This window comes from Kribbella sp. NPDC055071 (assembly GCF_053608045.1).
Genome location: NZ_JBSGUS010000027.1, coordinates 1 through 56145, shown reverse-complemented (window position 1 = coordinate 56145; position 56145 = coordinate 1). Strand labels below are relative to the sequence as shown.

Below are 56145 nucleotides of genomic sequence, written 5' to 3'. Positions count from 1 at the left end.
ATGGAGCTCGGCGCGCCGGACGGCATTCCGCACCTCGTAGAAACGCTCGAACTCGGCCGCGTCCTGCCCGTCCACCGCAACGATTCGCATGACCCCGACCCTACGACAGGCCGGGCGAATCCCTTGTGTATCAGTGATGTGGGCGCAGCGCCCGGTTGGCCGCGGGCTCGGCGATCTGCGCGCGGAACTCGTTGGCCGGGTAGACGCCGAGGATGCGCACCTCGACCGAGAAGAACGCGAGTTCCTCCAGCGCGAGGGCCACGTTCGGGTCCTCGGGGTGCCCTTCGACGTCGGCGTAGAACTGGGTGGCGAAGAACATGCCGCCGAGCTGGTACGACTCCAGCTTGGTCATGTTCACGTTGTTCGTGGCGAATCCGCCGAGCGCCTTGTACAGCGCGGCCGAGACGTTCCGCACGCGGTAGACGAAGCTGGTGATGGTCGGACCCGAGCCGACCGGCGGTACGTCGGGCTCCCGCGACAGCACCAGGAACCGAGTCGTGTTGTGGTGCTCGTCCTCGACATCGGAGGCCAGGGTCTCGAGCCCGTACAGGTTCGCGGCCGCCCGGGGCGAGAGCGACGCGACGGTCGGGTCGGCCAGCTCGGAGACCTCGCGGGCCGCGCCCGCGGTGTCGTCGGCGACCACCGTGGACCAGCCGTGTTCGCGGATGATCTTCCGGCACTGCCCGAGCGCGTGCACGTGACTGCGGACGGTCCGGATGCGGTCGATCGACGTACCCGGGGTGCCGAGCAGCTGGAAGTGGATCGGAAGGAAGTGCTCACCGACGATGTGCAGCCCGGACTCGGGCAGCAGGTGGTGGATGTCGGCCACCCGGCCCGCGATCGAGTTGTCGACCGGGATCATCGCCAGCCCGGCGCGCCCGCTGCTGACCGCCTCGAGCGCGTCCTCGAACGTCGTACACGGCAACTGCTTGCGGTCCGGAAACATCTCGGTGCACGCCATCGCCGAATTCGCGCCTGGCTCACCCTGATAAGCGATAGGTCCGTCCACGGTCTAAAAGACTAGACCTATGCCATCTCAACAGCCGGATCAGGTGTCCGACTTGCGGACCTTCTTCGGGGCGCCGGTGGTCGCCCGGCCCTCCAGCTGCTTGGCCTTGGTGGCGTACATGTCGATGTACTCCTGGCCGGACAGCTCCATGATCTTGTACATGATCTCGTCGGTGACCGCGCGCAGGATCAGCCGGTCGCTCTCCATCCCCTCGTACCGGGAGAAGTCCAGCGGCTCGCCGAACTTGATCGTGGGGGAGGCGAACGACGCGACCACCTTGCCGGGCGGGGCGACCACATCGGTGCCGATCACGCCGCACGGGATGACCGGGACCTTGGCCTCCAGCGCCAGCCGGGCGACGCCGGTCCGGCCCTTGTAGAGGCGGCCGTCGTGCGAGCGGGTGCCCTCGGGGTAGATCCCGAACAGCTCGCCGCGCTCCAGCACCTTCATCCCGGCGCGCATCGCGCCCTCGGACGCCGATCCGCCGGACCGGTCGATCGGGACCTGCCCGGTGCCCTTGAAGAACCCGCGCTGGAACCTGCCCTTGATGCCGGCGCCGGTGAAGTAGTCGGATTTCGCCACGAACGTGACCCGGCGCCGCAGCACCACCGGCATGAAGACCCAGTCGGAGTACGAGAGGTGGTTGCTGGCGATGATCGCCGGCCCGGTCTCCGGCACGTTCTCGGCACCGATCACGATCGGCCGGAAGATGCGCTTGACCGGCGGGCCGACCAGCACGTTCTTCAGCATCCAGTAGATGCCCTTGCCGTCGCCCTCGCCCGCGTCCACGAGCGCAGGGTCCGGCTCAGGTCGCCGCGACTGCGCCGGTTCCGTCATCGATGTCCTCTCCTCACAGTTCCCCGACCCCTCATGATGCCGCACGAATGCCCGCTTGGCCCGCAAGTCGCCACGCGGGAACTCCTGACACCGAACGGCGCGGCTTCGTAAGCTGCTCACGGCAGTGTCGCCCACGCTGGGGAGGGATCATGCGCGCCAGAGGCCTGACCGCCGTACTGGGGGTGCTGGCAGCGGTCTTCGCGAGCGGCGCGGGCATCGGTACGACGCAAGCCGCTGGACCCGCCGCGAAGGTGGTGCCGATCCAGGTCACCGGCCCGGCGTCGTCCAGGTTCAACCTCGTGGTGATGGGCGACGGCTACACCGCGGCCGAGCTGCCGAAGTTCCGCGAGCAGGTCGACAAGCACCTGAACATCCTGTGGAGCATCGAGCCGTTCAAGTCGTACCGCAACTACGTCAACGTGTACGCGGTCGAGATCGCCTCGCCGGAGAGCGGCGTCGATTGCGATCCCGACCTCACCTCGCCCAAGGTCGACACCCCGCTGCAGATGGGGTTCTGGGGCGGTTGCAACCCGGGCAGCGTCCAGCGGTTGCTCACGGTCAGCTCGTCGGCCGCGGCCCAGTACGCCGACCTGGTCCCCGGCACGACCGCCGCCAACCGGCAGATCCTTGCCATCGGCAACAGCGACACGTACGGCGGAGCCGGCGGCACCTACGCCACGGCCTCCGGCGGCAACGCGCTGTCCGCGTTGATCACACCGCACGAGCTGGGTCACTCGCTCGGCGGCCTGCAGGACGAGTACGACTACTACGCCCGCGGTGAGCGTGGAGCGCCGTACGAGGGTGGCGAACCGGCGTCGATCCACCACACGTTGCTGACCGAGCAGCAGATGCGCGACCAGCAACAGAAGTGGTTCCGGTGGCTGGGGGAGCCATCCGAGTCCGGCGGGGTGATCGGCCGCTACGAAGGCGGCATGTACGCCGGATCCGGGGTGTGGCGGCCGAGTGCGCACTCGATGATGAAGGCGCTGGGGTACTACTTCGACCAGGTCGCGCGGGAGCGGATGACGCAGCGGATCTCGGCCCGCGCGGCGCTCTTCCAGGGCAGTACGCCGGTCGGGCAAGTGGCTGCGGACCAGGTGGTCTGGTTGCAGACGCTGCATCCGGTCGACCACGAGCTCGACGTGAACTGGACATTGGACGGTACGGCGATCCCGGTCGGGAACAGTCGTGCGATCGACCTGTCCACACTGGAGATCTCGGCCGGCCAGCACACGCTCACGGCGACGATTGTGGACAACACGACGTTCATCCGGGATCCCGCCGTACGGCCGACTGCTTCCCGCTCGTGGACGGTCAACACTGCGCTGGCCGCCAAGCCGTCCGGGGATCCGGTGCGGTTCACCGGGTCGACGTCGACCGAGCATCCGGTCAGCGCCGACGAGGTCGTGTACGCCGAGACGACGCAATCGGACTCCGAACAGCCCGCGGTGACGTGGCTCGTGGACGGCAAGCCGGTGGCCAACCCCGGGAACGATCGCGACTTCGATCTCGAGCCGTTGAAGCTGGTCGGCCGGCACACGCTGACCGCCCGGACCGGTGCCGAGACGCTGACCTGGGCGGTGGACGGGACCGAGCCGGTCGTCCAGTCGACCATGTCCAAGCCGTTGCTCACTGTGCAGAAGGCGACTGGTCCGGAGTACATCTACAACGACGCGTTCACGATGGGTCTGGCCGCGACGGACGACAGCGCGGGGTACGTCGTACCGGAGTTCCGGGTGGACGGCGACGGTTGGTACAACTACTACGGTTGGCCGACCGACGCGTCGGCGCCGTTCCGGTTCACCGCTGAGGGGACCGAGATCGACCACCTCGTCTACGGCAAGCTCGGTGTGCCGCGGGTGGTGCCGTGGGACGACGTACCGCCCGGATACGGACGGCACCAGGTCGAGTACCGCGCGATCGATGCCTCCGGCAACATCGGTACGCCGAAACGCTTCGCCGTCACGTTGTTGCGTCCGGCCCCTGCCTGCACCACAACCATCACAGATGTCCGAAAAGGCCCGCTGTACTTGCGTTCTGGAGTTACCTGCCTGGTCGGTGCCACGATCAACGGTCCCGTCCTGATAGGCGCCGGAGCTTCGCTGATCGCCACCGACAGCCGCATCGCCGGCCCGGTCCGAGCCGATCAAGCCGCCGATCTCCAGCTGATCAGAAGCACTGTCGGCGGTCCGGTCAGCACCGACCGTCTCACCCGCAGCCTGGTGCTGATCGGAGCCACGATCCAAGGCCCGGTGGCTATCGCCGGCACCCGCGGCGCGGACCCCGCCGCGCTGGCCGGCAACACGATCCAAGGACCGCTCAGCTGCACCGCCAACACCCCGTCCCCGACGAACCTCCAAGCCCCCAACCGAGTTGCGGGCCCCCGCTCCGGCCAGTGCGCCACCCTGTGAGTTTCGGAGACATGGATGTGAGTTCTGGTGACATGTTTTTGAAAGGTGAGCGGCTCTAACTTTTCCAGTGCGGGGCGACAACGTCCCGCCGTACTGGAGGAGTGAAATGAACGGACTGCGAGTGGCGTCGTTGCTGGCGGCCACCATGACGACCGGGCTGGTGGCCGGCGTGTACGGGATCTACGCGAACGCGTTCATGCCCGGTCTCGCGAAGACCGACGACAAGACGTTCGTCGCCGCGTTCACGGCGGTCGACCGGGCCATCGTCAACCCGCTGTTCCTCGGGCTCGGGTTCATCGGGGCGCTGCTGCTCACTGCGCTGGCCGGCCTGCTCAGCCTGAAGGAGAAGGCACTGCCGTGGATCGCGGTCGCCTTCGTCCTCTACCTGGTCACGATCATCCTGACGATCGCCGTGAACGTCCCGCTGAACGACGCGCTCAAGGCGGCCGGCGACCCGAACACGATCGACGTCGCCGCCGCGCGGGCCGCGTTCGACGAGTCCAAGTGGGTCGCCTTCAACCTGGTCCGCACTTTCCTGGCGCTGATCTCGTTCGGATTCCTCGGCTGGGCGCTCTACCTGACCGGCAGATCCGCGGCCCAGCCGTGAGCTGATCATGACCGCACAGGACGCGAGCGGGGCCGAGGATTACCGGATGCTGCTGACAGTCATCGCCGGTATCTCCCTCGGCGTCGCCGCGACCGCTCTCCCTGCTCTGATCGAGGGCCCGTTCCTCGAGTGGACGTACGCCGCGAAGGTCGTGATGTGGTTCACCGGCGTAGCGGCCGGCGTGCTCGAGTATCTGGCGGTCTCGTTCGGCGCCAGGCTCTACCTGACCCGGGTCGAGGTCTTCGCGACCACGAGCCTGGCCCTGGTCTTCCTCGCCCAGGCCGGCCTGTTCATCGTGTTGTCCCTCGACCGCGACGACCTCCTGGCCACCCGCTGGTTCGTTCTCTTCGCCTGTTTCAGCCTGATCGCCGCGCTGGAGGCGAATCACGGTCGCCGAACCATCCTCCGGTACGCCGGCAACCGCTTCCCGTCGGCCGTGGTTGCGCTGTACGTCCGCTCCCTGCGACAGATCGTGATCCTGCTCCTGGCATCGACGGCCGGCGCGCTCGGGTTCGCCGTACTCGGTCACTGGACGCCTGACGTGCTGACCTTCGGGTACGCGCTCGCGGCCCTCGCCGTTGTGCTCTACGCCAACCTCCAGCAGGAACGCACCCGGAATGCCCTCGCTGCGCACGGAGTCATCCCCGGGCGCGTCTCCTGACACAATGCAGGCGTGCCACCAGTTCAAGCCCCGCCGTCGCAGCAGCTCCCCGCGGTCCAGAAACTGCGGATCCGGTTCGCCAAGCGCGGGCGGCTGCGATTCACCTCACACCGCGACTTCCAGCGGGCGTTCGAGCGCGCCGTCCGCCGCGCCGAGCTGCCGGTGGCGTTCTCGCACGGTTTCAGCCCGCACCCCAAGATCTCGTACGCCGGTGCCGCGCCGACCGGAGCCGCGTCCGAGGCGGAGTATCTGGAGATCTCGCTCACACACGAGCGGGACCCTGAGCAGGTCCGGGCCGCCCTGGACGAGGCGCTCCCGCCCGGTCTCGACGTACTCGAAGTGGTGGTGGCAGGTCCCGGGGCGCTGGCCGACCGGCTGGAGGCCAGCGAGTGGCTGATCGCGTTACCCGGCGTGGATGAGGCCACGGCCGCGGCTGCGGTGGAGGGGTTCCTGGGCCGGGAGGAAATTCTGGTCGAGCGCATGACCAAACGGGGACTTCGCTCGTTCGACTGTCGGGACGCCGTTCTGCGACTCACCGTCGCGTCCGAACCGGCGTCGGTTGCGGTGTGTGCGATACTGCAAGTGGTGTTACGGCACGGAACCCCGGCCGTGAGACCCGACGACGTTCTCGCCGGCTTGCTGGCGGTTGCGGCGCTCCCGGTGACGGGCCCGGCTCTTTTGACCAGGCTCGCCCAGGGCCCGCTCACCGCGGCGACCGGCACGGTGGACGACCCGCTCGCTCGTGACCGCGACGCCACCCAGGCGACCGCGACCGGCCAGGTAGGTCCCCACCAGACGCATTCAGCGGAGGGCGACGCCGCCGCTCCCTCTGTGCCCTGAGCGCGGGCGGAGCGGATCCAGCAGGCTTCCGCCGCGACGGCTCTGAGTCGGAGTGGCGAACCGTGACCGCCTTCGCAGTGGCTGCGCCGGACCCGTGACAGGGGTCGCAGGATGCGCCGGAAGGCTTGAGGAGACCCGCACCACATGCTCGACAACGAGCCGAACAACGAGCCGAACGGCGGCCCGGCAGACGCCGGGACCAGCCGGTCGGCCACTCGCAGGACCGCCAAGAAGGCGCCTGCCGCGAAGAAGACCACCACGACGCGCAAGCGCACGGTGAAGAAGACCGCCGAGGCGGTCCCGACCCAGGACGACGGCCAGTCGGCCGATCCGCTCCCGGCGCAGGCCAAGAAGGCCGCCGTGAAGAAGGCGGCCGCCAAGAAGACCACGGTCAAGAAGGCGGCTGCGGCCCCGACCGCCCAGACGGCCCAGACAGGTGCTCAGACCGCGAAGAAGACCGCGAAGCGCACGGCGAAGAAGGCAGCTGGTCAGGACACGTTCCCGGAGCTGACCGAGGCCACGACCCCGGCCGATGGCGGCCCGGTCGTCGAGAGCGCGCCGGTCGCGAAGAAGACCACCCGCAAGCGCGCCGCGAAGAAGTCGACCACCGGCCTCGTCGCCACCGATTCCCCAGTCACCGACGGTCCCGTAGCCGAAGCCGAAGTCGCCTCCGGCTCGAACGCGACCGGCCCCGCCACGGAGTCCGGCGCGCCGGCGTCCAAGCGCTCGTCGCGGCGACGTGGCACCAAGACCGCTGCCCCCGTCCCGGACGAGGCGCCCAGCGCGATCTTCCCGACCGCCGGCGTGCCGACCGATGCAGCGCCGGCCGAAGAGGGCCTCGCGGAGACCCCGGCCGAGGAGTCGGGCACCCGTCGTACCCGTCGCCGCGCCCCGGCCGCTGCCGCGGTGCTGTTCCAGGCGCCCACCGACGTACCGGCTCAGGCTCCCGCGCAGGCCGCGGCGACCAGCCCGGTCGAAGCCACCGCACCGACCCAGCCGAGCGCGGAGCCGGCTGCCGACGAGCAGCCGTCGACGACCCGCCGTCGCCGGAGCCGTCGTGGTCGCGACGCCGAGGCCCGCGAGGTCGAGACCCGCGACACCGACGCCCCCGAGGTTGAGGACGAGTCGCAGTCCGCTCCGGAGACCAGTTCGCGCTCCCGTGGCCGGTCCGGTCCGAAGACCGTCCAGCCGGTCGAGGTCGCGGACGAGGACGACACCGACGAGCACGACGACGAGCAGGACGAGCAGTCGGGGGCCCACTCCGACGACGGCGAGGAAGGTGGCGAGGGGACTCGCCGTCGCCGTCGCCGCCGCGGTGGCCGTCGCCGTCGTAAGGCGGGCGACACCGACGCCGACGACAGCTCCGACGAGCAGTCCGAGGACGACGAGCAGGACGACGCGGACAACGGTTCCGAGAGCGACTCCGCGGGCGACGCCGACGCGGACGCGAGCTCGGCCGACGACTCCGAGGACGACGGCGAGGGCGGCAGTTCGTCCCGGCGTCGCCGGCGTCGCCGCCGCCGCAAGGGCGAGGACAGCGCCAGCTCACCCGACGACCCGGACGAGACCGTCGTACGGGTGCGTGAGCCGCGCAGCAAGACCGTCAACAACGAGATCACCGCGGTCGAGGGCTCGACCCGCCTCGAGGCGAAGAAGCAGCGCCGCCGCGAGGGTCGCGCCGCCGGTCGCCGCCGCGCGCCGATCGTCACCGAGGCCGAGTTCCTGGCCCGGCGCGAGTCGGTCGAGCGGACGATGGTGATCCGGTCCCGCGAGGACGTCACCCAGATCGCGGTCTCCGAGGACAACGTTCTGGTCGAGCACTACGTGACGACCGCGGAGCAGAGCTCGCTGATCGGCAACGTGTACCTCGGTCGCGTGCAGAACGTGCTGCCCAGCATGGAGGCCGCGTTCATCGATATCGGCAAGGGCCGCAACGCGGTTCTGTACGCCGGTGAGGTCGACTGGGGCACCCTGGGTGGTTCCAACGGCCCGCGCAAGATCGAGCAGGTGCTGAAGTCCGGTCAGGCCGTCCTGGTCCAGGTGACCAAGGACCCGATCGGTCACAAGGGCGCGCGTCTCACCAACCAGATCAGCCTGCCCGGCCGGTACGTCGTGTACGTCCCGCGCGGAGGCAACGGCGGTATCAGCCGCAAGCTCCCCGACACCGAGCGGAACCGGCTGAAGGGCATCCTCAAGGACATCGTCCCGGACGAGGCGGGCGTGATCGTCCGGACCGCGGCCGAGGGCGCGACCGAGGACGAGCTGACCGCGGACGTCAGCCGCCTGCAGGGGTACTGGGAAGAGATCGACAAGCTGTCGAAGTCGGGCCAGGCGCCGCAGCTCCTGCACGGCGAGCCGGATCTGCTGATCCGCGTGGTCCGCGACCTGTTCACCGAGGACTTCACCAAGCTGGTCATCTCCGGCAGCGCCGCGTACGACCAGGTCAAGGAGTACGTCTCCTCGGTCGCACCGCACCTGGCCGACCGGGTCGAGAAGTGGACGAGTGATGGTGACGTCTTCTCGAGCTACCGGATCGACGAGCAGATCAAGAAGGCGCTGGACCGCAAGGTCTGGCTGCCGTCGGGTGGTTCGCTGATCATCGACCGGACCGAGGCGATGACCGTCGTCGACGTCAACACCGGCAAGTTCACCGGCTCCGGGGGCAACCTCGAGGAGACGGTCACCAAGAACAACCTGGAAGCGGCCGAGGAGATCGTCCGGCAGCTCCGGCTCCGCGACATCGGCGGCATCATCGTGATCGACTTCATCGACATGGTCCTGGAGTCGAACCGCGACCTGGTGCTGCGCCGGCTGGTGGAGTGCCTGGGCCGCGACCGGACCAAGCACCAGGTGGCCGAGGTCACCTCGCTCGGCCTGGTCCAGATGACCCGCAAGCGGATCGGCACCGGGCTGCTCGAGGCGTTCAGCGAGAACTGCGACCACTGCGGTGGCCGCGGCCTGATCCTGCACGACGAGCCGAAGGAGTCGCGTCGCCGCGACAGCCGCAACGGCCAGGAGCAGAACGCCTCCAAGCCCGCCGCGCAGGCTGCCCAGTCCGACGAGCCGCGCAAGTCGTCTCGCCGGCGCGGCCGCGGCAAGGGCCGCGCCGACGACGAGCAGACCGAGACCGAAGCGGCCCAGAGCAACGGCCACAACGGCGACGCGGCGCAGCATCTCGCCCAGATCGCCGCCGCGACCGCCAAGAAGGAAGGCTCCGGACCGGCAGAGTCCGGTACGGCGGAGCCGACCGGCTACCCGGTGTCAGCGGAGGCCGAGGCTCAGGTCAGCCCGGAGGCGACGGGTTTCCCGGCGCCGGTCGAGTCGGCCGAGGCGACCACGACGGTCGGAGCTGAGGCTGAGCAGGCTCAGAACGGGTCTACCCGGTCCACGAGCACCAGGCGGCGGCGCAGCAGCCGTGGCCGGGGCAAGTCGGCCGACTCCGAGAGCGCTGGAGACAATGCCGGCGAAGGCTCGGCAGATGGCTCTGGTGGTAGCTCAGATGGCGGGCCTGGAACGGGCGCCGAGCTCGTCTCGAGCAGCCATTGAACCGATTTTAAGTTTGCAGCGCCCCCGTTGTAGACTGAGTGTTCGGCGCGCTTGGTGCGTGCCGCCTGTATGTGTGGGCAGCGTGACAGTGTGAGGATTCCTCCCGGTCCCGCAGCTCGGTAAGTTTTCCGAACCAGCAGAGAGTGAGATCCACGGTGTACGCGATCGTGCGCAGTGGCGGCACCCAGCAGAAGGTCGCCGTCGGCGATGTCATCGAGATCGACAGCCTGACAGACGCGGTGGGCGACACCGTGTCCCTGCCGGCAGTCCTGGTCGTCGATGGCGACACCGTGACGACCGATGCCGCGGCGCTGGCCAAGGTAGCCGTGTCGGCCGAGGTCCTGGGCCGCACCAAGGGCCCGAAGATCACCATCCTCAAGTACAAGAACAAGACCGGTTACCGCAAGCGCCAGGGGCACCGTCAGCACTACACCCAGGTCAAGGTCACCGCGATCGACGCCAAGAAGAAGTGAGCTGATTCAGTCATGGCACACAAAAAGGGAGCAGCGTCGACCCGTAACGGTCGCGACTCCAACGCGCAGCGGCTCGGCGTGAAGCGGTTCGGCGGTCAGCTGGTCAACGCCGGCGAGATCATCGTCCGTCAGCGTGGCACGCACTTCCACCCGGGCGACCTGGTCGGCCGTGGCGGCGACGACACGCTGTTCGCGCTGGCCGAGGGCCGCGTCGAGTTCGGTACCCGGCGCGGACGCCGCGTCGTCAACATCGTCCCGGCCCCGGCGGAGTAACACCGCCACCCGGTACAGAAGCTCTGCAGAAGGGCGGGTCGCGGAATACCGCGCACCCGCCCTTCTGCTGTGTAAGAACAGCTGCTGTTCCACCCCACCCGCAGCCCACATCCGCAGCCCACATCTGCAGTCCACATCCGCAGCACCCTCCCGGCAGCACTCACCCCAAGCAGCACCCTCCCGGCAGCACCCACCCCAAGCACCACCGCTCCACCTCCCGATCCGCCTGCCATTTCATGGGATATCCCACGAGGTTGTCCGTTCTCCCGTCGTATAACGGTAGGAGAAGGGGCCATCTCATGGGATATCCCATGAGATGGCCGGGCGGCGGGTCCACCAGCGAGCAGCGAGTCCGATAGGAAGTAGAGAAGACCGATGGCGATCCCCAGCTTTGTCGACCGGGTCACGGTGCATGTCGCCGCGGGCAGCGGCGGAAACGGCTGCGCCTCGGTGCACCGGGAGAAGTTCAAGCCCCTCGGCGGTCCGGACGGTGGGAACGGCGGCGACGGCGGCAGCGTGATCCTGCGCGTCGACCCCGACGTCACCACACTCGTCGACTACCACCGCTCCAGCCACCGTACGGCGACGAATGGTGCCCAGGGCAAGGGTGATCACCAGGCCGGCAGCAACGGCGGCGACGTCGTACTCGGCGTGCCCGACGGCACGTTGATCAGCACCGAGGACGGCGTCGTACTCGCGGACCTCGTCGGCCCGGGCGCGGAATTCGTTGCTGCCCAAGGCGGCAAGGGTGGTCTCGGCAACGCGGCCCTGGCCAGCAGCGCCCGCAAGGCGCCCGGATTCGCCCTGCTCGGTGAGGACGGCGACGAGCGCACGCTCGTCCTCGAGCTCAAGGTGGTCGCGGACATCGGCCTGGTCGGATTCCCGAGCGCCGGCAAGTCGTCGCTGGTCGCGTCGATCAGCCGGGCTCGCCCGAAGATCGCCGACTACCCGTTCACGACATTGATCCCGAACCTCGGTGTCGTCGTCGCGGGTGAGACCACGTTCACGGTGGCCGACGTACCGGGCCTGATCGAAGGCGCCAGCGAGGGTCGCGGGCTCGGGCACGACTTCCTGCGACACGTGGAGCGCTGCGCCGCGTTGGTGCACGTCATCGACTGTGCGACGTACGAGCCCGGTCGCGACCCGCTCAGCGACCTCGACACGATCGAGGCCGAGCTGGCTGCGCACGGCGGGCTCGAGGACCGGCCGCGACTCGTTGCGCTGAACAAGATCGACGTACCCGATGCCCGTGAGATTGCCGAGATGGTGCAGGCCGAGCTGGAGCAGCGCGGGTTGCGGGTGTTCCCGATCTCGACCGCGTCGCACGAGGGTCTGGAAGCGCTGAAGTTCGCGATGGCGGAGATCGTCGTACGGCGTCGTGCCGACGAGGAGAAGCCTGACACCACGCGGATCGTGATCCGGCCGCAGGTGCACGGCGGACCCGAGTTCAAGGTGAAGAAGCTGCCGGAGAACGGCGGCTGGCTGGTGCAGGGTGACAAGCCCGAGCGCTGGGTCCGGCAGACCGACTTCGCGAACGCCGAAGCCACCGGCTATCTCGCCGACCGGCTGAACCGGCTGGGCGTCGAGAAGGAACTGCTCGAGCTCGGCGCGATGGAGGGCGACGCGGTCGTCATCGGCGACGGGCCGAACGCGATCGTGTTCGACTTCGCGCCCGAGGTCCAGGCCGGCGCGGAGATCCTGGCCCGGCGTGGCGAGGACCACCGGCTGGAGGAAGATCGGCCGGCGGCTCAGCGGCGTAAGCAGAAGGACTTCGAGTACCACGAGCGCCGAGAGGGCGGGCTGGGCACGGACCGGTCCGAGTACAAGCAGGGTTGGGTCGAGGACGAGGTGGACCTGTCCCCGGCCGAGGCGAAACGAGCGGCGGAGAAGGCCGAAAAGCTGGCGCGCAAGGAGGCGCGTGAGCTCGAGGCTCGGCAGGAACTCGACCAGAACGGTTGACCCTCATGACTGTGTTGCCCGAAGCAGGGCGCGCGGAGGTCGTTGAGGCCACGCGAATCGTCGTCAAGGTCGGCTCGTCGTCGCTGACCCAACGCGGCAAGATCGATCTCGAACGGCTCCGGCTGCTCGTCGACGCCATCGCGGCGCGGCGGGTGGAGGGGACCGAGGTCGTGCTCGTCTCCTCCGGCGCGATCGCGGCCGGCCTGGCCCCGATGGGTCTGCGGACGCGACCGCGTGATCTGGCCACCCAGCAAGCCGCCGCGTCGGTTGGTCAGGGTCTGCTGATGGCCCGCTACAGCGACGCGTTCGCGGCCCACGGGCTGCGAGTCGGGCAAGTTTTGTTGACTGTCGACGATGTGACTCGGCGGAGCCACTACCGCAACGCCTTCCGGACGTTCGCACGGTTGCTCGAGCTCGGCGTCGTACCGATCGTCAACGAGAACGACACGGTCGCCACCACCGAGATCCGCTTCGGCGACAACGACCGTCTGGCCGCGCTGACGAGTCACCTCGTCCACGCCGACTTGTTGTTGCTGCTGTCGGACGTCGACGGCCTGTACGACGGGGACCCGCGCAAACCCGGTACGACGATGGTCGCCGAGGTCCGTGGTCCGGCAGACCTCGAGCCCTTGCGGATCGGCCGGACAGGCTCTTCGACTGTGGGTACTGGCGGGATGCAGACGAAGGTCGAAGCAGCCGCAATCGCCACCGAGGCAGGGATTCCGGTCGTTCTCACCTCGGCCGCTCGGGTCGGGGATGCGTTGAAGGGTCTGCCGGTCGGCACGCTCTTCCATCCGACCGGGCGTCGCCAGAAGACCCGCCTGCTCTGGCTGGCCCACGCCACCAACGGGCAAGGCCGGCTGCACCTGGACGAAGGTGCGGTCCGGGCCGTGACAGAACGCCGTACGTCGCTCCTCCCGGCCGGGATCTCGTCCGTCGAGGGGACGTTCTCCGCTGGCGACCCGGTCGACCTGGTCTCACCAGCGGGTGTCGTGATCGCCCGCGGGCTGGTCAACTACGACGCCACCGAACTCCCGGAGCTCCTCGGACGCTCGACCCGAGACCTCGCCCGCGAACTCGGCGCCGCCTACGAACGCGAAGTAGTCCACCGCGACGACCTCGTCCTCCTGTAGGAACCCGCAGGAACTCGCAGCGCTTCAGGACCTCGCCGGCCCGGTGCTGGAGCGGATGACGAGTTGGCCGGGTGAGGTGACGACGGTCCGGGGTTCGTGGCCGTCGAGGAGGTCGAGGAGGGCCTTTGCGCCGGCCGCACCGAACTCGACCACGTCGCGCTCGGTGGCGGTGATCGGTGGGTCGATCAGGTCGTAGTAGATCGAGTTGCCCATAGCAACGATCGAGACGTCGTCGGGGACCCGGAGGCCGGCTTCGCGCAGGGTCCGGACGCCGGCCATCGCCATCACGTCGTTGTCGTACAGGATCGCGGTCGGTCCGGCCCCGGGTCCGCTGATCAGGGACTTGGTCGCGGCCGAGGCCTCGGCGGCGGTGTAATCGGCGTACCGAATGCCGACGTCGACGAGACCGCGGCGCTCGATCTCCGAGTGAAGTGCGCGGGTCCGGACCGAGGTATGCCGGAACTCGCGCCGCCCCGCGACCCGCGCCAGCCGGACGTGCCCGAGACCGGCGAGATGGTCGACGATCTCGATCATCACGATCGCCTCGTCGAACCGGGCGGCCGCGAGCCCTGGCAGCGCCTTGGACAGACCGAACGCCGCCGCCGGCAGGCCGATCTCCTGCAGGCGAGTCGGCCGGGGATCCTTGAGCCGCAGGTCGCTCAGCAGCACGCCGTCGACGCGCCGCTCGCCCCACCACCGGTCGTAGACCTCCAACTCGGTGTCGATGTCGTTGACCATCTGCAGGACCAAGGCGACACCACGCGCGGCCATCACCTCCTCGACGCCGACGATGATCTCGCGGAAGTACGGCTCGAAGCTGAGCAGTTGTGGCGGCCTGGCCAGGACGAAGCCGACCGCATTGGCCCGGGCGTTCGACAAGGCGCGGGCGGCGCTGCTCGGGCGCCAGCCCATCGACTGGGCGATCGCCAGAATGCGCTCGCGGTTCTGCTCCGAGACACCGGGGCGGCCGTTCAGAGCGAACGACACGACGCCCTTGGACACCCCGGCGGCGCGCGCCACATCGCTGATCGTCACCCGGCCCACGTCACCCACCCCCTCGTCTCCGTCTGGCTCACTTTAACAGCTAAACCGGTATTGTCAGCTGCAGCAAAACCGGTATAGCTTGTGATTTCGACACCGGTGCCGCTGGGGCGCCGTACCGGATGCGAGGCCGATATCCGCCATGGCGATCACGGGAACCCGCACGACCCACCAGGGCACGTCAGCTGTCGCGCCCGCAGGCAGCCGCCCCGGTGGGCCCGACTCCGGCCGCGGTGCAGCTCGCCCCGCCCGTGGCCGGGGTCGGCGCCGCATCGGCCGGGACAGGTGGTTGCTCGCACTCGGATTCCCGGGGGCGCTGGCGCTCGTGCTCTTCCAGTACCTGCCGATCCTGGGCAACGTGATCGCGTTCCAGGACTACCAGCCCTACCTGGGGATCGTGGAGTCGCCGTGGGTCGGGCTCACGAACTTCTCGTTCCTCTGGGACGGCAACGCGCAGTTCCTGAATGCGCTCGCGAACACGCTGATCCTGACCGTGATCCAGACGGTCTTCGTGTTCCCGATCCCGCTCGTGCTGGCCCTGCTGCTGAACAGTCTGGCGGGGGAGCGACTGAAGCGGCTGATGCAGTCGGTGCTGTACCTGCCGCACTTCTTCTCGTGGGTGATCGTGGTCGCGCTGTTCCAGCAGATGCTGGGGAACGCGGGCATGCTGAACACGTTCCTGATCCAGCACGACCTGCCACAGTTCCACATCATCGGTGTGCCCGAGCTGTTCAAGCTTCTCCTGACCACGCAGGCGATCTGGAAGGACACCGGCTGGGGGACGATCATCTTCCTGGCCGCGATCTCGCAGGTCGACCAGGAGCAGTACGAGGCGGCCGCGGTCGACGGCGCCGGAGCATGGAAGCGGATGCTGCACATCACGTTGCCGTCATTGAAGGGCTTGTTCATCCTGCTGCTGATCCTGCGGCTGGGGAACAGCCTGTCGGTCGGGTTCGAGCAGATCATCCTGCAGCAGGGCCCGGTCGGGCTGCCGGCCAGTGAGGTCCTCGACACCTGGGTCTACAACAACGGCGTGGTCGCAGGGAACTGGGGTATGTCCGCCGCCGCCGGGCTGGTGAAAAGCGTCGTCGGGGTCGGGCTGGTGATCGGTGCGAACAAGCTGGCCCATGTGTTCGGCGAGCGAGGGGTGTACGAGAAATGACCACCCTCGAACAGCAGACGACCGGTCCGGGCAGCCACGACGCCGGCGGCTCGGCCGGCCGTCGTACCGGCAAGCGTCCGGTCTGGATGGAGACGCCAGGTCCACTCGTGCAGGCCGGCAAGTTCGTCGCGCTCGCGGTCTCCGTCGTCCTGGTCATCCTGCCGTTCTGGACCGTACTGGCCACGTCGTTGGCCGATCAGCGAACGATCGACGGATCCGGTGGCGGCATGGTGTTATGGCCGACCGGATTCTCGGTCAGGGCCTACATTTCGGTCTTGTCCGGTGGGGTGGTCACGCGGGCCATGATCATCTCGATCCTGATCACCGTGGTCGGCACATTGTTGTCGTTGGCAACCACTGCCGGGTTGGCGTACTGGCTGTCGCGGCCGGGTGCCGCCGGGGCGAAGCCGATGTTGTTGCTCGTACTCGGCGCGGTCCTGTTCACGCCGGGCCTGATCCCGTCGTACCTGGTGGTCAAGGAGTTCCAGCTGCTCGACTCGTACGGGTCGCTGATCCTGCCGGTGATGGTGAACGCGTTCAACGTGATCGTGATGCGTGCGTTCTTCCAGGACCTGCCATCGGAGTTGTTCGAGTCCGCGGCCATCGACGGCGCGTCGTCGGCGACCGTCCTGTTCCGCATCGTCCTGCCGCTGTCCAAGGCGGTGCTCGCCGTCATCGGGTTGTTCTACGCGGTCGCGTACTGGAACGCGTTCTTCAACGCGCTGCTCTACATCCAGACCACGGACAAGTGGCCGATGGCGCTCGTCCTGCGCACGTTCGTCGTCAACCAAACCGCGATCGGCGCCGACCAGGCCGGGTCGCAGGCTCCGCTGCCGCAACTACCGATGCAGATGGCGATCCTCGTGATCGCGATCCTGCCCATCCTGCTCGTCTATCCCTTCCTCCAACGGCACTTCGCCAAGGGCGTCATGATCGGCGCGGTCAAGGGCTGATCCGATCACCCACTGCTATCCAAAGGAGAGCATCAATGACAGGTGTCCCTGTCAGCCGTCGTACCCTCTTGGCCGGCGCAGCCGGCACGGCCGCACTGATCGGCACCGGCACGCTGAGCGCCTGCGGTGGCAACTCCCAGCAGGGCAATACGGCCGATGCCAACGCGAGCGTCAAGCTGCCGACCTACCTCCGGTACGCCGGAGTCAAGCCTGACCTCCCCGGAACAGATGCGGGAGTCGATCCCGGATTCCTGCATTTCCCGGCCACCCGGCCGAAGTCGGTCAGCCAGAAGCCCGGGAACGGCGAGACCGTGACCGGGATGGCGAACATCTTCTACGCCATTCCGCCCGGCCCCGACCGGAACTCGTACTGGTCCGGTCTGAACGACCGCCTCGGCGTCAAGCTCGACCTACAGATGGTGAGCGCGGCCGACTGGGCGACCAAGTTCCCGACCGTCATCGCGGGCAACGACCTGCCGGATCTGCTGCAGCTGCTGATCGTCGCGAACTACCCGGCCCTGCTGGAGAAGCGGTTCACCCGGCTGGACGAGTTCGTCTCCGGCGACGCGATCAAGGAGTATCCGAACCTCGCGAACATCCCGTCGAGCGCGTGGAAGCAGGCGGTGTACAACGGCGGGATCTACGGCATCCCGATTCCCCGCGGGCGGATCGGCAACTACAACTTCATTCGCCTCGATCTGTTCAAGGCGGCCGGGGTCTCGCCCGAGCCGAAGACCTACGAGGAGCTCGTCGAGACGACTAAGGCACTCACCGACCCGAAGAAGCGGCGCTGGGCGTTGGCGCTGCTCGTGCAGGCGCGACAGTTGCTCGGTCGGGTGAACGGCGAGGCGAACGTCTGGAAGGAAGAGGGCGGCAAGTTCACCAACGCCTACGAGACGGACCAGTTCAAGCAGACCGTCAACGATCTGATCGCGATGTGGAAGTCCGGCGTGATCCACCCGGACGCCTTCGATCCGTCCCAGCCGTTCAAGCAGTTGTTCAACGCCGGCACGGTCGCGATGGATGCATGGGGTGGCTATACCGGCTGGACGCAGTACATCCTCGACAACCAGCACAATCCGTCGTTCGAGCTCGGGCTGATGCCGACGTACACGCGGGACGGCTCGGCCCTTGCGCACTGGACGTTCGGCACCGGTTTCTACTCGATGACCGGTCTGAAGAAGCAGGACAGCCCGGACCGGACCAAGATGCTGCTGCGGGTGCTCAATTACCTGGCCGCGCCGTTCGGCACCGACGAGTACCTGTACCGGCTGTACGGGCAGGAAGGTGTTGATCACACCATCAACGCCGACGGCGACCCGGTGCTGACCGGCAAGGGGATCGCGAACACGCCACTGCCGATCAGATACCTCGCTGACGCGCCCGGCGTGCTGTATCAGCCGGGTCGGCCGCAGGATGCGCAGACCCAGCACGCGTGGCAGTCGCGCGAGATTCCGACCTGTATCGACAATCCGGCGATCGGATTGTTCTCCAACACGTACGCGCAGAAGAACACCCCGGTCGAGAAGACGTTCCAGGACGGCCTCAACCAGATCGTCCAAGGCCGGCAGCCGTTCTCGACCCTCGACGGACTGATCAAGGCGTGGCGTACGGGCGCGGGCGACGGGATGCGGAGCGACTACGAAGCTCAGTTGCAGAAGGCCGGCGGGCGCTGATGGGTCTTTCCGATCGGCAGAGCCTGGTGGACCGTGCCGATCTGATGCTGCTCGCGATGCGTCCGTACGCGAGTCCCGGTCACGCTCGCTTCGATCTGCCCGGGCCGCCGTCCGCGTCGGGCCGGGAGAGCGACGGGCTGGAGGCGTACGCGAGATCCCTGCTGGCGATGGGATTCCGGCTCTCCGCTGCGTCGGAGGATCCGCACGATCATGCGGGTTGGTACGCCGCGGGCCTGATCGCCGGGACGGATCCGGACTCGCCCGAGCGCTGGCCGAGTCTCGCCGACCGGCCGCAGGCACGCGTCGAGACGGCCATCCTCGTGATCGGGTTGTTCGAGTCCCGGCGCTGGTTGTGGGACAGCCTTTCGGATCGTGCGCGACACACTGTCATCGACTGGCTGGCGCCGTCCGCGACGGTTTGGTACGCCGACAACAACTGGCGGTGGTTCGCCAACGTCACCCAGGCGTTCCTGCGGTCGGTCGGCGGTCCGTACGACCCGGTGGTGATCGATCGCAACCTGGACTTCCTCGAGACCTGCTACCTCGGCGACGGCTGGTATTCCGATGGGCGGCTGGACAGTCGTGGCGGCAACGTCGATTGGTACGTCGGCTGGGTCATGCACCTGTTCTCGCTCTGGTACTGCCGGATGTCTCCTGGCGTCGATGGGGAGTTGCTCACGCGCTACCAGTCTCGTTTGAGGGACTACGTCGACGACGTGCGGTGGTTGGTCGGGGCGGATGGGGCGCCGCTGTACCAGGGCCGTTCGCTGGTCTATCGGTTCGCCACGGTCGGCGCGATCTGGGCGGACCAGATCTTCGATGTGAACGCGCTCGATCCCGGCGAGTGCCGGCGGATCGGGCTCGGGACGGTCAACCACTTCGTCGATGCGGGCAGCTTCGAGTCCGGCCTGCTGAGGTTGGGTTGGCATCGGCAGTTTTTGCCAATGCGCCAACATTATTCGGGGCCGGGGTCGCCGTACTGGGCATCGCTCGGGCTGGCCGGGCTGGTCCTGGGCGACGACCATCCGTTGTGGACGGCACCCGACGTACCGGATCGGCTCGAGGGGACTCGGGTGATCGCACCGATCGGCTGGGTGGTGTCACGGACGCTGGACGACGGGATCGTGCGGGTCGCGAATCATGGTGTCGACCATTCCGGCGTACGGCCGTCGGAGGAGGACGCGAACTACTGCCGGCTCGCGTACTCGACCGTGACCGCGCCGGCGGTCGCGCACGGTCCGACGGTGGACAACCTGGTAGCCCTGGTGGATCCGTCGGGTCGACGGTCCGAGCGCCGGCCGATCGAGTTGATCGAGACCGGGAAGGCGTCGGCGACCAGTCGTCATCAGGCCACGTTCGTGCGGGCCGACGAAGCGTTCGACTACGGGCCGTGGATCACCTGTACGTCGATTCTCCACAACGCGGTCGAGGTCCGGCTCGTCACGGTCGGACCGAGTGACGAGCCGTATCGCCTGGTCATCTCGGGCTATGCGACCCCGGCCGGTTCGGAGCTCGACACCAGCGTGGTCGGGCTCCACGGCTCGTTTGAGCAGGAGTCGACGGCGCTCTCGCTCAGCAACGCGTTCGGCGAGGAGCTCGGCGTCAACTGGGTCCGGACCGCAGCGCCCGTGACGGCCGGCGAGGTGTATGCGGCCGCGGTGGTCCTGGCCGGCTACCCGGCACCAGTTCCCTCACTCGTTGTCGGGCCGGACGACGTCGTCATCGACTGGCAGGACGGCACGTTCGACACGATCCCCACCCCTCGATCAACCCCTACTCCTCGATGAACTCAGGGATGCCGATGACCAACAACCCCCGCCCGGGCCGACTCAGCCGCCGCGCGGTTCTCGCCGCCGCGGCCGCCACACCGCTTCTGTCCTTGGCCGATCGTGCGCTGGCCGCACCAACTGGCCGCGGTCACCGTGATTGCGACGTACGAACGTTCTACGTCAGCAGCGCTGGGTCCGACAGCGCGACCGGCCTCGGCCAGACAACGCCGTGGAAGTCGCTCACCAAGGTCAACCAGGCGCTCGCCGACGGGACGATCGTCCGCGGTGACGCCGTTCGCTTCCGGGCCGGGGATCAGTTCTTCGGCACGATCAACTCCATCCCTGTGGGTACGGCGACCGATCCGGTGCTGACGTTCGGCGCGTACGGATCGGGCGCGCGACCGCGGATCAGTAACGTGAAGATCTGCAGCTCGACGGCGGGCTGGACGTCGTACGCGCCGAATGTCTGGCGCATCGATCTGAGCGCCGGCTCCGGTGCGTACACCGGAAACACGGCGTCGACGAATACCAACGCGGGGTTCATCAAGGTCAACGGTGTGATCAAGGCGGCGAAGTTCTTCGACCTCTCAGCGCTGTCGGCCGATTGGGACTTCTACAACGACAGCCAGTACCTGTATGTGCGGCTCGGCAGCAACCCGGCCTCGGCCGGGGACGTACGGGTCGCGGTCGACGGCAACCTGGTGACGGCCCAGTCGGCGGTCGCCGTCGACGGTCTCGAGCTCCGTGGATCGGGCGGGCACGGATTCCGTACGCCGGGCCTGCAGAACAACGTCAAACTGTCGAACACGGTCATCGCCGAGATCGGTGGCTCGCAGCTCATCTACACCGGCGGACCGGTGAACACGCGCTATGGCAATGGTGTCGAGATCTGGATCGGCGGCAGCAACATCACGGTCACCGGCTGCACGATCTCCGATGTGTACGACGTCGCCGTCACCTGCCAGGGGACACAGACCGCCACGCAGTTGGGGTGGAGCAACGTGCACGTCACCAACTCCACGGTCACGAACTGCACGCAGTCGTTCGAGATGTGGTGCGCCGGTCCGGGGACGGCGGCTGGGAGTGGCTTCACGGACAGTTCGTTCGCGGGCAACCGCTGTACCGGAGCCGGAAGGGGATGGGGTGCGTTGGTCCGGCCGGACAAGACCGGTAAGAGCACGCATCTGCTCTTCTACGACACGCAGTTGCCGTGTGCGGGGTTGAGCATCACCGGGAACACGTTCACCGACGCGGCGCAGAACTACACGTACTTCGCGCACACTGCTCCGCCGGTGGGGATGGTCGTCGACAACAACCAGATTTCGCTGAAGGCGGGGACGAAGCTCGAGTACCAGCGCGCCGAGACGATCGAGCAATCCGGCGCTTGGACCGCGGCTACTGGGCTGGATCAGCACAGCACATTCACTGTGGTTTGACCGGTGGTACATGTCCGAAGGTCCGATGGTGGCGGTACCGGTCATCCAGCCACGATCGGAGCATGACGACAAACAACACGAACCAAACGAGTGCTCGCCGGTCGCATCGCTTCCTGGGACGTCGTGCCGGCGTCTTCGGAGCGGTGGCGGCCGTTGGGCTGATCGCCGGCGGCACGGCGGCCTGGTCGGCCGTCACACCCGGTCAGTCACCCACCCCGCTCCCGGCAGCTGCGACGGTCTCGCCCACCCCGGACGACCACGGCGGCCTCCGCCCAACCACCAGCCCCTCCACCCACCCGAGCGACGACAAGGGCGGCCTCCGCAAGCACGCCGAGCCCGGCGACGACAAAGGCGGCCTGCGCAAGCACGTGGAGCCCGGCGACGACAAGGGCGGTCTGCGCAAGCACGTGGAGCCCGGGCACGACAAGGGCGGCCTCCGGAAGCAGGTGGAGCCGGCTGATGACAAGGGTGGTCTGCGCAAGCATCTGGAGCCCGGGGACGACAAAGGCGGTCTGCGGAAGCAGGTCGAGCCGGGTGACGACAAGGGCGGATTGCGGAAGCAGGTCGAGCCCGGGGATGACAAAGGCGGTCTGCGGAAGCAGGTGGAGCCGGGGGATGACAACAGCGGTCGCGGCAACCGGGGCGAGTCGGGGGACAGTGGCAGTGGCAAGCGCGGGGATGACAACAGCGGTCGGGGGAAGAGCTCAGACGACGGATCTGGGCATCACTGACCTCAGGTGCAGCTCGACAGGACGTATATCTCCACTACCGCCCCGGTGCGAGCCGGGGAACGCCTGAAACCAACCCGGATGACCGGACACATCCTGTCGACCTGTACATCTTCGGCCCGGGTGACGCCAACTAGGCTGCTGGGGTGAGTGAGAAGCGTGTGGCCGGGGGAGTTGCGTGGGGCTTGTTGGCGGCCTGGATCGTTCACGATCTGGAGGAGCTCGCCACCCTCCCCGCCTTCTCCCGGCGCACAGAGGGTCTGCCGACGCCCGTGGCCAAGGTGCTGCCGATGTCGAGGACCGAGGCGGCGACCGCTATCGGACTCACCGGAGTCGCGATAGCGGCCGCCTCCGCCGCCGGTGCGGCGACCAACGGCCGCAGCAAGTTCTTCCAAGCATCACTGGCCGGCTTCGGCCTGCACGCGGGCACACACATCGCCCAGACAATCGCTCTCCGTCGCTACACGCCCGGACTGATCACCACCCCACTCGTGGTGATTCCGTATGCGATCTGGGCCTGGCGCCGCCTGAAGCAGGATGGCGTACCGATTGCCCCTACCGATCGCCGCCTCAACCTGGCACTCGCCGCGGTAGTCCCGCTGGCTCACGCCATCGCCCGGCTGCCCCGCCTGAGACGACCACGCGCCGCAGCCACCGACCGTTCTACGATGACCCCGTGAGCGAGATCATCGAACTGGCCCGGCGGGCGCGGGAGGCGTCGTACGCGCTGGCAGACGCCTCGCGGGCGACCAAGGACGCCGCACTGCACGCGATGGCGGCGGCGCTGCGCGCGAATACGGACACGATCGTCGCGGCGAATGCGAAGGATGTCGCGGCCGCACGAGAAGCCGGTACGCCGGAATCGACAGTCGACCGGTTGGCCCTCGACCCGAAGCGCGTCGACGCGATGGCCGCCGGCCTCGAGCAGCTGGCCGGACTCACCGACCCGGTCGGCGAGGTCGTCCGCGGCTACACCCTGCCGAACGGACTCGAGTTGCGGCAGGTCCGCGTCCCGTTCGGCGTGATCGGCATCATCTACGAGGCCCGTCCGAACGTGACCGCCGACGCGGCCGGCATCTGCCTCAAGTCGGGTAATGCCGTGCTGCTCCGCGGCTCGTCCTCGGCCGCCGAGTCGAACGACGCGATCATCGCCGTACTGCGGGACGCCGCGGAATCGGCCGGGTTGCCGGCCGACGTCGTCCAGGGTGTTCCGACCACCCGGGCCGCGGTGAAGGAGCTCATGCAGGCGCGCGGGCTGGTCGACGTACTGATTCCGCGCGGTGGCGCCGGACTGATCCAGACCGTGGTCAGCGAGTCGACCGTGCCGGTGATCGAGACCGGCGTCGGCAACTGCCATGTGTACGTCGATGCCGATGCGGATCTCGAGCTCGCGCTGAAGATCCTGCTCAATGCGAAGACCCAGCGCCCGAGTGTCTGCAACGCGGCCGAGTCCCTGCTCGTGCACTCGTCGGTCGCCAACGACTTCCTCGAGCTGGCGCTGCCCGCATTGACCGACGCCGGCGTGACGGTCCACGGCGATCCGACTGTCGTTGCTGCTGGCAAGGATGTGGTCGCGGCGACGGAGCAGGACTTCGGCGCGGAGTACAACTCGCTGGATCTCTCGGCGGCGGTGGTCGACTCGCTCGAGGACGCCGTACAGCACATTCGGCGCTACAGCTCGGGTCACACCGAGGCGATCATCACCCGGTCGCAGGCGGCCGCGCGTCGGTTCGTGCAGGCGGTGGATTCGGCTGCCGTCGTTGTCAACGCCAGTACGCGATTCACCGACGGCGGCGAGTTCGGCTTCGGTGCGGAGATCGGGATCTCGACGCAGAAGCTCCATGCACGCGGGCCGATGGGCCTGCCGGAGATGACGTCGACGAAGTACGTCGTCACCGGTGACGGTCAGATTCGAAGCTGAACGTCTGTACGACGGGCGGCCCCGCCGACATCACCGCGAGCGCCGCCCGGTAGTCCGGGTCCGTGGCCAACTCGATCGCCTGGTGGGGATCGACGGTCCGAAGATCGGTCCTCAGGCCCTTGCCGGTTGCCTTGACGACGGCCTCCTTGCGGGTCCAGTACGTCGTGAATGCCCTTATTTTATTGAGTCCGTCGTACCGGCTCAGGTCCTGCACCTCGTTGGGGGCCAGCACCACTCGGGCCAGTGCGGCGACGTCCAGGGCCGGGTCGATCTTCTCCACATCGATCCCGACGGGTACGTCGGCGAGCGCGACGCCAACCAGGTCACCGGAGTGCGTGATCGACAACTCGACCCCGTCGGTCGACACCTTGCCGTGCGGTTTGCCACAGTCCGGACAGGTCCGATCCAGCCGGACAGTTGCCGGACGCAACGAGAAGCGGGCCGCGAGCAACCGTCGTACCATCGTCACCCCGAGCAGGAACCTCGCCTTGTCGGCGTCGCGGACATAGGCGGCCAACCGCCCTCGCTCGAGGTCGTCGAGGTCACCGACGAACTCGTCCCGGGCCTGGTCGATCCGGGCCCACCACACCTCGACCTGGGTCATGCCGTCGCTGTCGCGAAGGCCCAGTCCACCGCATCCGCGATATCTGTCACCGGATACCGGGTCGCCCGCACGACGCGATCGTTGCCGACGACAAGCACTACCCGCTTCAGTCGCTCGTATCCACCCGCCCGGAACGACGGCAGCCGCAGCGCCGCCGCGAGCTCCAGATCCTCGTCGGACAGCAGCAGGTGCGGGATCTCCTCGGCCTTGGCAAAGGCCAACTGCTCGTCGCTGCGTTGCGTACTGACGCCGCGGATGGCGACTCCGTTGGCGGTGAACTCGTCGTACCTCGCGGCGAACAGGCGGTTCTCCAGCGTGCACCCGGCCGTTCCGGCGATGTCGTCCCAGCCTTCCGGTAGCGGGGTCGGGCGGCCCGTGGCCGGGTAGGCGAACAGGACGGTCGCCCGCGATTCGGGGTCGATGACGTCGAGCGTCGTCCCGTCGTGCGCCGGCAGCGTGATGGGTGGGACCCGGTGGCCGGCCAACTCGTGGATGCGGTGCGCGGGCGGCTCGTCGGCGGCGTTCGTCCCGGTGAGGGAGCCGTCGCCGAGCAACCATCGGTCGCCCCAGTCCTGCAGCGCGACCAGCACGGGCAGGAGTGCGCGGCCGCGCGGAGTCAGGCGGTAGGAGTAGCGGATCGGGCGGTCCTGGTACGCCGTGCGTTCGACGATCTGGCTGTCGAGCAGGCCGAGGAGTCGCTCGGTCAGGACCTTGCGGGAGATCTGCAGCGATTCGGCCAGCTGGTCGAACCGGTCGACGCCGCGAGCCAGGTCGCGAACGATCAGCAGCTCCCAGCCGTCGCCGATGACGCCGAGCGACTGCGCGATCGCACAGTCCGGCTCGGGCGAGAAGGTGCTCCGCCGCACGTCGACTCCCTTTGTCGGTTGCCACAACGCTAACCCGACGATTAAGTTCCTATTAGGAACTCACTCTACCTTGGAGGAGTATGTACTGGCGTCGGATCGCTGAACTGCCCGGCTGGCTCAAGGCGGTCATGGTCGGGCAGGTGGTCAGCTCGGCCGGTGCGCTGGCATGGATCTACCTGACGCTGTACCTGGTCGAGGATCGTGGGATGTCGGCGCAACAGGCCGGTTTCGCGGCTGCGGCGTACGGCGTGGGTCTCCTGGGCGGCAATCTGGGTGGTGGATGGGTCGGCGATCGTTTCGGTCTGCGGTCCGCGGCGATCGCGAGTCAGCAGGCCTGGGTGGTGACGTGTCTGGCGATGCCCGTCGTACCGAACGGCTGGATCGGTGTGGTTGCGGCTCTCGCGGGGTTGTGCGGTGGCGCGAGTCGGCCGAATCTGAGCGCGCTGGTTGCGACCGCGCTGCCGGCTGAGCGTCGGCGAGAGGGCATCGCGCTGTCGCGGACGGCGAGCAATGCGGGGTTCACGATCGGGCCGCCGCTGGGCGGGCTGCTGGCGGCGTACGACTTCTCGCTCGTCTTCGTCGTCGATGCCGTGACCAGTCTGGTCATGGCGATCATCATCTGGCGATGGGTGCCGAGCGTCCGTCGTACGGCGATCGCCGCGCCCGTCGGCGTGTGGAGGAGCGTTCTGGCGGATCGGTCGGTGGTGATGGTGCTGGGCACGATCCTGATCGTTGACACGGCGTATCGGCAGGTGTTCGCGACGATGCCGCTGCTGTTGCGTGCTGCGGGGACGCCGGTTGTTGCGTACGGCGTTCTGATCGGTCTGAGTTCGGTGGTGATCGTGTGCTGTGAGGCGCCGCTCGCCGTACGGCTCCGAGGACATCGGGCCACGCGAGTTGTTGCTGTTGGGTTCGCGCTGGTTGGTGTGGGGCTTGCGGTGCTCGGCGTTTGGCCGGCGCTCGCGGGCGCGACGGTTGCGATCGTCGTGATCACGGCGGGGGAGATGCTCTACAAGCCGACTGCCACCGCGTACGTCGCTGACGCGGCCCCGGACGGCATGGTCGGTCGGTACTCCAGCCTGTACGCGGGCGCGTCGATCAGCGGGATGTTTCTGGCGCCCGCGCTGGGCGGGGCGGCGTACGAGCACGTGCCGGGGCTGCTCTTCCCGGTGGCGGGCGCGTTGGCTCTGGGTGCGGCACTTCTTGTCAGTCGGGCAGCGGGGCCGGTCGTCCTTCCCAGCGAGTCGAGAGCACGACAGTCGTCCGGGTCCTGACCACGCCGTTCACGCGGCGCAGGGAGCCGACCACGGCTTCGAGCTGCGTGACGTCGGCGACGCGGACCTTGACGACCAACTCCTGGTCGCCGGCGACGAACCAGCAGTCTTCGACGGCGGCGATCTCGCGGACCTGCTCGACGATGTCGTCGGTCTCCACGTCGTCGCGCTGGAACAGCCCGATCAGCGCACTCGTGCCCAGCCCGACCTCCGCCGGGGCGACCACCGCACGGTAGCCGAGCAGGATTCCCCGCTCCTCCAGCCGGCGGACGCGTTCCTGGACGCTTGGGCCGGACAGACCGACGACGCGCCCGAGCTCGGCCCAGCTCGAGCGGCCGTTCAGCCGGAGTACGTCGATCAGCTGGCGATCGATCGCGTCCATGTTTCCTCCCGTTGGCCAGAGATTCAAAGGTCGGGAATGTTCCGGACCTTCAATTCGTTTGTGAGAGCGTAACCAAAACCGTACAATAAGAGGTGTCGAGGCCGGTCCGCCTCGATCTCGCCGTACCAACCCAGTGAAGGAAACATGATCACCCCCGACGTTGCCCGTGCCCACATCGACGAGATGCACCGGGTCGCCGCGTTGTCGCGGCGTGCTGCCGCCGTACCGTCCGTTTGGCGCCGGCTGCTGACCCGTCACATCCGCCACAGCTGATCGATCTGTTCGCGACCGGTGCGCATCCTGTGCTGTTGACAGGGCCACCGGTCGCTGTTGTGTCGGTGGTCAGGAGATAGGCTTCGCTTCATGCTTACGCTGCTCGCTGCCTTCGAAGACGCCGGTTCCGAGGCTGCCCACATTTCCCCGTGGTGGTACGGCGGCTTCACGCTCGTCGTCTTCCTGCTGCTGATGGGCGTCACTCTCGTCATGGGCAAGGGCCGGCCGCACAGCTGAGCGGCTGATGACTGGGATGGCTTCTGTCGAGCGGGTCCGGCGCCTGGGCGTGATGGGTGGCACGTTCGACCCGATCCATCACGGTCACCTCGTGGCCGCGAGCGAGGCGCAGTCGTACTTCGATCTGGACGAGGTGATCTTCGTCCCGACCGGTCAGCCCTGGCAGAAGTCGGACCGCAAGGTGTCGGCGGCCGAAGATCGTTACCTGATGACCGTGATCGCCACGGCCTCGAACCCGCGCTTCTCGGTCAGCCGGGTGGACATCGACCGGCCGGGTCCGACGTACACGATCGACACCCTGCGCGACCTGTCCAGGCTGTATCCGGACGCTGAGCTGTTCTTCATCACCGGCGCGGACGCGCTCGCCCAGATACTCACTTGGCGGGACGTGGACGAGATGTTCAAACTGGCACAGTTCGTCGGTTGCACGCGGCCCGGGACCGAGAGTCTCGAGTTGCCCCTGGACAAGCTGCCGATGGACCGGATCACCCTGCTCGAGGTGCCGGCGCTGGCGATCTCGTCCACCGAGTGCCGGGCGCGGGTCGCCAAGGGGAATCCGACCTGGTACCTCGTACCGGACGGCATCGTCCAGTACATCGCGAAACGCGAGCTTTACACCAACCGTTAGGACGTTTTATGCCTGCCAGTGAACGCGCCATCGAGCTGCTGACCGCGGCCGCGGAAGCGGCCCACGACAAGAAGGCCGAGAACGTCCTCGCCTTCGACGTCTCCGAGCAGCTCGCCATCACCGACGCGTTCCTGGTCGCGTCCGCCTCCAACGATCGCCAGGTCCGCGCGATCGTCGACGCCGTCGAGGAGAAGCTCCGCGTCGACTTCGACGCCAAGCCGGTCCGCCGCGAAGGCGCCCGGGAAGGCCGCTGGGTCCTGCTCGACTACCTCGAGATCGTCATCCACGTCCAGCACGACGAGGAGCGCAGCTTCTACTCCCTCGAGCGGCTCTGGCGGGACTGCCCGGTCATCCCGCTGCCGTCGCCCGTCCCCGGCCCCGCAGCTGAATGAGCGCCGGACGACTGATCGTCTGGCGCCACGGCCGGACCGAGTGGAACCTCCAGGACAAGATCCAGGGCCAGGCCGACATCCCGCTGGACGCCGTCGGCCTCGAGCAGGCCCGGTCCGCCGCCGCCCGGCTCGCCTCGCTGGCCCCCACCCGTCTCTTCGCCAGCGACCTCAAACGCGCCGCCGCCACGGCTGGTGAACTCTCGGCACTGACCGGCCTCAAAATCGAGTACGACGAGGCCCTCCGCGAAATCAACGTCGACGACTGGGCCGGCCTCACCATGGCCGAACTCGCCGAGATCAACCCCGAAGCCGCCGCCCGTATCCGCTCCGGCGAACCCCAACGCCGCGGCACCGCCGGCGAAACCGTCGAAGAAGTAGCCCAACGCTTCGCCGACGCCCTCACCCGGATAGCCGCCGAAGGCACCCCCGAAGACACCATCGTCATCGCCACCCACGGCCTGGCCGCCCGCGTAGGCATCTGCCTGTTCTTGGGGATCCCCCAAGCTCACTGGCCCGCCTTCGGCGGCCTCTCCAACTGCAACTGGGTCTCGCTCCTGCCCGGCCGCAGGGGATGGCGAATCGAGGAATGGAACGCCGGCTCCCTCCCAGAACCAGTAATGAGCGACGACCCCCAACGCTAAAGGACACCGCTCCGCGGCGGCAGCTCTTTCCGGCGCCTGCGGCGCATCCGCAAACCGCCGCCCGTCCTACCGCGGCTCGCGGGGAACAACTGTGGTGATCAGGGGTATGTGGTCCAACGGACACCGCTCCGCGGCGGCAGCTTTTCCGGCGCCTGCGGCGCGGTCGCCGGCTGTAGTTGACGGCACTTTTGGTCGGCGAGGCGTGATGTGGTCAGTGTGACGCGTGAGGACAACGCACCGCCCGCCGGCACCCCGCGAAGCCCACCGCGACCCCAGCCATCTCCACCCCGGTATCCGATTTTTCTTTGCCACTGGGTATCCGCTAAACTTCCGGAGTCCGCAAGACACCGCGGGGCTTTGGCGCAGTTGGTAGCGCGCTTCCATGGCATGGAAGAGGTCAGGGGTTCGAATCCCCTAAGCTCCACCGAAAGAAACCGCAGGTCAGGAGGCGTCTTCGCCCCCTGACCTGTTCTCGTTAGAGGGCACAGTGGGAGCGATTTGGGAGAACCGTCCGCCTCCCAACAGCTTGGCCGCCAGGCTTCGAACCTCCTGAGCCTTCGGGATGGTCCCCTGATCGCAAGCGCCCAGCCGAGGAGGATCTCGCGCTCAGCCTCTGCCGGAGCAAGGATGGATATGCCGATGCGGGGACGCGGCGCGATGTCCGGTTCGGACCTGCTGAGCGAATGCCGATCTTTGGTACTGTCCCGCCTGTGAGTACTAAGGTGCGGGTCCCCGGCAACGCGATCGCTCTCGGGGGATGGCGAGGCCAGATGGACATCCTCGGCGATGTTCTTCGCGTGGTCGGCGAGGACCCGACGAACCGGCTCGAAATAGATTGCGCCCAGGTGAAGCGTTGTTCCTTCAACTCGAACAACGGGCTATGGGCCTTCCGCATGAAGGACGGCAAGAAACTCTATCTGCAGACGTCAGGCCTCATCCTGTCGGCGGATCGAAGTGAGGCTGGGCGGGCTGCCACCGAGTCGATCGCGGGATTGCTCGCGAAGCACAATGTCCGCGGATTCTCGGTCTGACTGCTCGTCCCACCCGGCCGCGATCCATGCGGTCCTGAAGTAGATCCGGCAGGTCTGCGGTCCGGTTGCTGGCTCAACCTGAGCGGCCGCATTGCCGACGCCTTCCATCGGCTCCGAGCCGCGTTCGCCTGACGACCCCAGCGACCCGCTCGCCCCGACCCAAGGCCCCGGAGGCCCACCCAACGGCAGCGCCAGCCGGCAACCCGATGGCGCCCGCCCCGCTCAACAAGCCTCCGCCACATTCAACGCGCAACCGCCCATTCTCAGGCGGTCGCAGGAAAGGCGGCGGCCGGCGTCGCGCCACGACTTGCTGGGAAGTACGCCGATGGTGACCCTGTGAGTCGGTTACCGTGAATCGAACTTGTTCCAACGACCTCGAGACTTTGCGGAAGGAAATGATCTGGCATGGCGAAATTGACCCCGGAAGAGATCAAGAAGATCCAGCAACAGCAGGCTCAAGAACACGCGAGGAGCGGGGGTAAACCGAACTCGAAGCAGGTAGAAGAAAACAAGGCGTGGGCAAGGGCGGGGACCACGGGGCATAAGGGGCGCAAGATTGGGGAATGAATCCGGCGAGTCGACCTGACCGCCAGGTTCAGCATTCTCCTAAGTTCCACCATCGGTTAGAGGCCGGTTCTCCATTCGGGGAACCGGCCTTTCATGAGCTGAGTGGCTAAAGGCTCACCGGGGGGTTGCGAGGACCTTGGTGATGGCGTGTTGTGCGTAGTTCGCGAGGGTTGGGTTGGTGTCCTTGAAGGACTGCAGGACGATCGCGGCTTGGGACAGGACGCGGCCGCGGCCTCGGAGCCAGGTTGCGTCGTCGACGGCTAGCGTGGCGCGGAAGTTGTCGTGGACGTTCGGGGGCAGCAGGTACCAGACGGGGAACAGGTCGCACGCGGGATCGCCGATGCCGCAGGTCTCGAAGTCGAGGACTGCGGTCAGTCGGCCGTCGGCTGACACGAGTAAGTTGCCTGGTGTGAGGTCCGAGTGCACCCACACCTCGTGGCCGTCGTACGGCGCTGCGAGCGACTCCTCCCACGATGCCAGTGCTGCGCGAGTGTCGATCAGGCCATCCAGTCCGCCGATCGCCTTCCGTGTCGAGGAGTCCAGCGAGACCATCGGAGCACGCGTACGGCGCTCGCCCGGATACGCCGGCGGCCGGTCCGGCAGGTCGATCCGCCGGAACGCGTCAACGAACGCGGCCAGGTCCATCGCGAGCCCACGGGGATCGGCCAGCGCGTCGGGGGTGGGGTGCGTACCGGCGAGCCAGCGGTGGACGGACCACTCGCCTGGGTACGCGTCGGTGGGTGAGCCGATCGCCTCGACCGAAGGAATGGCCACAGGCAGGAACGGCGCGAGTGCCGTGAGTTTGGCCTGCTCTCGCTGTACTAAATCGGTGGTCGATGGCCGGAGCGGTAGCCGTACGGTCAGGTCAGGACCGAGGCGGTAAATCGCGTTCACCAATCCGCTGGAGTCGACCCGCTCCAGCGGCAACGCGGCCCATTGCGGGAACTGCGCAGCCACAAGTTCGCGGACGAGCCGAGTGTCGATGCCGACCTGCTCGACGTCGATCTCGCGGGAACTCACGAGCCCATCCGAGCGATCGGACCCGTGCGCTGTCAACCGAATACCCAGATCCTGCCGAGCCACAGCCTCGGAGCCGAGCCACAGCCTCGGAGCCCAGCCACAGCCTCGGAATTGATGGTTGGGCGGTCGCGGCGCGCGTACGTTCGAGTCCGCCGAGGGACGATGGGTATTGCTGGACGGCGGTCAAGCGGGGAAGGACTTCCAGTGGCCTTCGGAGATGATTTCGACCTTGTCGTTGGCTACTTTGAGGGCGGTTTGGTCGTCTATGGCGTAGGCGGGGCCTGCGATGTCGGCGGCCCAGGCTTCTGCGTTGGCCAGGGTGTTGCTGGGCATGAGTTCGTGGTCGAGGTGCGGGTAGATCGAGAAGTCGACGAATCCGAGTGTTCGGTCGTCGGGTGCTTCGGGCCATTTGACGAAGTCGGTGCCGATGCGCGGGGTCATGACCATGCTGCCGGCGCTGAGGCCTACCCAGACTGTGTCGGTCAGCGACGGGATGAGGTCCGACAGGCCTGACTGTTGGATCCAGTGGTGCAGGTAGGTGGCCTCGCCGCCGTTTACCAGGAGTACGTCGGCTTCTCGGACCCACGGCACCCACCGGTCCGTGCCGATGCTCGGTAGGGCAGTCAGCTCCAGGACGCCCAAGGAGGCCCAGTCGAGGCTGGTCATCGAGTGCCACGGAGGGGTGCCGGCGACGAAATTCCGTACCGAGGTGGGCCCGAGCATGGGTTGACCCCACTGCGCCGTCGGGATGCAGAGCGCGTTGGACTCCGAGATCGGCTTGCCCAGCAGGTCGATCAGGGCCTCGCGGATGCTCTCATTCGTAATGCCTCCTGAGGTGAGAAGGAGTTTCACTATGCCTCCCTAGTTGGGTACGTCTGTACTACGGACGCTACGGTCCGCATCCGACAATCTCGGGCTATCGGACGCAGAACGTCCGGAATCGGGGGTACGTTGCTGGGCATGTCCGACTTCAGGATCAAGGCGCTCACGCCGGAGACGTTCGACGACTTCGCCGCTCTGGTCGAGCGGAACAAGGGGATGTTCGCCAGTTGCTGGTGCACGCATTTCCATCCTGAGTGCGCGGAGAAAGGCCAGACCGCGGAAGGGAACCGGGCTCTCAAGCAACGTCTGGTGGCCGACGGGATCGCGCACGCGGCGCTTGTGTACGACGGGGACCGGGCCGTCGCCTGGGCGGAGTACGGATCGCCCGAGGAGCTGCCCAACATCCAGCACCGCAAGGAGTACGTTGCCACCGCTGAGCGACTGCCCGACTACCGCGTCACCTGCATCCTGGTAGAGCGCAGCTTTCGCGGTCAGGGCCTGGCAGCAGTCGCCCTGCGCGGAGCCGTTGAGCTGATCGCGCAGGCCGGCGGCGGCGTGGTCGAGGGCTACCCGCACGACACCGGCGGCGTCCGGAAGAAGAACTCGTCGTTCCTCTACAACGGCACCCGCACGATGTACGAACGCGAAGGCTTCAGCTACGACCGCCCCAAAGGTCTATGCAACTGCGTCATGATCCGCGAGGTCGCCCCAGCCAAGCACGCCTGATCCTGGGGTTCGTCTAGGGTCGTGGCAGTTCTTGGCTGGAGGGGTGGTGAGATGACGGTGGAGCGAGTGGTGCCTTCGCAGGATGACGTCCTGCAGTACTTCGACGCGTTGTCGAACTGGGGGCGGTGGGGGGATGACGACGAGCTTGGCACGTTGAATCTGGTGACTGATGACGTCCGGGTCGCCGCGGCGGGGGCTGTGCGGCATGGGCGGAGTGTGTCGTGTGCGTGGGAGGTCGCCGTACCGGAGGAGATGGAGCGGGCGACTACCTCGTGCCCTTGTGCTGCTGAGATGCCGGGGGGCGAGCACATGCCGGCGCTGTTCCAGAACGACCGGCGGTGGGGGTTTTCGAACGAGCGGCTCGGGATCTTCTTTCACGGGAACACGATCACTCACCTCGATTCGCCGTGCCATCTGTTCTGGGACGGCAAGATGTACAACGGGCGGTCGCACGCACTCGTCAACGCTGAAACGGGATCGGCGTGGGCGGCGGTGACGGCAGCGGCGAACGGGATCGTCACGCGCGGTGTGTTGCTGGACGTTGCGGCGGTCCGCGACGTGCCGTGGCTGAAGCCAGGTGAGGGTGTGTGCCCGGAGGATCTCGAGGAAGCCGAGCGTCGTCAGGGTGTGCGGGTGCGATCGGGCGACGCCGTACTCCTGCGGACTGGGTACGGTCGCGACCGGCACGAGAACGGTGTGGCCGGCGGTATCACGCAGGCCGGTTGGCATGCGTCCTGCCTGCCGTGGCTGCATGAGCGAGGGGTCGCGCTGATCGGCGCCGACACTCCTCAGGACGTTCAGCCGTCGGGGTACGACGACGTCCTGATGCCGGTGCACGCGGTGAGCCTGGTCGCGATGGGGCTGTGGATGATCGACAACTGCGACCTGGAGGCGTGCGCGACGACGGCTGCCGAACTCGGCCAGTGGGACTTCCAGCTCGCGGTCGCCCCGGTTCGCTTCGCCGGTACGTCGGGAAGCCCGGTCAACCCGATCGCCACCTTCTGATCAGGCCACAATGGGATGCGGATAGTCCGCAGAGCGGTGCTGGAACAGCAGCACGTCAGGGTTGCGGATGATCCCGTCCTGGATCTCGATCGCCCGCCGGATCGTCGGCTCGTCGTCCCACGCAGCGGGACCCGCCACCATGGTCGCGATGTACGGCAGGAGTGCCTCGCTGATCTCCCAGGTCGCCGAGTTCCACAGGTACGACGGGCTGTGATCGACCGCGTAGTAGGTCACGTCGTTGCCGACTGTGAAGGTCGGCTTGGCGAACGACGTCGGTCGCGCCCAACTGAAGCCCATGCCCTCGTCGCACGACACGTCGATGATCAGGGTGCCCACGGGGAGCAGGCCGAGATCGTCGTCGATGAGGAAGGTCAACGGCGCGTTCGTGTCCTGCAGCACACAGTTGACGATGATGTCGTGTTCGGCCAGGAACCCGGCCAGCGGCCGGCTTCCGTCCTCGGTCAGGACCTCGCTGCGCCGGGGATCGGCGTTGTCGTGGTCGAAATGCAGCATCGTCGCCGAGTGGATCGGCGAGCCGACCGCCGCGATCTCGCGGTTGGTCAGTACGTCGATGTCGTGCACGCCATGGGCGTTCAGCGCAGTGACCGCACCGCGCGCCGTGGCGCCGAAACCGATCACGGCCGCGCGCAGCCGCCGTCCGTAGTCACCCGTGCAGCCGATGAGTTGCAGCGCATGCAGGACCGAGCAATAGCCGGCAAGCTCGTTGTTCTTGTGGAACACGTGCAAGCCGAACGAACCATCGCTGTTCCAATGGTTCATGGCCTCGAACGCCACCAGGGTCAGTCGCCGATCGATCGCGACCTGGGTGAGCTCCTCGTCCTGCACGCAATGCGGCCAGCCCCACAGCACCTGCCCGGTCCGCAACTCGGCAAGGTCGGCGACCTGCGGTTTGGGCAGCAGGATGATGTCGGACTCGGCGATCAACTCCTCACGACTGCCCAGGCTTCCCACCAGCGAATCCAACTCGCGATCCGAGACGCCGAAGCGATCGCCGTACCCCCGTTCGAGGGAGATCTGCTCGCGCAGCTCCGGCGCGATCCGCTCGAAGTGCAGCGGGTGAATCGGCAGCCGGCCCTCGTCGGGCTTACCGGATCGGGACAGGACACCAAGTCTGAGATTCTGCACGGCCGCTCCCTGGATCGGTCTGCTGGATTGCGCAGGTGAAGCAGCGTGAGCCGCTTCGAGCGCCGCCTCGAGGAGGGGTCTGGTCGTCGCGGTCGGTACGGCGACACTAGCACCCGGGTCATATCCCCGGAGTAGGTTGCACCCGTGGAGTACACGCCAACTGCGGACGAGGTCGCGCGAGCGTTCGAACTGGGCACGCCGGCCGGCGACCTCGTTCATGTACGACGCGGCGACACCGATGCCTGGCGGCTCGACACGCGACCGGAAGCTACTTCGTCAAGGGGTGCTTCTCGACGACAGGTGGTCAGTTCCAGGGCGAGAATCTGACGGACCAGCTGGCGTTCGCGATGGCCTTCGAGCGCGAGGCGCTTGCGGCCGGCGTGGACATGCCGGCGCCGGTCATGCCGGTCGATCCCTTGCTGGGTTGGGCGACGCGGATCGAGGATCGGCTGGTTCGGGTCTACCGATGGGTCGAACACGCTCAGGTCGACCGCGATGTCTCGACCTGGCTCGGACAGACGATGCTGCAGGTCCATCAGCTGCGGCCGATCGGCGGGGAGGGCTTGCCTCGCTGGTGGCAGGGCGCGGTCCAGTCACCCGCGACCTGGGCGGACTGGTTCGCGAAGGCAAGAGATCGGGACGCGTCGTGGGCCAGTCTCTTCCAGCCGAGCATCCTCGCCGTGACTGACCGCATCGCCGAACTGAGCAACGCCGTACCAGACCTCATCACCACCCACGGCGATTTCAAGACCCACAACCTCGTCATGTCTGCCGCCGGACCCGTCCTCGTGGATTGGGACAGCGTCCGCACCGACAGCGCCGCCCTCGAGGCGGGCCGGGTCGCGTACATCTTCGGATCCGGCGAGCCCACCCAGATCAACAGAATCCTGACCGCGTACGTCGAAGCCGGCGGCGACCTCGGATGGGCCGGGCCGGACCTCTTCCTCAGCGTGACCAGAAACTACATCCAGGTCCTCGGCGAGCACATCCGCGCCTCCCTCGGCGAAGAACCCGCGGCCCACTGGATGGGCGACCCGGCAACGATCGAGGCCACCATCACCACCAAACTGCGAGACCTCCCCGACACCGTCGACCACCTCCGTCACCTCGCGTCGACGACCGGCCCGCGCTAGGACGCAGCCGCAGGAAATACGTGTCCGAGATACTGCGGGACGGCGTACCGTCACCACATGAAGGGGAGCGTGGAGGCGGAGTTGTGGCCGCTGCTCGAGGGGATTGCCGGCTCGCGGAACGTGGCGGGGCTGGCTGTTGCGGTCGTGCGCGACCGGGAGGTGGTCGCGCGTGGGTTCGGCGTACGAGACGTCGACACCGGTACGCCGGTCACCCCCGAGACGATGTTTCACCTCGCGTCGGTGTCCAAACCCTTTGTGGCGACAGCGATCGCGTCACTGGCGAGGGCGAGGGACGGCCGCGCGGCAGTGCTCGATCTGGATGCGCCGATCACCGAATGGGTCCCCGAGTTCACGCTCGCCGACGGTCGAGCCGGGGAGGTGACGGCGCGGGGACTGTTGAGTCATTCAAGCGGTCTGCCGGACGTCTCGGACTACGGCTGGCACGATCCGCAGCTCGGCGACGACGCCTTGAGCGAGTTCGCTCGGAGCTTGTCGGATTGGCGGTTGGAGGCCGAGCCGGGTACGGCGTTCTCGTACTCCAATGCCGGGTACGAGTTGCTCGGGCTGATGTTGTCGAGGGCAACGGGTACGACGTTCGAGAACGCCGTACGGCAACAGGTCTTTGATCCCCTGGGGATGCGAAACAGCACCTTCCTGCGAGCCGAAGTGCCCGGGGAGCTGGCTGCTTCACCGCATGTCGGGATGCCCTTGGCGGTGCCAGGAGACGCTTATCCGTACACCAGACGCCACGCACCAAGCTCGACCATGCACTCGAACTTGGTCGAGCTGAGTCGCTGGATAGTGGCGCACTTCGAGTCCGCCGGCGAGCCGCCGCTGGACGCCGGCCTGGTCGAGCTCGTGTCGCAGCCCGTGCTGCCGATGGGGCACCCACCGTGGGAAGAAGCGGCGGGGCTGGGTTGGGCGATCGGCAGCTATCGCGGGCACCGGACGCTGAGCCACAATGGTTTGGACCCTGGGTTCAAGGCGAGGCTCGTGATGGTGCCTGCGCTGCGTACGGGCGTCGTCGTACTGGCCAACTCGAACACGGCCCCCACCTGGCCCATTGCCACGGCCGCCCTCGACGTCGCTGTCGGCCATGGTGCGGACAGCGAGGCCGTGAAGGAGCTGCGCGGCGTGCGGCCTCCGGCTGACGAGTTCGATCTCGACGACGACGGGTTCGGCGACGCTGTCTGGGGAGCGATCGAACTGCACCGGACCGGGTTGGTCTGGCCCGTCTTGCGGATGTGGACAGAGTTGCGTCCGGACTCGTCGCCGGCCTGGACGATGACCGGATGGGCCAACGAGGTGGACGGGCGGTCCGACCTGGCGAGGGAGGTCCTCCACCGCGCCCTCGACCTCGATCCCGCGAACGACGAGGCCGCGCAGATCCTGGCCAGGCTCCGGTGAGCTCGAGCCGGACCGGCATGCCTACATCTCGTACGCTGGTACCCCGACGCCGTTCGAGAGGGCTTCCATGCCGCGTGATCGTTCGTTTCTCCAGGTCGATGTGTTCTCGACGAGTCCGTACGGCGGGAATCCGGTCGGCGTCGTACTGGATGGGACCGACCTGACGGACGAGCAGATGCAGCGCGTGGCGCGCTGGACGAATCTGTCCGAGACGACGTTCGTCCTGCCGCCGACGGTGCCGGAGGCGGACTACCGGCTGCGGATCTTCACGCCCGGCGATGAGCTGCCGTTCGCCGGTCACCCCACGCTCGGCTCCGCACACGCCTGGCTGGATGCAGGTGGGGTGCCGCAACACGCTGGCCGCATCGTGCAGGAATGCGCTGCCGGCCTGATCGCTGTCCGTCGGGCCGACGATGTGCTGTCGTTCGCAGCACCGCCTCGCGTGCGTGAGGGCGCTCTCGATGACGACTACCTGCAACAGATCATCAAGGCGTTCGGCATCGCGCCCGATCAGGTCGTGGCGCACCAATGGGTCGACAACGGTCCGGGCTGGGCCGTGATCCGCCTGGCGACCGCGGACGAGGTTCTCGCCCTCGAGCCGGACCTGTCGCTGATCCCGACCGCGATGGTCGGTGCGATCGGGGCCCATCCGGACGGAGCGACGCATCAATTCGAGCTGCGCACGTTCGCACCGGCTGTCGGAGTGCCCGAGGATCCGGCCTGCGGCAGCATGAACGCAGGGGTCGGCCAGTGGCTGACGTCGACGGGCGCCGCGCCGGATTCGTATCGCGTCTCGCAAGGTACGAGGGTCGGCCGCGCCGCGACCATCGAAGTCTCGGCCGATGCCGACGGCACCATCTGGGTCAGCGGCGGAACGACCGTGTGCATCCGCGGCACGATCACCATCTGAGTCAAACCTCAGGCAGAAGCGTCTTCATGGTGACGTAACTGGTCACAGTGGCGACGCCGGGCAGCGCGGCCAGCTCGTTGGCATGGAAGTTTTCGTACGCCGGGAGGTCGGCGACCTCGACCTGGAGCAGGTAGTCGAAGTTCCCCGTGATGTGGTGACAGGCCACGACCTGGGGTAGCTGCGTGATCCCGCGCTCGAAGGCGACGACGTCGGCGCGGGCGTGGCGCATCAGCCGGACACCCGCGAACACCCGCAGGCTGCGCCCGATCGCGGCGGGATCGATGAGCGCCCGGTACCCGCGGATGACTCCGGTCTCCTCCAGGTGCCGCACGCGCCGCAGGCACGGCGACGGCGACAGCCCGACGCGGGCAGCCAACTCGTTGTTGCTGATCCGGCCGTCACGTTCGAGCACGGTCAGGATGGCCCGATCCACGTCGTCCATGACAGCAGATTATTGCGCCATGCATAGTGCTACCACAATCCTGCGCCGCTGACTCGCGCAATCCGTTGCCAAAATTGCCCATGATGCCGGATTCAGAGCCTTGAAAGCTTCACGATGGACTCCTGAGCGCAGACCGAAGGAGTTCGATGAAGACCCTGATCACCGGCGGCATCGTCGTCACCATGGACCCGGCGATCGGTGACCTCGGCCGCGGCGACGTGCTGATCGAGAACGGCGTGATCGTCGAGGTCGGCGCGCACATCGAGGCGCCGGAAGCGAAGGTGGTCGACGCGACCGAGCGGATCGTCATGCCCGGCTTCGTCGACAACCATCGACACGCTTGGCAGACCGCGTTCCGCGGCGTGGGAGCGGACTGGACGTTCCCCGAGTGGGCGGCGGCCATGCACGGCACGGTCAAACCGCACTACCGACCCGAAGACGTCTACATCGGCACTCTTCTCGGCCGGTTGGAGGCGCTGCACTCCGGCGTGACCACGATGCTCGACTGGTATCACGTCGCGCAGACCCACGAGCACGAAGACGCCGCGATCGCAGCGCTGCGGGATGCACCAGGCCGATCGCTCTTCTGCCTGGGCGCCGGCTGGGGGAGTGCCGACCCGGTCGACGACGACATCCGCCGTGTTCACGCCGAGCTCGCCGGTGATGCCCGACTCTCTCTGGTGCTCGGCCTACGCGGTCCCGAGGCCACGACGATGGACACTGTGGCCCGGGAGCTGAAGCTGGCCGAAGAATTCGGACTACGCACCAGCCTGCACGTCGACGGCGGCGGACCCCGGCAACCCGTGGCCGAATTGCACGAGCACGGTCTCCTGCGTGACACCACCACGTTCGTCCACGCCAACGGCATCAGCGACGACGAACTGCGGATGCTCGCCGACGCAGGCAGTTCCGTGTCGATCAGCCCGGACGTCGAACTCAAGATGGGTTTCGGGTTCCCGATGACCGGCCGCGTCCTGGCCGCCGGTCTGCGCCCCACCTTGTCCGTGGACGACGTCCCGGCGGTCGGTGGTGACCTGTTCTCGACGATGCGTACGGCGTTCGCCGTACAACGCGGTCTGGACGGGAGCCTGCGCTCGCGCGACCTGCTGGAGTTCACTACGGTCGACGCCGCCCGGTCGTTGGGGCTCGACGCACGCGTCGGCAGCATCACGCCCGGCAAAGACGCGGACCTCGTCCTGCTCCGCGCCGATGATCTGACCGTCTTCCCGGTCACCGACCCGATCGCCACCATCGTCAGCGCCGGACACCCCGGCCTGGTCGACACCGTGATCGCGGCCGGTCGCATCGTCAAACGCGACGGCGCACTGGTAGACGTGGACCTCGCGGCGCTGCGAACCCGCCTGCTCGCATCGCGCAACCGAATCGCCCAAGCAGCCGGCATCCCGCTCGACGGCACCTGGCGGCCGCAACCGCAGTAACAATGATGGGAGGATCCACCCAGCCCCTGACGTCAGTGGAGGATCAATGCGCTTCGTCTCCGGTGGTCCGCTCCATGCCGTCTTCGAGTTCGGTGAGCTGCGGGTGGTCTCACTGCGAGACGGGTACGTCGACATGCCGCCGACCCGCCTGCGCGACCTCAGCGGTGAGCCGCTCGACCATGTCCCATCGACAGTTCCACTTGCCGAGGGCAACTTGCGGCTGTCGGTCAACGCGTTCTACCTCAGCGACGGGACACGATCGATCCTGATCGACACCGGCGCCTCCAACGCCTGGCTGGAGACGATGGGATCGCTGTACGACGCCCTCGCCGAAGCCGAGATCGAGGCAGGCACCATCACCGACGTGGCGATCACTCATCGGCACGAGGATCACGTCAACGGCCTAATCGGGCCCGACGGATCGCAGGCGTTCGCCGGTCTGGAACGGGTCTGGATCGGAGCCGAGGATGCTGCGGTGTTCACCGGTCGACTCGAGCCCGTCCGCGACCGCGTCGTACCGATCACCAGCAAGGTCGCGATCAATGCATGGGTCACTGCTGTTCCGGCTCCGGGGCACACACCTGGGCACACGATCTATGACGTGACGAGTGGCGGTGAGCATCTGCTGGTGTGGGGCGACACGGTTCATGTGCCGTCGCTGCAGTTCGCTCAACCGCAGGTGTCGTGGGAGTTCGACCGCGATCAGGCAGAGGCGCGCGACGCGCGAGCTGCGCTGCTGACGCAGTTGGCCCAGCCCCATCACTACGTCGCCGGCGCCCACCTGGACTCACCCGGTGTCGCGCGCGTGACGCAGGCGGGCGACGGCTACGCACTCGAGTACCTCGCATAGTCGTTAAGGTGCGGTTATGCCACCGCGTTCGAGGAGTCCGATCAGTCGGCGTGAGCGGCCGGCGAAACCGGCCTTGAGCCGGGAGGGGATCGTGATGACGGCGGTCGGCATCCTCCGGACCGACGGGTTGTCGAAGGTGACGATGCGGCGGCTGGCGCAGGAGCTGGATACCGGGCCTGCGTCGCTGTATGTCTACGTCGCCAACACCGACGAACTGCACGCGGCCATGCTCGACCAGTTGCTCGGTGAAGTGGAGCTGGACGCTCCCGGGAGTGACTGGCGCGAGCGGCTCGTGGGAGTGCTGACCTCATACACCCGCGTCTTGTTCGCGAACCCGGAGCTGAGCCGGTCGGCGCTGGCGGTGTGGCCGAGCGGTGAGCATTACGTGCGGTTGGTGGAGCGGCTGCTGCGGTTGCTGGACGAAGGCGATGTGCCACCACAGCAGGCCGCCTGGGGAGTGGATGTCCTGCTGCAGTTCCCCATCGCGGTTGCGGTCGAAGGGGCCATCCGCGAGCAGTCACCGCAGAACGAGGTCGGCTTCAACACCCTGAGCCAGGCGTTGCGCGACGCGGACGAGCGGACCTACCCGCACGTACACGCCCAGGCCGACAGGCTGCTCAGCGGTACGCCGGAGAAGCGCCTGGCATGGCACTTCCACATGCTCATCGAGGGCATCGCCCGTACCCCAGTGCCGGAGAGCTGACGGATGCGGCTTGAGGACGTCCAGGTCCTGCATCGGACCGGCCAGTGGTGTTCCGGCGTCCGCAGCGAGGACGGGGTCGTCGCGTACGACGTACCGATCCTCCCGCAATGGCAAGCCCCGGGCCGCCCCACCACCGACCGCTGCTTCGTGATCGCCACCGAAGGCGTCCAACTCACCAAGCCGAACACCTTCACCGGCGCGATCGAAGGCGGCTGGTACGTCGATCTCGTCGACGTCGAGGAATCCGAGCCGGGCCGGCTGGCGATCCACGATCTGTACGTCGACCTCGTCGTACCGCCGGCCAGTTTCCGCTATGAGTTGCTGGACCTGGACGAGTTCGCCGACGCGTTGGAGGGCGGCTCGATCGACGCCGCGACCGCGGTCCGGGTACTACGTGATACGCAGCGCTTCATCGACAAGTACCTGCGCAATCTCGATGAAGACCCGTTGACCGAGTGGCCTGACTTCCCGCCGGTGACCGTACTGAAGCTGGTCGAGCTGCCGTCGTTCGGCTGACTTCTAGGCGGCGAGGGCGGCCGCGACCAGTTGCTGCCAGTCTGCCTGGGATCCGGTGTGCAGGGCCTCGGTGAAGTGGGTTTCGCCGAGGTGGCGGCGTGCGGCGTCCTCGATCCGGTGGATCGCTGGTTGGGAAAGGTCCGGCAGGCCGCGGACGGTGTTGCTTGCCGCGAGCAACTGTGCCGCTCGCTCGTACTCTTTGCGACGCATCGCCAGGTGCGCGACCCCGACGATGGTCTGGGCGATGAGCGCCGGGTGGCCGGCCTCGGTCGCGGCGTCGAAAGCGGCCACGCGGTGCTTGCGGGCCTCGTCGAGATCGTCGGCGAAGTAGCCGCGCAGACTGTGCGCGGCCGCGCGGATGCTGGCCTGCTCCGCGTCGGGGCCGAGGATGGTCAGGGCGAGATCGAGCTGCCGCAGTGCCTCCTCGGCATCGTCGTTCCAGCCCGCGAGCTCCGCCTTCGTGAGCGCGAGCACGACCAGCGCGCCGGCCCACGGAACGCGTTCCGCGTAGCGTTGCGCCTCGGCCATGGCGGCCGCGCTGGCCTCGTGGTCGCCCATCAGCCAGTACACCTGGCCCAGCCGGGCATGGATCCGGATGACGTCGTCGACGGCGCCGAACTCGGTCACCACGGCCGCCGCCTGGTCGAGATAGTCACGCGCCTCGGCGAACCGGCCGCGGGTGATGGTCCGCTCCGCCAGTTCGGCCAGCGCGAACGAGATGCCGAACCGTTCTCCGGTCGCGCGGAAGGCGTCGAGTGCCAAGCGGAGATCCTGGTCCGCCTGCTCGCCGTCGCCACCGAAGACCGCCCGCATCTTGCCCAGCTGTAGCCGCGCCATCGCGCGGACCCAGGGATCCTCGTGATCGAGGAGCGCTTCCCAGGCGGGCAGGATGCCGGCCGGATCCCGCAACATCTGCTCCAGCGGAGCTATCAGGCTCAGCACCGGATTCGGGTCCTTGCTCAGCTGGCTGTAGCGGTAGGCCTTGTGGATCCACTCCGCCGCCTGATGTTCGTCGCCCACCCCAGAGCTCAGGAATTGGACGACGAACGCGTACACCGCCGCGCGCACCTCATCGGTCACCTCGCCGGGGATCTCCGTGGCCGCCGTCACGAGCTCGCTGCCCTCGGTCTTGTGCCCGGCCACCCACCAGTACCAGGCGGCGGACGCGGCCAGCCGCATCGCCTCCTGCGCCTCGCCGGCCGCCGTCGCGGCCCGCATCGCCGCGCTCAGGTTGTCATGATCGTCCGCGAGCAGCGCGATCCAATCCAGCTGCTCGGCGCGGCGAAGATGCGGTAGCGCGGTCTCGGCCAGCTCGGTGAAGTAGCGCAGATGCGCGTGCCGGGCGAGGTCCGACTCTCCCGCCTCGGCCAGACGTTGGGCGGCGTACTCCTTGATGGTGCCGAGCATCCGGTACCGCGGCGACTTACCGGTGTCGGCGACCACCAGCGACTTCTCGGTCAGCGCGGTCAGCAGCTCGAGCACCTGATCGGGATCGACCGTGTCGCCTGCGCAGACTCGCTCGGCGGCCTCCAGGCTCGCACCGCCGTAGAAGACCGACAGCCTGCGCAGCACCATCCGCTCCGCGTCCGACAGCAGCGCCCAACTCCAGTCGATCACCGCGCGCAGCGTCCGCTGCCGGGGGAGCGCCGTACGACTGCCGCCCGTCAGCAGGCGGAACACGTCGTCGAGCCGGTCGGCAAGCTGGTCGAGCGACATCGTGCGCAGCCGGGCCGCGGCCAGTTCGATCGCGAGCGGCATCCCGTCGAGCGCCCGGCAGACGCGTGCCATGGTCGCCAACGTGTGGGCATCGATCGCGATATCCGTGCGTACGGCGGCGGCCCGATCCCGCAGCAGCTGGACAGCCGGCGACGCCTCGATCTCCGCCGAATCAGCTTCATCGGTCGGCAGAGTCAGCGGTACGACGTGCCACAGCGCCTCACCCGTGATGCCGAGCGGCTCCCGGCTCGTCGCGAGGATCCGCAGCCGCCGGCACTCGCCGAGCACCCGATGGGCGAACGTCGCCGCCGCCTCGATCACGTGCTCACAGTTGTCCAGGATCAGCAGCGCCTCGCGCTCCCGCAACGCGGTGATGACCCGGTCGGTCGGGTCCACCTCCGACACCTCGCTCAGCAGCCCGTCCCGCAGACTGAGCGCAGCAAGCGTCGCCTGGGCCACGTCACCGTCCGAACCGATCGGCGCGAGCTCGACCAGCCACACGCCGTCAGGCTCGTCGTCGACCAATGTGCGCCCGGCCTCCGCGGCCAGCCTGGTCTTTCCCGCTCCGCCCGGCCCGACGAGCGTGGTGAGCCGGTGCCCGGCGACGAGCTCGCGGACCATGCCGATATCGGTGGCCTTGCCGACATAGCTGGTCAGCTCGGCCCGCAGGTTGGTCCGCCGCTCGTCCTCGCGCCGTCCGAACTCGCCCCGCAGCAGGGCGACATGCACCGCGGACAGCTCGGGGGACGGGTCGACTCCCAGCGAGTCCGCGAGGGCTTCGCGGGTGCGTTCGTACAAGAGCAGTGCGTCAGCGTTGCGACCGGCCGCGGCCAGCGCCTGCATCAGCGCGGCAACGAGCCGCTCGCGGACCGGGTGTAGGGCCACCAAGTCGGTCAGCTCGGTGACCAGCTCGGCGCCCCGGCCGCGGTTGATCTCCGCATCGAACCGATTCTCCAGAGCGGTCAGGCGAAGACCCTCGAGTCGAGTGACGGCCGCGTCGTACGCCGTACTGTCCTGCAAGCCAACGTCTTGCATCGCGTCACCGCGCCACAAGCCGAGCGCCTCGGAGAGCAAGTGCGGGTCGGTGCGGGTCTGGCCGAGCAGGCGCTCGAACCGGATCGCGTCGACAGCATCCGCATCCACCAGCAGCCGGTAGCCATCCGGTTGACCCTCGATGACGCCGTCCGGCAAAAGCTTGCGCAAGCGGGAGACCAAGCGTTGCAAGGCATTCCCCGCCTCAGCGGGCGGTTGCTCGCCCCAGATCCAGTCGACCAGGGTCGCCTTCGGGACCACCTGACCCGGCCTCAGCGCCAGCGCGACCAGCAGTCCGCGCAGCCGGGCGCCCGGTACGTCGACGACCACGCCGTCGTCCGTACGAACCTCAAAGGCACCGAGCATCCCGATCTGCACCCGCTGATCTTGCCACGAGCTGGTCTTGCGACACCCGGAAGGTGACAACGAAGGCGATCAGCTGACTGCCTTCTTGAGCAGGGCCGCGATCTGCTTCTCGGCGGCGGGGGTGAGCTCGGTGACGGCGTACGCCGTCGGCCACATCGCGCCTTCGTCGAGCGCCGCGGCGTCGTTGAAGCCGAAGGTGGCGTAGCGGGACTTGAACTTGTCCCGGCCCTGGAAGAAGCACACGATCTTGCCGTCCTTCGCGTACGCCGGGGAGCCGTACCAGGTCTTCGCGGTGAGCTCGGGGGCGTTCGCCTTGACGAGGGCGTGGATCCGTTCGGCGATGACGCGGTCCTGGTCCGGCAGCTCGGCGATCTTCTCCAGGACGTCGGCTTCGCCGTCCTTGCCGCGGGCGGACTTGAGCTCCTTGGCGCGCTCCTTCATCGCATCGCGCTCTTCGGTGGTGAAACCGTCGTACGACTTGGCCTTGGAGCTGGTGGTGGTCTTCCGCGTCGTTGCCATGAGAGGAGCCTTTCTGAGTGGTTCGGGCTGACTGATCTTCAGACTACGGAGCACAGCCGGTGGGTCGCTTCTCGAAAACTGATCGATTGGTGGCGTGTGGTCGAGACTGGTGGCGTGAATCGACAGGATGATCTGCTGGCCGAGGGCGAGCCGGAGCAGGAGTTCAACGCCGGGATCGCGGCCCGCCTGCCGCGGAAGACGGTCGCCGGCGGCGCGCTGATCCACGACCGGGACGGCCGGATCCTGTTCCTCGAACCGACCTACAAGCCGACCCTGGACATCCCGGGCGGCATCGCCGAGTACGACGAATCGCCGTACCAAGCCTGCCGCCGTGAGGTGAAGGAAGAGATCGGCCTCGACCGCGAGATCGGCGCTCTGCTGGTCGTCGACTGGGTCCCCGCGCACGGCCCCTGGACCGACGCACTCGCCTTCGTCTTCGACGGCGGCATCCTCACCGCCGACGACCACCTCGTCCCCGACCCCACCGAGGTCCGCGCCATCCACTTCCTCACCCTGGCCGAGGCCACCCCCCACCTCCGCCCCTCGATGGCCCGCCGGCTGACCCAGGCCCTGGCTCGAACCACCCCCGCCTACACCGACTTCGGCCGGCCGGTGACCGGGGTTGACCTCAACTCGGGTTGAGCTTTTATGTTGGTCGCACCAACAAGTTGAGGGAATGTGGACATGCCTGATCTCGCGGTTCTTGACTCGACCATTCACTACGAGGAGACCGGCGCGGGTACGCCGATCGTCTTCCTGCACGGGAATCCGGCCTCGTCGTACGTCTGGCGCAACGTGACGCCGTACGTCGGCGCCGGCCGGCTGCTCGCCCCCGACCTGATCGGGATGGGGCGCTCCGGCAAGCCCGACATCGGCTACACCTTCGCCGATCACGCGCGGTATCTCGACGCCTGGTTCGACGCGCTGGAGCTCGACCGGGTGATCCTGGTCGGCCACGACTGGGGCGGCGCGCTCGCGTTCGACTGGGCTGCCCGGCACCCCGATCGCGTCGCCGGCATCGCCTTCTTCGAGACCATCGTCAAGCCGATGGCATGGGAGGACCTCACCCAACAGGCCCGCGAACGCACGCAGCTCATCCGTACGCCGGGGCCCGGCGAAAAGCTCGTCCTCGAGGAGAACCTCTTCGTCCGCCAGGCCTTCACCGGCGGCGTCCGTACTCCTGTCGCCGACGAGGATCTCCAGGTCTACCTGCAGCCGTACCCAACTCCGGAATCGCGCCGTCCCATCCTGGCCTGGCAGCGCCAACTACCCCTGGGCGGCGACCCGGCCGAAACCGTTGCCCGCATCACCGACTACGACGAGTGGCTCGGCACGAGCCCCGGCGTACCCAAGCTCCTGCTCACCTTCGAGGGCTCACCCACCCTTCTCATCAGCCCGGACCTAGCCACCTGGTGCGCCACCAACATCGCCGCTCTCGACATAGTCCCCTGCGGCGAAGCGGGTCACCATGCAGCCGAAGACCGCCCCAAGCAAATAGCCACTGAGCTAGCCACCTGGCTCGACCACCAAAACCTCCGCTAGCCCCACCGGCGGGTCACTCGGCTCGGGTGACCCGCCGGCTCGGCATCAGGGAAACTTGAGGCGGACGATGACGTTGTCGATGGTGTCGGGGGTACCGCCGTTCATGTCGTTGTTGGTGGAGGTCAGCCAGAGGGCACCGTCGGGGGTTTTGGTGACACTGCGGAGGCGGCCCCAGCGGCCGGAGAAGACGGCCTGCGGAGTGCCTACGCCGGTGCCGGCGGAGTTGATCTGGGTGGCCCACAACTGCTTGCCGGTGACACCGGCGATGTAGATCCAGTCGTTGACGATCTCGATGCCGCTCGGTCCGGCCTGGGAGGTGGACCAGGTGCGCTTCGGCGCGATGTAGCCGCTGCAGTCGCCGATGGTGCCTTCGCACGCGGGCCAGCCGTAGTTGCCACCCTTCTGGATCAGGTTGAGCTCGTCGAGGCTGTTCTCGCCGAACTCCGCCGCCCACAGTTGACCGCGCGAGTCCCAGGCGAGGCCTTGTGGGTTGCGATGTCCCCAGCTCCACACGTAGCGAGCATTGCCGCCGGTGCTGAAGAACGGGTTGTCACTCGGGGGAGTGCCGTCCGGGTTCATCCGCAGGATCTTGCCGTTCAGCGAGCTCTTGTCCTGCGCGTTGCCGGAGTTCTTCGCGTCGCCGACCGTCGCGTACAGCTTCCCGTCCGGACCGAACGCGATCCGCCCACCGTTGTGGTACCGGTTCTTGGCCAGCCCGGTGAGCACCGGCGACGAGGTCGACGCCAGTACGCCGTTCTCGTACTTCATCCGCACGATCCGGTTGTCACCAGAAGCCGTGTGGTAGAAGTACACCCAGTGGTCGGTCGCGAAGGTCGGCGACAGCGCGATGCCCAGCAGACCGCCTTCACCGGTCGTCGTGACCACTCCCGGCACCTTCCCGAGCGTCGTCTTCTGCCCGGTCGCGGTCACCCGCAACACCTCGAACCGATCCCGCTCGGTCACCAGCGCCGATCCGTCCGGCAGGAACGCCACACTCCACCCGAGGTCGACCTTCGCGATATCCCGGTCGTACGCCGGAATCCCGCCGGCCCCACCCGTCGACGTACGTACCGTCACGGCATTGCTGGCAGCCGACGCATTCCCGTCCGGATCCCGAGCCTTCACCGTGAAGGTGTACTCGGTGTTCGCCGTCAGCCCGGTCACCGTCGTCGTCAGCGAACCAGTCGTCGCAACCTTGGCCGACCCTTGGTAGACGTCGTACCCGGCGATGCTGCCGCTGTTGTCGGTCGACGCGTTCCAGGCCAGCGAGACGCTGTTCGCCGTCGTTCCGGTGGAATGCACGTTGCCAGGCACACTCGGCGGCTGGGTATCGCCACTGCCCGGAGTAGTAAAGGTAACTACGTTGCTTTGCTGCGAAGCGTTGCCTGCGGCATCGAATGCGCCGACGGAGATGTCGTACGCCGTATTGGCCGTCAAGGTGTCGACCGTCGCGGACAGCGTGCTGCCGTCGACGACCTTGAGGACGTTGCCGCCGCGATTGATCTCGTACCGGACTACACCGACGTTGTCGGTCGCCGCGGCCCAGGTGAAGGTGGCGGCGTTCGACTTGAGGTTGCTGACGGCGAGGTTGGCAGGAGCGGACGGCGGGGTGGTGTCGTTGCTCGTCGGGGTGACCGTGAGCTTGTCGGCGTTCGGGCCGCCGTCGACGCTGGTCGCGCGGGCGCGGATCTTGTTCGTCCCGGCGACCAACTGGAGGCGGACCGTCTTGGTCGCCCAGGTCTCCCACGCACCCGTGCCGGGGAACGTGATGCCGACCGCGCCGGCGACGCCGTTCACGGTGAAGTCCATCGGCCGGGTGGCCGTCGTACCGTTCGCGTATCTCAGGGTCACGTCGGCCGGTCCGGCCGGAGCCGTCACGGTCCACTCGACGTAACTGCCAACAAGGTTGTCGTAATTGACGAAGCCGGCGCCGGTGTACCCGGCATGGTTGGACTCGACCACGCCTTGCGAGATGGCCGCGTCCTCGGCCTGGTAGTCGGTCGATGCCGCGGTGGCGGCCGGGGGAGCGCTGAGCCCGAGCGTGGCGACGGCCAGCACGGTCACAACCCAGATGAAGCGGGGTCTCATGAGGTCTCCTGGATGTCCGGGGCGGAGGAGCTGCAGGGGAACCACCTAACCGTTAGGAAGGTTTCCTAATGGCCGCTTCGCATCACACCATCGCCGCGAGGTGCTGTCAACACCGACAGCGATCAAGCGGTAACAGCACCCTAGGCGGCGACTGTCGGCGCCGCCAACAAGTCGTCGAACACCCCGAGCATCTGGTCGCCGAGCCCGGTCGCGCGGTCCAGCATGCCGGCCTCGTACGCCGTGACCGCCTCGGCGACCGTGGTCGACGTGACGAGCGCGAGCGCGAGGTCGCAGGCGTCGAGCATCGCGAGGTTGACCCCGACGCCGACCGGTGGCATCAGGTGTGCGGCATCGCCCAGCAGGGTGATCGACGGGCTCGGCGTCCACCCGAACGGCATCGGTAGAACGTAGAGCGGCCGATCGATGTACCGGCCGTCGAGGCCGATCGCCAGCTCTCGCACCTTTGGAGCCCAACCGGCAAACGTGGCGGCAAGGTGCGACCGAAGTGCGTCGGTATCGTCGAGTTCCAGACCTGCCGCAGTGATCCAGTCCGCGGCCAGTCGCTGCATGACATAGACGGTGATCTGATCATTGGCATTCCGCTGCGCGAAGATCGCCCGCTCGCCGTCACTGATGTGAGTGGTGCCTTGGCCGACCAATGCGGCGAGGTCGGGGCGGCGGGTGTCGACCTCGTGGAACCGGGCCTCCAGGAACGTGACCCCGCTGTACGCCGGACGCACGGGAGAAACCGCGGTCCGGACCTTCGAAAACGCTCCGTCGGCCCCGATCACGAGATCGTGGTCGACACTCGACCCGTCCTCGAATCGCAGCGTCCCGGATCCTTCGACCGCGGTCAGCCGCCGACCCCAGTGAACGGTCCCCGGTGTCAGTGAATCCAGCAAGAGATCGCGCAACTGGCCACGATCGATCTCCGGCTTGAAAGTATCGCCGGCGTCCGGCACGAAACTACTGACCAGGGTGCCATCGGCGAGGTACGCCCGTCCCTCCTGTCCTTCGGGCCGGCACAGCGCGAAGAACTCGTCGATCAGGCCGGCCTCGCGCAGGGCGAGCTGACCGTCGTCGGTCCGGAGGTCCAGGGAGCCGCCCTGGTCGCGGGCGTCACGGCTGGTGTCCCGGTCGTACACGTCGACGTGGAAGCCGTGCCGCTGCAGGATCCGGGCGCAGGTGAGTCCGCCGGGGCCGGCGCCGACGATGCCGATCCGGGCTGAGGTTGGTGTGGTCATCAGAAGCTCCTTCAGCAGACAACTGGTGTCAGTTCAAAACTGTAGTCACTTCAGTTTTCCGATGTCAACCGCTAGGCTGACGCCGTGACGGATGCCACCGCACCGCCGATCTCCCGGCGGGAACGCAAGAAGGCCCAGACCCGGCAGCACATCGCCGAGGTCGCGACGCGGTTGTTCCTCGAGCGCGGATTCGACCACGTCACGGTCAAGGAGATCGCCGACGTGGTCGATCTGTCCCCGACGACGGTCTTCACCTACTTCCCGACCAAAGAGAGCCTGGTGTTCGACGACGCCCCGGAGCTCGAGGCCGGCATTCTCGCGGCCGTGCGCGATCGGCCTTCCGGGCAAGGCGTTCTGGCCGCGCTCGAGGCGCATCTGCGGACCGAGCAGATCGCCGCGCACGACCGGACCGAGCTCGAAGCCTTCACGGCGATGATCGCCGCGACACCCGCGCTGGTGGAGTACGCGCGCCGGAGGCTCGAGCGGCACGAGGAGTCGCTGACGGATGCGATCGTCGAGAGCTGGGGGGAGTCGGAGCGATTCCGGGCGCGGACGCTGGCCCGGTTCGTGCTCGGCGGCCTGGATCTGGTGCGCGACGTACCCGAACGGCAGGCAGCCCTCACAGAGCTGTTCGAGCTGCTCCGCGAGGGCTGGCCTGACCGCTGAGCGAGTGACCGCTACGTGACGGCCACCGGGATTGGACGGAACAGGGTCTGGCCCGACGTCTCGTCGACGACGGCGACCCGGACGGACTCCGGCGTGGAGTCGTCATGCGGTACGGCGAAGACGGCGGTCGCCGGGCGCCCGTCGTACCTCGCGGTGTAGCTGAGGAACCGCCACCCTTCGTCGTCCCAGTGATCGCGAATGTCGGACCGCAGCAGCCCGTCGACCGCGCGGTACGCCGGGCTGAGCATCACCCGTCGCTGCGTTGCCACGAGCGGTACGTCGTTGCTCGCCGTACCCGCGAGTGGATGGCTCAGCCTGAGTCGCAGCCGCCGCAACGGCAGCAACCAGTACCGATCCAGCTCGGCGGACAACGCGACGAACGCGGCGGCCTCGACCACCAGCACGAGCAAGCCCGCACCGGCCGACCACCAGCCGGCATCGGCAGTCGTTGCCACAACTGCGGTTGCCAGCAGCAACAAGGCCCGCCCGATCGCCCGCTGTCCAACGGGTCGCTCGGACTTGCCGACACACCCGCACGATGCTTCGGGTACGACGATCCTGGCGTAGACGAGGTATCCGGTGAAACCGATGCCCAAGGCAACGGCCGCCAGCGCCTCGACGATCCACACCGGCGGCGCGAGCAACGCCAGACCGATCACGGCCTCGACGACACCGACCAACCGGTACGCCGGGACCGCGCGTGACTCGCCGACCAAGCGGGGCAACGCCGTACGATCCGCCTGCTGGGCATTGGTCAACTTCCCGTACGACGACCACAGCAGGACGGCTCCGATGAGCAGCGGCTGCGCGGCCGCTACCTCTTGTGCGAACATCGCGGCCTCCCGCTCAGTTCGACGAGTAGATCGTCGCGAGGTCGATCTGGTTGGTCCCCGGCCGCCAGGCGCCGATCACCTGGGCATGCCGGCCGACCTTCAGCATCGACAGGTCCGACACCGCGGGAGTTCCGTTGTAGACGGCCGCGGTGAGCCCGGGCTGCACGAATCCCACGACGGTCTGGCCGTTGTGGTCGAGTTGCAGGGACGAGCGTCCGATCGAGGTGATGCTGACGGTCAGGTTGACGATGTTGATCCAGACCGACTCGGCCGCGAGCACGCCGTCCGGCATCAGCACGCCGCGGGCGTACAGGCCGTCGCCGATCTTAGCCTGGTCGGCGGTGGTCGGCCGGAGCTTCCAGACACTGGTCCCGCCGGTGAGCTGGATCCGGTGCAGCCGGCCGTCGGATCCCTGCACCTGCAGGAGATCCTGGCTCCGGCCGGTGATCAGGCCTTCGGCGAAGTTCGGGTCGGGTTGTCCTGGTTCGGGGAACTGTGAGCTCGCGGCGAACGCGGTCTCGGGAGCGAGCGAGCCCAACGTAGTGGCTGCGACGAGCCCGGAAGCGCCGAGTGCGGCCCGGGTGAGCAGAGAACGGCGGTCCAACGTGGTTGTCATCTCAGTTCACCTCTCAGCCGACGTCGATCGCAGCGGGGATCAGACCGTTCGACAGGCTCGCGATCGCGGAGAACGCGGCCGGGGTCAGGTCGAGGATCCGGTTGGAGGCGCACGACCCACCGCAGCAGGCGCGTTCACCACAGAAGAGGTCGGTCTGCGGACCACAGTCCGCGATCGACGTGACCACGCGGGCTCCACTGCACAGATGCGTCGTGGAGTGCCGGAAACCGCAGGTACGCCGGGACATTCCGGTGACTCCGCAGGTGTCCGGGTGAGTGATGGCGTAGCACGCGTCCGAGGTGTTCGGCCACGCGTGCTGGAAGTTCGAGGAGTTGCAGGTTCCGCAGGCGCCGTGTCCCGCGGTACCGCAGGGTCCCCATGCGTTGCCGCAACAGAACCATGAAGCTTCGCCGTTGAGTCCGGCCATGACATTTCCTCCTAGGTCGAGGTCGTGTCTGGCAATCCATCGCCTACTGCGCGGCACTCGGCACGGCACCTCGCCGCACTGGAGCAAAGGCCACGATGGAAAACATCGAGGCCTTCACTCCAGCACGCCGATGCACCGCACCGAGCACCTGCTCGCGACGGCGCTGGATCACCAGACACGACCTAGGGCGGTAAGACCTACGACCTTCTTTGTACTCCGATCCGGCGGAATCTCCCACCCCCTGTGCCGAAATGGAAACTTTTTGCCAGATCGCCGGCTGTCGGTCATGTTCCGCTCGACCAGGAGCGCGGCTGCGACCCCTGGCGCTGGAGTCTGTATGCGGTATACGATCTTGCCGAGCACGCCGGATGTGACCTGGTGCACGGTGGTATGCATCGGCACTGGATACACTCGGGGTGTTTGTGGAGGGGAGTATTCCTCCTCGGGCCGCGCCGAGCAGTGTCCGGCGGCATGGTCCGAGCACGGCAGTGTCGTCATCACGGGAGGCCTGGGCGGCCGAACCGGTGCTGCCGGCCCGGAGTGATCCGGGCGGAAGAGACCTCCGGACCGAGCTGTACGCCGTCGTCCGGAGGATTCGCCATGGTCTCAGTTATGCCCCCGCTCGTCTGGGTGCTCACCATCGTCGGGCTGCTCGCGATCGTCGCCTTCGACCTGGTCGTGATCGCCCGGCGGGATCACACCGTCACGATCAAGGACGCGACCCGCTGGGTCCTCTTCTACGTCGGCCTGGCCGGCCTGTTCGCGGTCGGGCTGTTCATCTTCAGCCCCGGGCAGACCGGCGGTGAGTTCGTCGCCGGCTACATCACCGAGTACAGCCTGAGCGTCGACAACCTGTTCGTCTTCGTGATCATCATGGCGCGCTTCGCGGTGCCCAGCCTGGCCCAGGACAAGGTGCTCTACATCGGCATCGTGGTCTCGATGGTGCTGCGGGCGATCTTCATCCTGGCCGGCGCGGCGGCGATCTCGGCGGCGAGCTGGGTCTTCTACATCTTCGGCGCGTTCCTGGTCTACACCGCGGTGAGGCTGGCGCTCGAGGGCGAGAACGACGAGGGCGACTTCCAGGAGAACGCCGTACTGCGCGGGCTCCGCAGGATCCTCCCGCTGTCCCACGACTACGACGGCGCCAAGCTGGTCACCCGGATCGACGGCCGCCGGCTGGTGACGCCGCTGGTGATCGTGATCGCCGCGATCGGGATGGCGAACGTGATCTTCGCGCTCGACTCGATCCCCGCGATCTTCGGGCTCACCCAGGACGCCTACATCGTGCTGACCGCGAACGCGTTCGCGCTGATGGGGCTGCGCCAGCTGTACTTCCTGATCGGCGGGCTGCTGGAACGGATCATCTACCTGAACGTCGGTCTGTCGGTCATCCTCGCCTTCATCGGCGTGAAGCTGATCATCGAGGCGCTGCACGGCTCGCACATCGACGACATCGGCGCGATCCATCTGCCCCACATCGGCATCCTGACCTCACTGGGCTTCATCGTCGGCACCCTGTTCGTGACCACGGTCGCCAGCCTGATCAAGTCGTCGTACGACCGCCGTCAGACCGCGATCAAGGTCCGCATCGAGGACTGACCGGACCGCCGGCACTCACCAAACCGGGCTGCTCGCCGCTCACCGAGC

At 67.6% G+C, this 56145-nt stretch carries 55 protein-coding genes and 1 tRNA gene (1 of these 56 only partly in view); 38 read left to right on the top strand and 18 right to left on the bottom strand.

Annotation, left to right across the window (positions count from 1 at the left end; genetic code table 11):
- The 3 genes in view from ACWF4Z_RS33175 to ACWF4Z_RS33165 are tightly spaced (at most 40 nt apart) and all read right to left on the bottom strand, a layout consistent with a single transcriptional unit that may run on beyond the window.
- A protein-coding gene (locus tag ACWF4Z_RS33175) for a hypothetical protein (protein ID WP_452247140.1) crosses the window boundary here: on the bottom strand, positions 1 to 90 show its 5' portion. 33 nt of this gene lie to the left of the window's left edge; only the first 90 of its 123 coding nucleotides appear in the window; the start codon lies at positions 88 to 90; the stop codon falls past the left edge of the window.
- Positions 91 to 130: 40 nt separating this feature from the next.
- On the bottom strand, positions 131 to 1009 hold the full coding sequence (locus ACWF4Z_RS33170; RefSeq protein WP_452247139.1) for a prephenate dehydratase: 879 nt from the start codon (positions 1007 to 1009) through the stop codon (positions 131 to 133).
- Between the two features lie 39 nt (positions 1010 to 1048).
- On the bottom strand, positions 1049 to 1846 hold the full coding sequence (locus ACWF4Z_RS33165; protein WP_452247138.1) for a lysophospholipid acyltransferase family protein: 798 nt from the start codon (positions 1844 to 1846) through the stop codon (positions 1049 to 1051).
- Between the two features lie 149 nt (positions 1847 to 1995).
- Between ACWF4Z_RS33165 and ACWF4Z_RS33160 the strand changes: the two genes are divergently transcribed.
- The 9 genes from ACWF4Z_RS33160 to proB all read left to right on the top strand — a co-directional run bounded on the left by ACWF4Z_RS33160 (position 1996) and on the right by proB (position 13749).
- Positions 1996 to 4257: a M64 family metallopeptidase gene (locus ACWF4Z_RS33160; RefSeq protein WP_452247137.1), complete on the top strand. Its 2262-nt coding sequence runs from the start codon at positions 1996 to 1998 to the stop codon at positions 4255 to 4257.
- Between the two features lie 106 nt (positions 4258 to 4363).
- Positions 4364 to 4864, top strand: a complete 501-nt coding sequence (locus tag ACWF4Z_RS33155; RefSeq protein ID WP_452247136.1) for an anthrone oxygenase family protein — start codon at positions 4364 to 4366, stop codon at positions 4862 to 4864.
- 7 nt (positions 4865 to 4871) lie between these two features.
- Positions 4872 to 5525, top strand: coding sequence for a hypothetical protein (locus tag ACWF4Z_RS33150; RefSeq protein ID WP_452247135.1), 654 nt, complete (start codon positions 4872 to 4874; stop codon positions 5523 to 5525).
- Between the two features lie 12 nt (positions 5526 to 5537).
- Complete coding sequence (locus tag ACWF4Z_RS33145; RefSeq protein WP_452247134.1) at positions 5538 to 6365, top strand: TIGR03936 family radical SAM-associated protein; 828 nt, start codon at positions 5538 to 5540, stop codon at positions 6363 to 6365.
- A 144-nt stretch (positions 6366 to 6509) separates the two neighbouring features.
- Positions 6510 to 9911 carry an Rne/Rng family ribonuclease gene (locus ACWF4Z_RS33140; protein WP_452247133.1) on the top strand — a complete coding sequence of 1134 codons (3402 nt, stop codon included), beginning with the start codon at positions 6510 to 6512 and terminating at the stop codon, positions 9909 to 9911.
- A 155-nt stretch (positions 9912 to 10066) separates the two neighbouring features.
- Entirely contained in the window at positions 10067 to 10384 is a 318-nt protein-coding gene (gene rplU / locus ACWF4Z_RS33135; RefSeq protein ID WP_452247163.1) for a 50S ribosomal protein L21, read from the top strand.
- 12 nt (positions 10385 to 10396) lie between these two features.
- Positions 10397 to 10657, top strand: a complete 261-nt coding sequence (gene rpmA, locus ACWF4Z_RS33130; protein ID WP_363689159.1) for a 50S ribosomal protein L27 — start codon at positions 10397 to 10399, stop codon at positions 10655 to 10657.
- Between the two features lie 375 nt (positions 10658 to 11032).
- Positions 11033 to 12616 (top strand): GTPase ObgE, encoded by a 1584-nt coding sequence (obgE, locus tag ACWF4Z_RS33125; protein WP_452247132.1) that lies wholly within the window; start codon positions 11033 to 11035, stop codon positions 12614 to 12616.
- 5 nt (positions 12617 to 12621) lie between these two features.
- On the top strand, positions 12622 to 13749 hold the full coding sequence (proB, locus tag ACWF4Z_RS33120) for a glutamate 5-kinase (protein ID WP_452247131.1): 1128 nt from the start codon (positions 12622 to 12624) through the stop codon (positions 13747 to 13749).
- A 24-nt stretch (positions 13750 to 13773) separates the two neighbouring features.
- Here proB and ACWF4Z_RS33115 read toward each other — a convergent pair whose 3' ends face one another.
- Entirely contained in the window at positions 13774 to 14802 is a 1029-nt protein-coding gene (locus tag ACWF4Z_RS33115) for a LacI family DNA-binding transcriptional regulator (protein WP_452247130.1), read from the bottom strand.
- 277 nt (positions 14803 to 15079) lie between these two features.
- On the opposite strand from ACWF4Z_RS33115, the gene ACWF4Z_RS33110 reads away from it, so the two are divergent.
- From ACWF4Z_RS33110 to ACWF4Z_RS33075, 8 genes are all read left to right on the top strand, one after another.
- Positions 15080 to 15952: an ABC transporter permease gene (locus ACWF4Z_RS33110; RefSeq protein ID WP_452247129.1), complete on the top strand. Its 873-nt coding sequence runs from the start codon at positions 15080 to 15082 to the stop codon at positions 15950 to 15952.
- Positions 15949 to 16905: a carbohydrate ABC transporter permease gene (locus ACWF4Z_RS33105; RefSeq protein WP_452247128.1), complete on the top strand. Its 957-nt coding sequence runs from the start codon at positions 15949 to 15951 to the stop codon at positions 16903 to 16905. Before ACWF4Z_RS33110 ends, ACWF4Z_RS33105 begins: the two co-directional genes overlap by 4 nt.
- 35 nt (positions 16906 to 16940) lie before the next feature.
- Positions 16941 to 18581 (top strand): extracellular solute-binding protein, encoded by a 1641-nt coding sequence (locus tag ACWF4Z_RS33100; RefSeq protein WP_452247127.1) that lies wholly within the window; start codon positions 16941 to 16943, stop codon positions 18579 to 18581.
- A complete protein-coding gene (locus ACWF4Z_RS33095) occupies positions 18581 to 20368 on the top strand; it encodes a DUF2264 domain-containing protein (RefSeq protein ID WP_452247126.1) in 1788 nt (595 codons plus the stop codon). The genes ACWF4Z_RS33100 and ACWF4Z_RS33095 overlap by 1 nt, the downstream gene beginning before the upstream one ends.
- 14 nt (positions 20369 to 20382) lie before the next feature.
- On the top strand, positions 20383 to 21786 hold the full coding sequence (locus ACWF4Z_RS33090) for a hypothetical protein (RefSeq protein WP_452247125.1): 1404 nt from the start codon (positions 20383 to 20385) through the stop codon (positions 21784 to 21786).
- A gap of 62 nt (positions 21787 to 21848) precedes the next feature.
- A complete protein-coding gene (locus ACWF4Z_RS33085; protein ID WP_452247124.1) occupies positions 21849 to 22517 on the top strand; it encodes a hypothetical protein in 669 nt (222 codons plus the stop codon).
- 143 nt (positions 22518 to 22660) lie between these two features.
- Positions 22661 to 23194, top strand: coding sequence for an HXXEE domain-containing protein (locus ACWF4Z_RS33080; protein ID WP_452247123.1), 534 nt, complete (start codon positions 22661 to 22663; stop codon positions 23192 to 23194).
- Positions 23191 to 24435 (top strand): glutamate-5-semialdehyde dehydrogenase, encoded by a 1245-nt coding sequence (locus ACWF4Z_RS33075; RefSeq protein WP_452247122.1) that lies wholly within the window; start codon positions 23191 to 23193, stop codon positions 24433 to 24435. Before ACWF4Z_RS33080 ends, ACWF4Z_RS33075 begins: the two co-directional genes overlap by 4 nt.
- On the opposite strand, the gene ACWF4Z_RS33070 is transcribed toward ACWF4Z_RS33075, so the two are convergent.
- Positions 24407 to 25039 carry a 4'-phosphopantetheinyl transferase family protein gene (locus ACWF4Z_RS33070; protein ID WP_452247121.1) on the bottom strand — a complete coding sequence of 211 codons (633 nt, stop codon included), beginning with the start codon at positions 25037 to 25039 and terminating at the stop codon, positions 24407 to 24409. The genes ACWF4Z_RS33075 and ACWF4Z_RS33070 overlap by 29 nt on opposite strands.
- On the bottom strand, positions 25036 to 25905 hold the full coding sequence (locus ACWF4Z_RS33065) for a winged helix-turn-helix transcriptional regulator (protein WP_452247120.1): 870 nt from the start codon (positions 25903 to 25905) through the stop codon (positions 25036 to 25038). The genes ACWF4Z_RS33070 and ACWF4Z_RS33065 overlap by 4 nt, the downstream gene beginning before the upstream one ends.
- Before the next feature lie 80 nt (positions 25906 to 25985).
- On the opposite strand from ACWF4Z_RS33065, the gene ACWF4Z_RS33060 reads away from it, so the two are divergent.
- Positions 25986 to 27179, top strand: coding sequence for an MFS transporter (locus ACWF4Z_RS33060; protein ID WP_452247119.1), 1194 nt, complete (start codon positions 25986 to 25988; stop codon positions 27177 to 27179).
- On the opposite strand, the gene ACWF4Z_RS33055 is transcribed toward ACWF4Z_RS33060, so the two are convergent.
- Positions 27112 to 27561, bottom strand: coding sequence for an Lrp/AsnC family transcriptional regulator (locus tag ACWF4Z_RS33055; protein WP_452247118.1), 450 nt, complete (start codon positions 27559 to 27561; stop codon positions 27112 to 27114). The genes ACWF4Z_RS33060 and ACWF4Z_RS33055 overlap by 68 nt on opposite strands.
- Positions 27562 to 27705: 144 nt before the next feature.
- On the opposite strand from ACWF4Z_RS33055, the gene ACWF4Z_RS33050 reads away from it, so the two are divergent.
- The 7 genes from ACWF4Z_RS33050 (at position 27706) to ACWF4Z_RS33020 (ending at position 30763) form a co-directional block, all read left to right on the top strand.
- Positions 27706 to 27834, top strand: a complete 129-nt coding sequence (locus ACWF4Z_RS33050) for a hypothetical protein (RefSeq protein WP_452247117.1) — start codon at positions 27706 to 27708, stop codon at positions 27832 to 27834.
- Positions 27835 to 27924: 90 nt separating this feature from the next.
- Positions 27925 to 28071, top strand: coding sequence for a hypothetical protein (locus tag ACWF4Z_RS33045; protein WP_452247116.1), 147 nt, complete (start codon positions 27925 to 27927; stop codon positions 28069 to 28071).
- 52 nt (positions 28072 to 28123) lie between these two features.
- Entirely contained in the window at positions 28124 to 28699 is a 576-nt protein-coding gene (gene nadD / locus ACWF4Z_RS33040) for a nicotinate-nucleotide adenylyltransferase (RefSeq protein ID WP_452247162.1), read from the top strand.
- Between the two features lie 8 nt (positions 28700 to 28707).
- On the top strand, positions 28708 to 29091 hold the full coding sequence (gene rsfS, locus ACWF4Z_RS33035; protein WP_452247115.1) for a ribosome silencing factor: 384 nt from the start codon (positions 28708 to 28710) through the stop codon (positions 29089 to 29091).
- Positions 29088 to 29732 (top strand): histidine phosphatase family protein, encoded by a 645-nt coding sequence (locus ACWF4Z_RS33030; RefSeq protein ID WP_452247114.1) that lies wholly within the window; start codon positions 29088 to 29090, stop codon positions 29730 to 29732. Before rsfS ends, ACWF4Z_RS33030 begins: the two co-directional genes overlap by 4 nt.
- Positions 29733 to 30083: 351 nt before the next feature.
- Positions 30084 to 30156, top strand: a tRNA-Ala gene (locus ACWF4Z_RS33025).
- Positions 30157 to 30442: 286 nt separating this feature from the next.
- Entirely contained in the window at positions 30443 to 30763 is a 321-nt protein-coding gene (locus tag ACWF4Z_RS33020; RefSeq protein ID WP_452247113.1) for a hypothetical protein, read from the top strand.
- A 681-nt stretch (positions 30764 to 31444) separates the two neighbouring features.
- Here ACWF4Z_RS33020 and ACWF4Z_RS33015 read toward each other — a convergent pair.
- On the bottom strand, positions 31445 to 32350 hold the full coding sequence (locus tag ACWF4Z_RS33015; protein WP_452247112.1) for an aminoglycoside phosphotransferase family protein: 906 nt from the start codon (positions 32348 to 32350) through the stop codon (positions 31445 to 31447).
- A gap of 183 nt (positions 32351 to 32533) precedes the next feature.
- Positions 32534 to 33202: a Type 1 glutamine amidotransferase-like domain-containing protein gene (locus tag ACWF4Z_RS33010; RefSeq protein WP_452247111.1), complete on the bottom strand. Its 669-nt coding sequence runs from the start codon at positions 33200 to 33202 to the stop codon at positions 32534 to 32536.
- Positions 33203 to 33310: 108 nt separating this feature from the next.
- On the opposite strand from ACWF4Z_RS33010, the gene ACWF4Z_RS33005 reads away from it, so the two are divergent.
- Together ACWF4Z_RS33005 and ACWF4Z_RS33000 are read left to right on the top strand one after the other, a co-directional pair.
- The gene (locus tag ACWF4Z_RS33005) at positions 33311 to 33898 is read left to right on the top strand and encodes a GNAT family N-acetyltransferase (protein ID WP_452247110.1); all 588 of its coding nucleotides are present in this window, start codon (positions 33311 to 33313) and stop codon (positions 33896 to 33898) included.
- Positions 33899 to 33949: 51 nt separating this feature from the next.
- Positions 33950 to 34903, top strand: coding sequence for a cyclase family protein (locus ACWF4Z_RS33000; RefSeq protein WP_452247109.1), 954 nt, complete (start codon positions 33950 to 33952; stop codon positions 34901 to 34903).
- Here the strand turns inward: ACWF4Z_RS33000 and ACWF4Z_RS32995 are convergent, their stop codons facing one another.
- Complete coding sequence (locus tag ACWF4Z_RS32995; RefSeq protein ID WP_452247108.1) at positions 34904 to 36049, bottom strand: N(5)-(carboxyethyl)ornithine synthase; 1146 nt, start codon at positions 36047 to 36049, stop codon at positions 34904 to 34906.
- Between the two features lie 347 nt (positions 36050 to 36396).
- Between ACWF4Z_RS32995 and ACWF4Z_RS32990 the strand changes: the two genes are divergently transcribed.
- The 3 genes from ACWF4Z_RS32990 to ACWF4Z_RS32980 all read left to right on the top strand — a co-directional run bounded on the left by ACWF4Z_RS32990 (position 36397) and on the right by ACWF4Z_RS32980 (position 39499).
- Positions 36397 to 37182 carry a phosphotransferase gene (locus ACWF4Z_RS32990; protein WP_452247107.1) on the top strand — a complete coding sequence of 262 codons (786 nt, stop codon included), beginning with the start codon at positions 36397 to 36399 and terminating at the stop codon, positions 37180 to 37182.
- A gap of 57 nt (positions 37183 to 37239) precedes the next feature.
- Positions 37240 to 38589 carry a serine hydrolase gene (locus tag ACWF4Z_RS32985; protein WP_452247106.1) on the top strand — a complete coding sequence of 450 codons (1350 nt, stop codon included), beginning with the start codon at positions 37240 to 37242 and terminating at the stop codon, positions 38587 to 38589.
- Between the two features lie 67 nt (positions 38590 to 38656).
- On the top strand, positions 38657 to 39499 hold the full coding sequence (locus ACWF4Z_RS32980; protein WP_452247105.1) for a PhzF family phenazine biosynthesis protein: 843 nt from the start codon (positions 38657 to 38659) through the stop codon (positions 39497 to 39499).
- Between the two features lies 1 nt (position 39500).
- Here ACWF4Z_RS32980 and ACWF4Z_RS32975 read toward each other — a convergent pair whose 3' ends face one another.
- Positions 39501 to 39941: an Lrp/AsnC family transcriptional regulator gene (locus ACWF4Z_RS32975; protein WP_452247104.1), complete on the bottom strand. Its 441-nt coding sequence runs from the start codon at positions 39939 to 39941 to the stop codon at positions 39501 to 39503.
- Between the two features lie 146 nt (positions 39942 to 40087).
- Here ACWF4Z_RS32975 and ACWF4Z_RS32970 point away from each other — a divergent pair, with 146 nt between their 5' ends.
- Genes ACWF4Z_RS32970 through ACWF4Z_RS32955 form a run of 4 tightly spaced genes read left to right on the top strand, consistent with a single transcriptional unit; the run spans position 40088 to position 43449 of the window.
- Positions 40088 to 41380 (top strand): amidohydrolase family protein, encoded by a 1293-nt coding sequence (locus ACWF4Z_RS32970; protein WP_452247103.1) that lies wholly within the window; start codon positions 40088 to 40090, stop codon positions 41378 to 41380.
- A gap of 46 nt (positions 41381 to 41426) precedes the next feature.
- On the top strand, positions 41427 to 42230 hold the full coding sequence (locus tag ACWF4Z_RS32965; RefSeq protein WP_452247102.1) for an MBL fold metallo-hydrolase: 804 nt from the start codon (positions 41427 to 41429) through the stop codon (positions 42228 to 42230).
- A 16-nt stretch (positions 42231 to 42246) separates the two neighbouring features.
- Complete coding sequence (locus ACWF4Z_RS32960) at positions 42247 to 42933, top strand: TetR/AcrR family transcriptional regulator (protein ID WP_452247101.1); 687 nt, start codon at positions 42247 to 42249, stop codon at positions 42931 to 42933.
- A gap of 3 nt (positions 42934 to 42936) precedes the next feature.
- Entirely contained in the window at positions 42937 to 43449 is a 513-nt protein-coding gene (locus ACWF4Z_RS32955) for a DUF402 domain-containing protein (RefSeq protein ID WP_452247100.1), read from the top strand.
- 3 nt (positions 43450 to 43452) lie between these two features.
- Here the strand turns inward: ACWF4Z_RS32955 and ACWF4Z_RS32950 are convergent, their stop codons facing one another.
- Entirely contained in the window at positions 43453 to 46575 is a 3123-nt protein-coding gene (locus ACWF4Z_RS32950) for a BTAD domain-containing putative transcriptional regulator (RefSeq protein WP_452247099.1), read from the bottom strand.
- A 57-nt stretch (positions 46576 to 46632) separates the two neighbouring features.
- The gene (locus ACWF4Z_RS32945; RefSeq protein ID WP_452247098.1) at positions 46633 to 47082 is read right to left on the bottom strand and encodes an iron chaperone; all 450 of its coding nucleotides are present in this window, start codon (positions 47080 to 47082) and stop codon (positions 46633 to 46635) included.
- A 114-nt stretch (positions 47083 to 47196) separates the two neighbouring features.
- Between ACWF4Z_RS32945 and ACWF4Z_RS32940 the strand changes: the two genes are divergently transcribed.
- Both ACWF4Z_RS32940 and ACWF4Z_RS32935 read left to right on the top strand, forming a co-directional pair.
- On the top strand, positions 47197 to 47724 hold the full coding sequence (locus ACWF4Z_RS32940) for an NUDIX domain-containing protein (protein WP_452247097.1): 528 nt from the start codon (positions 47197 to 47199) through the stop codon (positions 47722 to 47724).
- Between the two features lie 42 nt (positions 47725 to 47766).
- A complete protein-coding gene (locus tag ACWF4Z_RS32935; RefSeq protein ID WP_452247096.1) occupies positions 47767 to 48624 on the top strand; it encodes a haloalkane dehalogenase in 858 nt (285 codons plus the stop codon).
- Positions 48625 to 48669: 45 nt separating this feature from the next.
- Here the strand turns inward: ACWF4Z_RS32935 and ACWF4Z_RS32930 are convergent, their stop codons facing one another.
- Together ACWF4Z_RS32930 and ACWF4Z_RS32925 are read right to left on the bottom strand one after the other, a co-directional pair.
- Positions 48670 to 50712 carry a PQQ-dependent sugar dehydrogenase gene (locus ACWF4Z_RS32930; protein ID WP_452247095.1) on the bottom strand — a complete coding sequence of 681 codons (2043 nt, stop codon included), beginning with the start codon at positions 50710 to 50712 and terminating at the stop codon, positions 48670 to 48672.
- A 140-nt stretch (positions 50713 to 50852) separates the two neighbouring features.
- Positions 50853 to 51956 carry an FAD-dependent oxidoreductase gene (locus ACWF4Z_RS32925; RefSeq protein ID WP_452247094.1) on the bottom strand — a complete coding sequence of 368 codons (1104 nt, stop codon included), beginning with the start codon at positions 51954 to 51956 and terminating at the stop codon, positions 50853 to 50855.
- Between the two features lie 84 nt (positions 51957 to 52040).
- On the opposite strand from ACWF4Z_RS32925, the gene ACWF4Z_RS32920 reads away from it, so the two are divergent.
- Positions 52041 to 52622, top strand: a complete 582-nt coding sequence (locus ACWF4Z_RS32920) for a TetR/AcrR family transcriptional regulator (RefSeq protein ID WP_452247093.1) — start codon at positions 52041 to 52043, stop codon at positions 52620 to 52622.
- A gap of 11 nt (positions 52623 to 52633) precedes the next feature.
- Here the strand turns inward: ACWF4Z_RS32920 and ACWF4Z_RS32915 are convergent, their stop codons facing one another.
- From ACWF4Z_RS32915 to ACWF4Z_RS32905, 3 genes are read right to left on the bottom strand one after another with little or no spacing between them, the layout of a single operon-like run.
- A complete protein-coding gene (locus ACWF4Z_RS32915) occupies positions 52634 to 53455 on the bottom strand; it encodes a MauE/DoxX family redox-associated membrane protein (protein ID WP_452247092.1) in 822 nt (273 codons plus the stop codon).
- 13 nt (positions 53456 to 53468) lie between these two features.
- Positions 53469 to 54071, bottom strand: coding sequence for a cell wall protein (locus ACWF4Z_RS32910; RefSeq protein ID WP_452247091.1), 603 nt, complete (start codon positions 54069 to 54071; stop codon positions 53469 to 53471).
- Positions 54072 to 54084: 13 nt separating this feature from the next.
- The gene (locus ACWF4Z_RS32905) at positions 54085 to 54498 is read right to left on the bottom strand and encodes a hypothetical protein (protein ID WP_452247090.1); all 414 of its coding nucleotides are present in this window, start codon (positions 54496 to 54498) and stop codon (positions 54085 to 54087) included.
- 612 nt (positions 54499 to 55110) lie between these two features.
- On the opposite strand from ACWF4Z_RS32905, the gene ACWF4Z_RS32900 reads away from it, so the two are divergent.
- On the top strand, positions 55111 to 56097 hold the full coding sequence (locus ACWF4Z_RS32900) for a TerC/Alx family metal homeostasis membrane protein (RefSeq protein ID WP_452247089.1): 987 nt from the start codon (positions 55111 to 55113) through the stop codon (positions 56095 to 56097).
- The last annotated feature ends 48 nt before the right edge of the window (positions 56098 to 56145 follow it).

Coding starts and splice junctions, on each gene's coding strand:
- ACWF4Z_RS33165 (WP_452247138.1), bottom strand. CDS start 1,846: ATGACGGAACCGGCGCAGTCGCGGCGACCTGAGCCGGACCCTGCGCTC.
- ACWF4Z_RS33160 (WP_452247137.1), top strand. CDS start 1,996: ATGCGCGCCAGAGGCCTGACCGCCGTACTGGGGGTGCTGGCAGCGGTC.
- ACWF4Z_RS33155 (WP_452247136.1), top strand. CDS start 4,364: ATGAACGGACTGCGAGTGGCGTCGTTGCTGGCGGCCACCATGACGACC.
- ACWF4Z_RS33150 (WP_452247135.1), top strand. CDS start 4,872: ATGACCGCACAGGACGCGAGCGGGGCCGAGGATTACCGGATGCTGCTG.
- ACWF4Z_RS33140 (WP_452247133.1), top strand. CDS start 6,510: ATGCTCGACAACGAGCCGAACAACGAGCCGAACGGCGGCCCGGCAGAC.
- rpmA (WP_363689159.1), top strand. CDS start 10,397: ATGGCACACAAAAAGGGAGCAGCGTCGACCCGTAACGGTCGCGACTCC.
- obgE (WP_452247132.1), top strand. CDS start 11,033: ATGGCGATCCCCAGCTTTGTCGACCGGGTCACGGTGCATGTCGCCGCG.
- proB (WP_452247131.1), top strand. CDS start 12,622: ATGACTGTGTTGCCCGAAGCAGGGCGCGCGGAGGTCGTTGAGGCCACG.
- ACWF4Z_RS33105 (WP_452247128.1), top strand. CDS start 15,949: ATGACCACCCTCGAACAGCAGACGACCGGTCCGGGCAGCCACGACGCC.
- ACWF4Z_RS33100 (WP_452247127.1), top strand. CDS start 16,941: ATGACAGGTGTCCCTGTCAGCCGTCGTACCCTCTTGGCCGGCGCAGCC.
- ACWF4Z_RS33095 (WP_452247126.1), top strand. CDS start 18,581: ATGGGTCTTTCCGATCGGCAGAGCCTGGTGGACCGTGCCGATCTGATG.
- ACWF4Z_RS33090 (WP_452247125.1), top strand. CDS start 20,383: ATGACCAACAACCCCCGCCCGGGCCGACTCAGCCGCCGCGCGGTTCTC.
- ACWF4Z_RS33085 (WP_452247124.1), top strand. CDS start 21,849: ATGACGACAAACAACACGAACCAAACGAGTGCTCGCCGGTCGCATCGC.
- ACWF4Z_RS33070 (WP_452247121.1), bottom strand. CDS start 25,039: ATGACCCAGGTCGAGGTGTGGTGGGCCCGGATCGACCAGGCCCGGGAC.
- ACWF4Z_RS33060 (WP_452247119.1), top strand. CDS start 25,986: ATGTACTGGCGTCGGATCGCTGAACTGCCCGGCTGGCTCAAGGCGGTC.
- ACWF4Z_RS33055 (WP_452247118.1), bottom strand. CDS start 27,561: ATGGACGCGATCGATCGCCAGCTGATCGACGTACTCCGGCTGAACGGC.
- ACWF4Z_RS33050 (WP_452247117.1), top strand. CDS start 27,706: ATGATCACCCCCGACGTTGCCCGTGCCCACATCGACGAGATGCACCGG.
- ACWF4Z_RS33045 (WP_452247116.1), top strand. CDS start 27,925: ATGCTTACGCTGCTCGCTGCCTTCGAAGACGCCGGTTCCGAGGCTGCC.
- nadD (WP_452247162.1), top strand. CDS start 28,124: ATGGGTGGCACGTTCGACCCGATCCATCACGGTCACCTCGTGGCCGCG.
- rsfS (WP_452247115.1), top strand. CDS start 28,708: ATGCCTGCCAGTGAACGCGCCATCGAGCTGCTGACCGCGGCCGCGGAA.
- ACWF4Z_RS33030 (WP_452247114.1), top strand. CDS start 29,088: ATGAGCGCCGGACGACTGATCGTCTGGCGCCACGGCCGGACCGAGTGG.
- ACWF4Z_RS33005 (WP_452247110.1), top strand. CDS start 33,311: ATGTCCGACTTCAGGATCAAGGCGCTCACGCCGGAGACGTTCGACGAC.
- ACWF4Z_RS33000 (WP_452247109.1), top strand. CDS start 33,950: ATGACGGTGGAGCGAGTGGTGCCTTCGCAGGATGACGTCCTGCAGTAC.
- ACWF4Z_RS32990 (WP_452247107.1), top strand. CDS start 36,397: ATGGCCTTCGAGCGCGAGGCGCTTGCGGCCGGCGTGGACATGCCGGCG.
- ACWF4Z_RS32985 (WP_452247106.1), top strand. CDS start 37,240: ATGAAGGGGAGCGTGGAGGCGGAGTTGTGGCCGCTGCTCGAGGGGATT.
- ACWF4Z_RS32980 (WP_452247105.1), top strand. CDS start 38,657: ATGCCGCGTGATCGTTCGTTTCTCCAGGTCGATGTGTTCTCGACGAGT.
- ACWF4Z_RS32975 (WP_452247104.1), bottom strand. CDS start 39,941: ATGGACGACGTGGATCGGGCCATCCTGACCGTGCTCGAACGTGACGGC.
- ACWF4Z_RS32970 (WP_452247103.1), top strand. CDS start 40,088: ATGAAGACCCTGATCACCGGCGGCATCGTCGTCACCATGGACCCGGCG.
- ACWF4Z_RS32965 (WP_452247102.1), top strand. CDS start 41,427: ATGCGCTTCGTCTCCGGTGGTCCGCTCCATGCCGTCTTCGAGTTCGGT.
- ACWF4Z_RS32960 (WP_452247101.1), top strand. CDS start 42,247: ATGCCACCGCGTTCGAGGAGTCCGATCAGTCGGCGTGAGCGGCCGGCG.
- ACWF4Z_RS32955 (WP_452247100.1), top strand. CDS start 42,937: ATGCGGCTTGAGGACGTCCAGGTCCTGCATCGGACCGGCCAGTGGTGT.
- ACWF4Z_RS32945 (WP_452247098.1), bottom strand. CDS start 47,082: ATGGCAACGACGCGGAAGACCACCACCAGCTCCAAGGCCAAGTCGTAC.
- ACWF4Z_RS32935 (WP_452247096.1), top strand. CDS start 47,767: ATGCCTGATCTCGCGGTTCTTGACTCGACCATTCACTACGAGGAGACC.
- ACWF4Z_RS32930 (WP_452247095.1), bottom strand. CDS start 50,712: ATGAGACCCCGCTTCATCTGGGTTGTGACCGTGCTGGCCGTCGCCACG.
- ACWF4Z_RS32925 (WP_452247094.1), bottom strand. CDS start 51,956: ATGACCACACCAACCTCAGCCCGGATCGGCATCGTCGGCGCCGGCCCC.
- ACWF4Z_RS32915 (WP_452247092.1), bottom strand. CDS start 53,455: ATGTTCGCACAAGAGGTAGCGGCCGCGCAGCCGCTGCTCATCGGAGCC.
- ACWF4Z_RS32910 (WP_452247091.1), bottom strand. CDS start 54,071: ATGACAACCACGTTGGACCGCCGTTCTCTGCTCACCCGGGCCGCACTC.
- ACWF4Z_RS32905 (WP_452247090.1), bottom strand. CDS start 54,498: ATGGCCGGACTCAACGGCGAAGCTTCATGGTTCTGTTGCGGCAACGCA.
- ACWF4Z_RS32900 (WP_452247089.1), top strand. CDS start 55,111: ATGCCCCCGCTCGTCTGGGTGCTCACCATCGTCGGGCTGCTCGCGATC.